The sequence below is a fragment of the Cupriavidus basilensis genome, assembly GCF_008801925.2.
GTDB classification, from domain to species: Bacteria; Pseudomonadota; Gammaproteobacteria; order Burkholderiales; family Burkholderiaceae; genus Cupriavidus; species Cupriavidus basilensis.
This window is the reverse complement of sequence record NZ_CP062803.1, coordinates 3,394,863-3,451,649: the sequence shown is the minus strand read 5'-3', so window position 1 is coordinate 3,451,649 and position 56,787 is coordinate 3,394,863. Positions and strand designations below refer to the sequence as shown.

Here is a 56,787-nt window from a genome sequence, read left to right as displayed (position 1 = left end):
TTGCGCAAGTCCTCGATGGTCTCGAACAACGGGATCACCATCAGCTCCGGGCGCGCTGGGTTGGCCTTGCTGCCCAGCGTGCCGTGCAGCATGCCGGTTTCCTTCTGCAGCAGCAGCACTTCGACCAGGTCGGACAGCGTCTCGGTGTGCGAGATGATGTAGTTGCGGGCCACGCGTGCGCCGTAGCGGGCGCGCAACTCGCGCGCCATGTTCAGGATGGCCAGCTCGCTGCGGGTCTGCTCGGAATAGGCATGCCAGGGCAGCGTCAACAGGCGCGGCTGGCGCAGCTCGGCCAGCAGCAGTTCCAGCTTGCGGGCTTCCGTCAGGCCGGCATAGTCGGCCTCAACCCCGGCTGCGGCGAACAGTTCCGCGATCACCGCCTGGTGCACGTCGGACACCTGGCGCATGTCGATCGAGGCCAGGTGGAAGCCGAATACGGCGATGGCCTTGGCCAGCGCGTCGATGCGGGTGCGCGCCAGCGCCTCGCCGTGGTGCGCGCGCAGCGAGTCGATCACGACCTGCACGTCGGCGGCAAAGGATTGCGCGTCGGCATAGGGCGCGGAGTTGGCCACCGGGTGGCGCGGCGCGGCCTGCCCGGTGACGGCCTGGCAGGTTGCCGCCAGGCGCGCATAGATGCCGATCAGTGCGCGGCGGTACGGCTCGTCGGCGCGATGCTCGGAGTGGTCGGGCGAGGCATCCGCCAGCGCCAGCAGTTCCGGGCTGGCCTCCACCATCAGGCTCGACATCGACAGTTCGGCGCCCAGCGCGTGGACTTCGTCCAGGTACCACTCCAGGATCAGCGACGATTGCTGGCTTGCGGCGTGTTGCAGCGTGTCGGCGGTGACGTTGGGGTTGCCGTCGCGGTCGCCGCCGATCCAGGAGCCCATCTGGAAGAAGGGCGCGAGCTGGGTTGAGGCTGCCGGCGCAGCCTTGCTCTTGCGCGCGGCGGGAAACACCGCGGCGATGTCTTCTTCCAGCTCGCTCATCAGTTGCGGGATGCCGCGCAGGAAGCAGGTGCGGTAGTAGGACAGCGCATTCTCGATCTCGTCCACCACCATCAGCCGCGTATTGCGCAGCATACGGGTCTGCCACAGCGTGGTGACGCGCGCGCGCAACAGCGCGGTGTTGTGATCGCGCTCACGCGCGGTCATGGGCAGGTCGCGCTCGGCCAGCAGGCGGGCGATCTCGCGCTCGGCGTCGAGAATGCTCTTGCGCTGGACTTCGGTCGGGTGCGCGGTCAGCACCGGCACGATCAGCGCTTCGTCGAAGAACTTGCGCAGTGCCTTTCCGGTCACGCCGGCCGCGTCGATGGCCTGCAGCGCATGCGCCAGGCTGCCCGGCTGCGGCGGCGAGCCGGCCAGCGCGTGCACGCGCCGGCGGCGGTTGTGGTGCTGGTCCTCGGCGATATTGGCCAGGTGCGAGAAATAGCTGAAGGCGCGCACCACCGAGTTGGTCTGGTCGCGCGACAGGCGCTTGAGCAGGCGATCCAGCTCCGCGCCGGCGGCGCGGTCGTTTTCGCGGCGAAAGCGCACGGCGGTCTGGCGGATGGTCTCGACGACCTCGAAGGCGGCTTCGCCTTCTTGCTCACGCACGCAATCGCCCAGCAGCCGGCCCAGGAAGCGGATGTCTTCGCGCAGGGGCACGTCCTTGTCGCTGGCGCGGCGGGCCGGGGTCGCGGCGGGCGCGGCGTCAGGCTTCGCGGCGCTGGCGCGCCTGGTGCGGGTGGTCTTGGCGGATGGGGCAGATGGAGCGGTCGCGGGAATCGAGGCGGAAGCCAAGGCGGTGTCGGGGGCGTCTGCCCGGCTGGCGGTTGGCTTGCGCCGGCCTGCGGGGCGCGCAGCTTGCTGCGTCATGCAATCTCCTGTCGTTTCTTATCTATTGTGTGTTGTCTGTTGGCCCGGAGCGGCTTGGGGTGCGTGCTAACATTCGCGGATGCAAGCATCCGTCTCCCCGTCTTCCTCCAGCGCTGCGCCGCGCAAGCTAGTCATCGCCTCCCGTGAAAGCCGTCTGGCTATGTGGCAGGCCGAGCATGTGCGTGCTGCATTGCAACAATACTATCCCGCGTGCAATGTGTCCATTCTCGGAATGACGACGCGCGGAGATCAGATTCTAGACCGTACCTTGTCCAAGGTTGGCGGCAAGGGCCTGTTCGTCAAGGAACTCGAGATCGCGATGGCCGAAGGCCGCGCCGACCTCGCCGTGCACTCCCTCAAGGATGTGCCGATGGAGTTGCCTGAAGGGTTTGCCCTGACCGCGATCATGGAGCGCGAGGACCCGCGCGACGCGCTGGTCTCCAGCAGATTCGCCTCGCTGGACGACATGCCCGCTGGCACCGTGGTAGGCACCTCCAGCCTGCGCCGCGAAGCCGCATTGCGCACCCGCTACCCCCACCTGGTGATCCAGCCGCTGCGCGGCAACCTGGATACCCGCCTGGCCAAGCTCGACCGCGGCGACTACGGCGCCATCATCCTGGCCGCCGCCGGCCTTAAGCGCCTCGGCCTGGCCGACCGTATCCGTGCCGTGCTGGACCCCGTCAGTTCGCTGCCGGCAGCCGGGCAAGGCGCGCTGGGCATCGAGATCCCGTCAGGCCGTCCCGAACTGGTCGCGTGGCTGGCGCCGCTGAATCATGCGCCCAGCGCGCTGGCCGTGACCGCCGAGCGTGCCGTGTCGCTCATGCTGGGCGGCTCGTGCCAGGTGCCGCTTGCCGCGCATGCGCGCTGGGAGGGCACGCAACTGCATATCGACGCCTTCGTGGCGCTGCCCGACGGCAGCCGCTTCGTGCGGGCCCAGTCCGCGGCCGTGGTGGAAGGCGCTAATGCATCCAGCCAGGCCGAGGCACTTGGCAAGGCCGTTGCCCAGGACCTGTTGGGGCAGGGCGCGGCTGATATTCTCGCGGCGCTGGTGGATCCGGCGTCCCCTCAAGCCCCTGCCTGAGACCGGCCCATGCCCCGCCCGACCGTCGTTGTAACACGACCCGCCGGGCAGTCCCGGCAACTTACCGAGGCCTTGTCGGCCGCCGGCCTGGACGTGCTTGGCTTTCCCCTGCTGGCGATCGGCCCCGTGGCCGACGATGCCCCCTTGCGCGCCGCGCTGGCGCAACTGGCGGACTTCACGCTGGTGGTCTTCGTCAGTCCCAATGCCGTGGCCTTCGCACTCGATGCGCTGGCCCAGGTGCAGGACAAGCCTGCGCCGCAGTGGCCGGCATCCGTAGCGGTAGCCGTGGTTGGCCCCGCCAGCGTGGCTGCGCTGGCCGAGCGCGGGATTGCCGCGCCCGATTACCGCGTGATCGCCCCGGCGGGTTGCACGACCGGCCATGAGGCAGACAACGGCGATGCCGCCAACGGTGGCGACGGCGCCGCGGCGCGCTTCGATTCCGAGGCCCTGTGGCAACAGCTTGAAGCCCAGCTCGGCGCCGGGGCGCTTGCCGGGCGCCAGGTCCTGATCATCCGTGGCAATGGCGGACGCGACTGGCTGGCCGAGCGCCTGCGCGCCGCCGGCGCCGAGGTGCAGGCGGTCGAGGCCTACCAGCGCTCGGTCCCCACGCCCGGCAGCATGCAATGGCAAGCCGTGCGCGATGCGCTCAAGCCCGGTGCGGCACCGCAGGCCTGGCTGCTGACCAGTTCCGAAGCCGTGCGCAATCTCGACGAGATGGCGCGCCAGGCCCTGAGCCCGCAAGAGCTCGCCTGCCTGCGCCAGGTGCAGTGCATCGCGCCCCATGCGAGAATCGCCGAACAGGCCTTGGCCCTCGGGTTTTCGCACCTGCTGCGCGCGGCACCCGGGGACGAAGGCCTGCTGGCGGCTTGCCGCCAGTGGGCGCAGGCGCATGCCGGCCCGCCGGCGCCGATGCCTGTCGCGGCGCCGCCGGCTGCCGCCGCGCCCGTCCCGCTTGCCACGGTGCCGCCACTCCCGGCACCACCGCCAGTCAACCCACCGCCCGCAACGTCAACGAAGGTCGATCGCGTGACGCAAGACAATACCGCTCCTCCCGCTTCCAGCCCGCCTCCGGCGGCTGGCGCCCCGCTGCCCGCGCGCGGCGCACCCCGCGTCAATCCATGGTGGTTGCTGCTGTTCCTGCTGATCCTGGCCATTGGCGGCGGTTTCTGGTGGCTGCAGCAGCGCGTGGACCACCTGACCCAGGAGCTGGCGCGGCGCCAGCAGAGCAACGATGCACTGGTGCAGGAAACCCGGGTGCTCTCGCGTAATGCGCAGGACACAGTCAAGGAGCTGCAGGCCAAGGTCGGCGCGCTGGACGGCCAGGTGGGCGAGGCCCGCGACAAGCAATCCGCGCTGGAGCAGGTCTACCAGGACCTGATGCGCAACCGGGATGACTGGGAGATCGCAGAGATCCAGCAACTGCTCACCAACGCCGGTCAGCAACTCCAGCTGACGGGCAATGTGCAGGTAGCACTGGCCGCGCTGCAAAGCGCCGACACGCGCCTCGCACGGACCGACAAGCCGCAGTACAACCTGCTGCGCCGCGCCATCGCGCGCGACGTGGCGCGCATGAAGGCCGTGCCGGATACGGACCTGACCGGCGCCGCCATCAAGCTCGACGAAGCCATCAACCAGATCGATACGCTGCCGTTGCTGTCGAGCGAGCGCATGCTCGAGCGCAGTGAAGCGGATGCGCGCAAGACGGACGGGAAGACGGAGGCTGTCGATAAGCCCGCCAAGCCCGCCGGCGCCAAGGCTGGCAAGAATGCCGCCAAGGACGAGTCAGTGCCGGCCGGCAACGCGATCGGCAACTGGTTTGGCCGCCTGTGGGGCAGTGTGCGTGACGAACTGATGCAAGTCATCCGCATCCGCCGCGTGGATGATGCCCAGGCACTGCTGCTGACCGGCGACCAGGGCTGGTTCCTGCGCGAGAACGTCAAGCTGCGGCTGCTCAATGCGCGCCTGGCGCTGCTGTCGCGCAACGAGCCGGTGTTCCGCAATGACCTGGCGGCCGCGCAAGCCATGATCGGACGCTATTGCGACACCAAGTCGCGCCGCGTGCAGGCCGTGCTGACCCTGCTCAAGCAGGCCCAGGCCGGCGCCGTGACGGTGCAATTGCCCACCATGGCGGAAAGCCTCGGCGCGCTGCAAGCGCTCAAGAAGGAGTAGCGCATGCGGCTTCTTTTCTGGGTAGCTATCCTGTTTGGCGGTGCCGTCGGGCTCGCGTTGTTCACGCAATTCAACCAGAGCAACCTGGTTCTGTTCTACCCGCCTTACCGGGTTGAACTGTCGCTGAACCTGGCGCTGGCCCTGCTGTTGCTGGCGTTCTTCGTGGTCTGGACCATCCTCAGCACCGCGCGCCATCTGTCCGAGATGCCGGCGCGTGCGGCAGCCTACCGCGAGCGCAGCCGCATGAACCGTGCGCAAGCGGCTCTGCGCGAGTCCATCGAGAACCTGTTCGCCGGCCGCTTTGCCCGTGCCGAGCGTACCGCGCGCGAGGCCCAGGCCTGGCCCGAGCAGGCCCAGACGGCGGCCCTGATCGGCGCCCGCGCGGCGCACCGCATGCAGGAAACCGAGCGGCGCGACGCGTGGATGGCGCAGGTGACCGATCCTGAGCGTGAGCAGGCCCGGCTGGTGTCGATGGCCGAGTTGCTGGTCGACGCGCGCGATGCCGAAGGCGCGCTGGAGACCATCGCGCAGCTGCAGGCCCAGGGGGCGCGCCAGATTCATGTGCAGCGCATCGCGCTGCGTGCCCACCAGCACCTGAAGAACTGGACAGAAGTCCTGCGCCTGGCGCGCTCGCTGGAAAAGCGCAACGCCCTGCATCCTGTGCTGGCGCTGCGCCTCAAGCAACTGGCCTGCGAAGCCCTGCTGGAGGAGCGCCGCCACGACGTGCAGGGCCTGCAGGATTTCTGGCGTTCGTTGTCCACCGACGAACGCCGCGCGGCCCGCATTGCCGAGCCTGCTGCGCGCTATTTCGCGGCACTGGGCCGTCAGGATGAAGCGCGCAAGATCGTGGAGGACGCGCTCAAGGTCAACTGGGATAGCCGGCTGGTCTTGCGCTATGCCGAATGCGCGGAGCCAGGACGTGCGCTGCCGCAGATTCAGCAGGCCGAGAAATGGCTGACGCAGCATCCGGCGGATGCGGATCTCTACTTCACGCTAGGCGTGTTGTGCCTGGGCGAGAAGCTGTGGGGCAAGGCGCAGTCCAGCTTTGAGCGGGCATTGAAGTATGCGGATGCTGACCTGCAGCGCAGGCTGCGGGTTCGGGCGCATCTGGCGTTGGCTAAGATGTTTGAGGAGACCGAGCGGCCTGAGGAGGCGCAGCGGCATTATCGGGAGAGTGCGATTTTGGCGGCTTGAGGGGGTGGGTTGGGGTTGATGTCAACTGCAAAATTAGCTTCGACGTCAAGGGATTATCCGCAACTTCAACTGCAGTTTCACCGCCCCTGCGGGGCGGCGACCTACTTTCTTGTCTTGCCAAGAAAGTAGGCAAAGAAGGCGCGCCGGATGGGGCGACTACCCCCTCGGGCTTCGACGAAAAGAGCGGCCGGGACCCAAACTCGCATCGCCTTAAGGCGATACTCAGACATGGGTCCCTCTTTTCCGCTCTTTTCGCCGAATCCCGAGGCGCCCCATACGGCCTAGGTGAACCTTGACGGCTCGCTTCGCATCGCGCTTGGGTGATTCCCGCCCTCCGGGCGGGAATCACGGCCGCAACGAATCGTCACTTACGACGCGTCGGTTCTCAGTCGCGCTCGGACTGTGCAGAGTCGGTTCCTTGTTTTTCCTTCACTACCGCATACCGCGCCAGGGTCTCCTTGCGGGCCACGTCGTGTTGCACGATCGGCCGCGGATAGTTTTCCCCTAGCTTGACCCCGGCTGCGAGCAACACATCCTCCGAGGCTGTCCAGGGTGCATGTATGTACTTGTCCGGCAGGCGCGCGAGTTGCGGCAGGTATTTCCTGATAAATCGTCCCTGCGGGTCGAATTTCTCGGACTGCGTGGTCGGGTTGAAGATGCGGAAGTAGGGCTGGGCATCGCAGCCGGTGGAGGCGGCCCACTGCCAGCCGCCGTTGTTGGCGGAGAAGTCGAAGTCGTTGAGCTGGTCGGCGAAGTACTGTTCGCCGCGCCGCCAGTCCACGCCGAGGTCCTTCACCAGGAAGCTCGCTACCACCATGCGCAGCCGGTTGTGCATGTATCCGCTTTGCCGGATCTGCAGCATGGCGGCGTCCACCAGCGGGTAGCCGGTCCTGGCGTCGCACCAGGCCTGGAAGTAGCGCTCGCCGGTGTCGCCATTGACCCAGCGGATGGCATCGTAGGCGGGGTGGAAGGCATGTCCCGCGGCGACCCGGGGGTGGTGGTGCAGGATCATGAAGTAGAAATCGCGCCAGATCAGCTCCGACAGCCAGGTGGCGGCGCCGGCGCTCTCGGCGCCGCCGCGCAGCGTGGCGGCGTGGGCAGTGCGGGCGAGCGTGCGGATCGACAGGGTGCCAAAGCGCAGGTGTACAGACAGGTAGCTCGGCCCGCGCAGAGCGGGGAAGTCGCGCCGGCGCGCGTAGTCGCCCATGCGCTCGCAGAACTCGTCGAACAGCGCGTGGGCGCCGGCGCTGCCGGTGGGCATGGCGATCTCGGCCAGGTTGGAGGGGGCGAAGCCCAGTGCCTCCAGCGTGGGCAGTGGCCGCACGTAAGCCTTCGGCGGAGCGGCCAGTGACTTCAGATAAGGCTCGACCGGGTAGGGCTTGAGGTCGAACGGCAGCAAGGCCTTGAGCCAGGCGTTCTTGTATGGCGTGAAGACCGAGAAGGGCTTGCCCTGGCCGGTCAGGATCTCATCCCGCTCAAAGATCACCTGGTCCTTGAAGCTGAAGCAGGCGCAGGACTGGCCCGCCAGCACCTGCCTGACTTCGGCATCGCGGGCCAGCGAGGCGGGCTCATAGTCGTGGTTGGCAAACACGGCGGTGACGCCGAGTTCGGCGGCCAGCTCGGGAATGGCCGCGCGCGCGTGGCCGTGCAGCACGATCAGGCCGCCGCCGGCCGCGCGCAGCGCTTCGTCCAGCGGGGCCAGCGAGGCCAGGATGAACGCCACCCGGCGGTCGGCCGCCAGGCCGCGCGCCAGCAGCGGATCCAGGATCTCGCGGTCGAAGACGAAGACGCACCATACCTGGCGGCAGTGCTTGAGGGCATAATGCAGCGCCGCGTGATCGTCGGCGCGCAGGTCGCGCCGGAACCAGACCAGGCCGCGCTCGAACTGCCGGTCGATCCGATAGGGTTGGCGGGTGTCGGCGGGGGATGGGGGCAAGATCGGACGCTCCGGAAGTTGGGCTGGCGAAGCCTGTTACCCTACCATAGCGCCAGGCATGCGCCGCGCGCGCGGGCTGGTCCGGCATGCCGGCCAGTGTTGTCCCCGGCGCCGAACAGCCAGCCCGTATTTCCGTAATCCAGTAATCCAGATATCAAGAAGCAAGCCATGGCCATGACACTCGACCGCATCCTCCAATCCCAAGGCTTCGGCACCCGCCGCTATTGCGGCGACCTGATCGGGGCCGGCCTGGTGGAGGTCGATGGCGTCCTGTGCGAGGATCCGGGCGCCAAGTTCGAGGTCGATGGCCTGCGCCTGACCGTGGACGGCGAGGAATGGATCGGCCACACCAAGGCCTACATCCTGCTGAACAAGCCGGTGGGCTACGAATGCTCGCAGCGCCCGCGCCACCACCCCAGCGTGTACAACCTGCTGCCGGTGCCGCTGCGCCAGCGCGAGGTGCAGGCGGTCGGGCGGCTGGACCAGGACACCACCGGCCTGCTGCTGCTCTCGGACGATGGCCAGTTCATCCACGCCCAGACCTCGCCCAAGAAGAAGGTGCCCAAGGTCTACGAAGTGACGACCGCCGAGCCGGTCACCCAAGAGCAGGTCGATGCGTTGGTGGCGGGCGTGCAGCTGGAGGACGAGCCGGCCCCGATCGCGGCGGCCGCTTGCGAGGCTACCGGCGAACGCAGCCTGCGCCTTAGCCTGACCGAGGGCAAGTACCACCAGGTCAAGCGCATGGTGGCTGCGGCTGGCAACCATGTGGAAGCCCTGCACCGCAGCGCCATCGGCGGGCTGGTGCTGGAGCCGACCCTGGCGCTGGGAGACTGGCGCTGGCTGACGCCGGAAGACCTGGCCGCCCTGACGCGCAAGGAATAGGCAGGCGGCAGCAAGCGAGCAACGACGCTGGCACAGAGGCCAGCAAGCAAGCGCACCGGATAAGCATCGGAATGTTGCGTTGCGGCATTCCGCGAATCTTTTCCGGACGGATGGCAACGATTTGATAAAATGCAGGAATGGCGACGCTGGAAGCCCCAATCAACCTCACCAATCAGTTCCTGATTGCCATGCCCGGCATGGCAGACCCGACTTTTTCGGGTTCCGTCGTCTACTTGTGCGAGCACAACGACCGCGGCGCGCTGGGCCTGGTGATCAATCGGCCTATCGACATCGATATGGCCACCCTGTTCGACAAGATCGACCTCAAGCTGGAGATCCAGCCGGTGGCGCAGCAGCCTGTCTATTTCGGCGGGCCGGTGCAGACCGAGCGCGGTTTCGTGCTGCATGATCCGGTTGGCATCTATGTCTCGTCGCTGGCCGTACCCGGCGGACTCGAGATGACCACCTCCAAGGACGTGCTGGAGGCCGTGGCCAACGGCAGCGGCCCGCAACGCTTCCTGCTCACGCTCGGCTATGCCGGTTGGGGCGCGGGGCAGCTGGAGGAAGAACTCAGCCGCAATGGCTGGCTGACTGTCCAGGCCGATCCCGAAATCATCTTCAGCGTGCCCCCCGAGGAACGCTTTGCCGCCGCCATACGCCTGTTGGGCATCGACTTCACCATGCTCTCGGGCGAGGCTGGGCATGCCTGACGACGAAGCGACGCCAGCACCGCGCCAGTTGCCCTCCGACGGCACCGTCCTGGCCTTCGATTACGGCGAAAAGAAGATTGGTGTTGCGCTTGGCAACTTTGTCACGCGCGAGGCCCGTGCACTCGTCATCATCCCCAATATCACCGTGGAAGGCCGCTTCGAGGCGGTGACCGCGCTGATCGACGAATGGGCGCCGGTGCAGCTGGTGGTGGGCATGCCCACCAATCCGGACGGCAGCCAGCAGCCCTCGATGCGGCTCGCACGCCGCTTCGGCAATCAGTTGAACGGCCGTTTTGGCCTGCCGGTGGCCTGGGTGGACGAAAGCTACACGTCGATCGCCGCCGAGATGGCCGGCGCCCGCAAGGGCGCGCTCGACGCCGAGGCCGCCAGCATCATCCTGCAACAGTACTTCGACCAGCATCCGCTATGACCCAGACTTCCTCTCTCGACGCCGAGGCGCTCTACCGTGCGCTGCGTGACCAGGTGCAGGCCGCGCTGCCTGAGGCTGAGCGCGCGCAATGGTCGGTCGCCGGGATCTATTCCGGCGGCGCCTGGATTGCCGAACGGCTGGCCGCCGACCTGCAACTGGCGGCCCACGGGGTCATCAACGTTGCCTTCCACCGCGACGACTATGCCAAGAAGGGCCTGCATAGCCAGGCCCAGCCGACCACGCTGCCCTTTGACGTGCAAGACCGCAAGATCCTGCTGATCGACGACGTGCTGGCTACCGGGCGCACCATCCGCGCCGCCGTCAACGAGCTGTTCGACTACGGCCGCCCGGCCCGCGTGGCGCTGGCCGTGCTGGTCGATCGCGGCGGCCGCGAACTGCCGGCGGCTGCAGACTTTGCCGCCGCGCAAGTCGCGTTGCCGCCCGGGACCACGCTGGTGCTGTCGCATGAGGGCACCGGCTCCGACATGCGCTTTGCCTTCGCCAACGAGGCCACCGGCAACTAAGCCTGCCCAGCCCACCGGCCGGCGCGCCCGCAACGGCACGCCGGCAAGCCAGACCCAGACCTGCCCAGACCAGTCAACGCCACCGCCCGGCCCTTTCTACCTGCCATGATCAAGACGTTCCGCAACCCGCAACTGACCAAGAACGGCGAGCTCAAGCATCTGCTCTCGATCGAGGGCTTGTCGCGCGAGATGGTCGCGCACATCCTCGACACCGCCAGCCAGTTCGTCTCGCTGTCCGACGCGGACCGCGAAGTGAAGAAGGTGCCGCTGTTGCGCGGCAAAAGCGTGTTCAACCTGTTCTTCGAGAACTCCACGCGCACCCGCACCACCTTCGAGATTGCCGCCAAGCGGCTCTCCGCGGACGTGCTCAACCTGAACATCAACGCCTCGTCCACCAGCAAGGGCGAGTCGTTGCTCGACACCATCAACAACCTGTCGGCGATGTCGGCCGATATGTTCGTGGTGCGCCACGCCAGTTCCGGCGCGCCCTACCTGATCGCCGAGCATGTCGCGCCCCATGTGCATGTCATCAACGCCGGTGACGGCCGCCATGCGCACCCCACGCAGGGGCTGCTCGACATGTACACGATCCGCCACTACAAGAAGGATTTCACCAATCTCACGGTCGCCATCGTGGGTGACATCCTGCACTCCCGCGTGGCGCGCTCCGACATCCACGCGCTGACCACGCTGGGCGTGCCCGAAGTGCGCGCCATCGGGCCGCGCACGCTGCTGCCCTCGGGGCTGGAGCAGATGGGCGTGCGTGTCTTCCACAATATGGAAGAGGGGATGAAGGGCGTGGACGTGGTGATCATGCTGCGCCTGCAGAACGAGCGCATGAGCGGCGCGCTGCTGCCCTCGGCGCAAGAGTACTTCAAGGCCTATGGGCTCACGCCCGAGCGTCTGGCGCTGGCCAAGCCCGATGCCATCGTGATGCACCCGGGCCCGATGAACCGTGGCGTGGAGATCGATTCCGCCGTGGCCGACGGGCCGCAGTCCGTGATCCTCAACCAAGTGACCTTCGGCATTGCTGTACGCATGGCCGTGATGGGCATCGTGGCCGGAAACAACGACTGATCTCATGACGGATAGCGCCCGACCGACAAGGTCCAGGCAAGCCAGAACAACCGAATACAAGCCAAGCGACACGATATGAAGATCCACATCAAGGGCGGCCGCCTGATCGACCCGGCCGCGAACGTCGATGCGCAGCAAGACCTCTACATTGCCGCCGGCAAGATCGTCGGCGTGGGCAGCGCGCCGGCGGACTTCCACGCCAACAAGACGATCGACGCCGGCGGGCTGATCGTCTGCCCCGGCCTGGTCGACCTGTCCGCGCGGCTGCGCGAGCCGGGCTATGAATACAAGGCCACGCTCGAATCCGAAGTGGCGGCAGCCACCGCCGGCGGCGTGACCAGCCTTGTCTGCCCGCCCGACACTGACCCCGTGCTCGACGAGCCCGGCCTGGTCGAGATGCTCAAGTATCGCGCCCGCACGCTCAACCAGACCCACGTCTATCCGCTTGGCGCGCTCACGCTGGGCCTCAAGGGCGAGACGCTGACCGAGATGTCGCAGCTCACCGAGGCCGGCTGCATCGGCTTCTCGCAGGCCGAAGCGCCGATCCGCAACACCCAGGTGCTGCTGCGCGCCCTGCAGTACGCGCAGACCTTCGGCTTCACGGTCTGGTTGCGCCCGGAAGACCCGTACCTCGGTGGCGGCGTGGCCGCCAGCGGCGCCGTGGCGTCGCGCCTGGGCCTGTCCGGTATGTCGGTGATTGCCGAGACCGTGCGCCTGCACACCATCTTCGAGCTGATGCGCGCCAGCGGCGCACGCGTGCACCTGTGCCGCCTGTCGTCGGCCGCGGGCATCGAGCTGGTGCGCCAGGCCAAGCGCGAAGGCCTCAAGGTGACCTGCGACGTCAACATCCATCATGTGTCGCTGACCGATATGGACATCGGCTATTTCAACTCGCAGATGCGCTTCTCGCCGCCGCTGCGCAGCGCGCGCGACCGCGACGCCATCGTGGCCGGGCTGGCCGACGGCACCATCGACGCACTGTGCTCGGACCACACCCCCGTGGACGACGACGAAAAGCTGCTGCCCTTCGCCGAAGCCTCGCCAGGCGCCACCGGGCTCGAACTGCTGCTGCCGCTGACGCTGCGCTGGGCCGAGGAGCACAAGGTGCCGCTGGGCAAGGCGCTCGCCCGCATCACGGCCGAGCCGGCCCGCGTGCTCGGCCTGGCCGCCGGCACGCTGACCGCAGGCAGCGCCGCCGATATCTGCATCTTCCATCCCGAGCAGGAATGGAAGGTCGAGCGGCGCGCGCTCAAGAGCCAGGGCAAGAATTCGCCGTGGCTCGGCTACGAGATGCGTGGGCGCGTGCGCACCACGGTGGTCGGCGGCCACGTCGTCTACGAACTGCACTGAAGCTATGCCGGCCCGAGTGAAGTCGGAAGAGATGGTACAAGCGAGCTCGCCAGCGGGGCTGGCATGATCTGGCTGCGCAAGATCGCCCTGATCCTTCACCTGCTGCGCGGCTTGGTCACCTGTGCCGTGCTGTTCCCGTGGCTGGGCGTGGAATCGCGGCAATCGCATATCCGGCGCTGGTCGCGCCGGCTGCTGCGGATCTGTGGGGTGATGCTCGAGGTGCAGGGACTGCAGCCGGGGCAGGCCATGCCGCATGGCGCGATGGTGGTGTCCAACCATATTTCATGGCTGGATATCTACGTCATCAATAGCTGGCAGCCCGTGCGCTTCGTCGCCAAATCCGAGATCCGCGACTGGCCGGTAATCGGCTGGCTGTGCGGGCAGACCGGCACCATCTTCATCGAACGCGCGCGCAAGCGCGACGCGCATCGCGTGCTGCATGCCATTACCGATGTGATGCTGCAGGGCGATCTGGTCTGCGTGTTCCCGGAAGGCACAACCACGGATGGCAGCAGCGTGCTGCCGTTCCATGCCAACCTGATGCAAGCGCCGATATCGGGCGGGCTGCCGGTGCAGCCGGTCGGGCTGGCTTACCTGGATGCCGCGACGGGACAGCCGACGCTGGCGCCAGCCTATATTGGCGACCTGAGCCTGCTGGAAACGCTCGATGCGATCCTGCGGGCGCCGCCGATCACCGCCAGGCTATGCTTTGCGCCAGCCCTCACTGCCACCAGCGCCAGCCGGCGCGACCTGGCCGAGGCGGCGCGCGCGGTAGTAAGCCATCTGAGCCAGGGCGCGCAACAGCACGCAGTGGAACTCGCGGTGCGGGTGAACGAAGGGCGCGAGAGCGAGCGATCCTTCAGCGAAGGCGATGTGAGCGCGGATTCTCCCGCGCCGGCCGCCTGATCGGCTCAAGCCAGCGGATCGCAGTACTGCGGGCACTCCACCTGGATCAGCGTGCGTTCAGCCGGATCCGCCGCCAGGCGTGCGGCGGTGAGCTTGCCACCCCAGACACATCCAGTATCCAGCGCCATCAGGTTGGGGCGCATCACCAATCCGAGCGTGGACCAATGCCCGCATACCACCGTGGTGTCTTCGGTGCGCCGTCCGGGCACATCGAACCACGGCATGAAGCCAGCCGGCGTGCTGCCTGGGCCTTCCTTGGTCTTGAGGTCCATCACGCCGTCGACGTTGCAAAAGCGCAGGCGGGTCAGGGCGTTGATCACGACACGGTGACGTTCGATGCCCCGCAAGGCCGGGTCCCACCGGTCCGCCGCATTGCCGAAGATGTCGGCCAGGAACGCCTTCCAGCCCGGGCCGCGCAGTTCGCGCTCGACCTCCGCCGCCAGCGCCATTGTCTGCTCTGTGGTCCATTGCGGAAGCACGCCCGCGTGCACGAGCAGGAAGCTGTCTTCGTGGATGGCCAGGGGGCGATGCCTTAGCCAAGTAAGCAATTCATCGCAATCTGGCGCTTCGAGGATATCAACCAAAGTGTCGCTGCGGCCGCTTTTACGTACGCCGGCGGCCACAGCCAGCAGGTGGATGTCGTGGTTGCCGAGCACGGACTCGGCGCGCTTGCCGAGCTGGCGCACGGTTCGCAGCGTGCGTGCGGAGGCGGGGCCGCGGTTTACCAGGTCGCCTACGAAGCGGAGTTGGCTGTCGGCGGGGAGGTGTTGTAAGACGAGTTCTTCAAGGGAACCTGCACATCCCTGGAGGTCGCCGATGGCATAATGATGATTATTGATCACAAAAATAAGCTGCCTGATTGATCACACACGTAAAACAGTTTGAATTGGCAATATTGTGCTGAAATTTCCGGTGGGACGTTACAACAGGCTACAAAAAGATGCCCATTCCGGGTAAGTCCCCGTCCTCGGTCGGATAGAATACCGGCACTTCTGCAGGTACTTAAGATCCCGCTGTCCCTACGATGGACCAAGGCGGGCGCTTGGCATTGGCCGGGTCCTCGGAATATATCGATAGGCAGGGAGCACAACTTTTGTCTCATATTCTCGTTACGGGCGGTGCAGGGTTCATCGGCGCCAACTTCGTCTTGAACTGGTTTGGCACTGACGGCACCGACGGCATTGTCAATGTCGACAAGCTCACGTACGCTGGCAATCGCAAGACGCTTGCTTCGCTGGATGGCGACGCTCGACATATCTTCTCGCAAACGGACATCTGTGATCGCGCTGCGATGGACCAATTGCTGGCCACTTACAAGCCGCGCGCTGTGGTGCACTTTGCTGCTGAGAGCCATGTAGACCGCTCCATTCACGGCCCGGGCGAATTCATTCAGACCAATATCGTCGGCACCTTCACGCTGCTCGAAGCCGTGCGCGCCTACTGGAGCGCGCTCGGCGACGAAGCCAAGGTGGCTTTCCGTTTCCTACATGTCTCCACTGACGAGGTCTTCGGTTCGCTTGAGGCGGGCGAGCCGCAGTTTTCCGAGACTACGGCCTACGCCCCCAATAGTCCCTATTCGGCATCGAAGGCGGCATCCGATCATCTGGTGCGGGCCTATCACCATACTTACGGCTTGCCGGTCGTTACGACCAACTGCTCCAACAACTATGGCCCCTATCACTTCCCCGAGAAGCTGATCCCCCTGATCATCGCCAACGCACTGGGCGGCAAGCCCTTGCCGGTCTATGGTGACGGGATGAACGTGCGCGACTGGCTATATGTGGGCGACCATTGCGCCGCCATCCGCGAAGTCCTGGCGCGAGGCCGCCTGGGCGAAACGTACAACGTGGGTGGCTGGAACGAAAAGACCAATCTCGATGTGGTTCACATGCTATGCGACCTGCTCGATGAACTGCGACCCAAAGCGACTGGTTCGTTCCGTGACCAGATCACCTTCGTCAAGGACCGCCCGGGCCACGACCGGCGCTACGCAATTGATGCCCGCAAGCTCGAGCGCGAACTCGGCTGGAAACCGGCCGAGACGTTCGAGACAGGCATGCGCAAGACGGTCCAGTGGTACCTGGATAATCAAGCCTGGGTTCAGGATGTGATGTCCGGTGAATATCGGAACTGGGTTGCGAAGCAATATGCCGCATAAGGCGTATCGCGCTCCTACCCTTCTTGTAACAGGAAGCAACGGACAGGTCGGTTTCGAGCTGCGCCGGAGCTTGGCTCCGCTCGGTAACGTGATCGCGCTTGACCGCGCCGCCTGTGATCTCTCCCGCCTGGATGAGCTGCGCCAGCTGGTCCGCCAGTATCGGCCCGATGTGATCGTCAATCCCGCCGCCTACACGGCGGTGGACAAGGCCGAGACCGACGCCGAAACCGCGTTTGCCGTCAACGGCACGGCGGCAGGTGTGCTGGCTGAAGAGGCGAGGGGGCTGGATAGTCTGCTGGTGCATTACTCGAGCGACTACGTGTTCGACGGCCGCAAGGCTGGCCCATACGTCGAATCGGATGCGGTCGGCCCGCAATCTGTCTATGGCAGGAGCAAGCTGGCCGGGGAGCAGGCTATCGCCGCATCTGGCGCCGCCGCTCTAGTGCTGCGCACCAGTTGGGTTGCGGGCGCCCATGGCGGCAACTTCGCCAAGACTATGCTCAAGCTCGGCCGAGAGCGTGGCAGCCTGCGCGTGGTAGCCGACCAGTTCGGTGCACCGACCTCGGCCGCATTGATTGCCGACGTGACGGCGCAGATCGTTGCGCGCCATTGGCTTGCGGGGGACCGTGCGGCCTTCGTCGGGGGCATCTACCACCTGGCCGCAGCCGGCGAGGCTAGCTGGCATGCCTACGCCACTGAAGTGTTGCGCTATGCGGCATCGCTCGGCGTAGAGTTGACGGTGGACCTAGCGGCAATCATCCCAATTCCGGCTTGTGAGTATCCACTATCAGTGCCGCGGCCCGCGAACTCGCGCCTGGACACCAGCAAACTGCGCGAGACCTTCGACATCCATCTTCCGGATTGGCAGCAGGGCATGCATTTCCTGCTCGACCAGATCCTTTCCTGAACTCAGCACCATGCGCAAAGGCATCATCCTGGCCGGCGGTTCCGGCACGCGGCTGTATCCAATCACACGCTCGGTATCCAAGCAATTGCTGCCGGTGTATGACAAGCCAATGATCTACTACCCATTGTCTACACTGATGCTGGCAGGGATCCGTGACATTCTGGTGATCTCCACGCCGGAAGACACTCCGCGCTTCGCCGACATGCTCGGCGACGGTAGGAAGTGGGGCTTGAACCTCCAGTACGCCGTGCAACCGACGCCGGACGGCTTGGCGCAGGCTTTCATTATTGGCCGCGACTTTGTGGGTAATGATCCGTCGGCACTGATTCTGGGCGACAACATTTTTCACGGCCACGCCCTGATCCGGCAGCTGCAGCAAGTGTCCGCGCAAACCGCGGGGGCCACTATTTTTGCCTATCACGTACACGATCCCGAGCGGTATGGCGTGGTGGAGTTCGATGATGAATTTCGGGCGCTGTCGCTGGAAGAAAAACCCGTTGTACCGCGGTCCAACTACGCTGTGACGGGCTTGTATTTCTATGACAACCAAGTATGCGACTTGGCAACCGAAATCCGGCCATCGGCGCGCGGTGAGCTGGAGATTACCGACGTCAACAAGCGGTACCTGGAAATGCAGCAACTCGATGTGGAAGTGCTCGGGCGCGGCTATGCCTGGCTGGACACCGGGACGCACGACTCGCTGCTCGAAGCGGCCAGTTTCATTGCGACGGTGCAGAATCGCCAGGGCCTGATGGTAGCGTGCCCCGAGGAGATCGCGTTTCGCAGCAAATGGATCAGTGCGGAGCAAGTCGAGGAGCTGGCGGAGCCACTTTCGAAGAATTCCTATGGCCAGTACCTGCGGCGCATTCTTACGGATCGGCCTAGGTAATCTGCCATGAAGCTGACTATCATCCCGACTGCATTGCCCGATGTGCTCATTATCGAGCCCAAGGTGCTGCAAGACTCGCGTGGGTTTTTCTTTGAGAGCTTCAATGCTAGGGAGTTCGAACAGGCAACGGGTCTGCAGCGGGAGTTTGTCCAGGATAATCATTCTCGATCGGTACTAAATGTGCTGCGCGGGCTTCACTACCAGACGCGGCGCCCTCAGGGCAAGCTGGTCCGCGTTGTGGCGGGCGAGGTATTCGATGTGGCGGTCGATATCCGCAAGCAGTCCCCGACGTTTGGTAAGTGGGTGGGCGTGAGCCTGTCAGCCGAGAATCGCCGGCAGCTATGGGTGCCGGAAGGCTTTGCACATGGATTTATGGTGACCTCCGAGTTTGCCGACGTGCTGTACAAGATGACGGATTTCTACGATCAGCTACATGAGTGCGCGATTGCATGGAACGACCCCGATATCGGCATCGCGTGGCCGACTAAGCAGAATCTGATTTTGCACGCACGAGACGCGAGTGCACCGGCATTGCGTCATGCTGAGAACCCGTTCTGAGGTGCGGCGGTGACAAGTGAAGGTATGCGGGTACTTGAAGGCCCCGACGAGGAAGTGACCCCTCGGGGGAGCGCTCGCCTGGCGTGTCGCGGCAAGATCCTCTTTTGCGCCAATACGGCATGGTCCATGCACCAGTTCCGCAGGGGCGTGCTTGCCGCGTTGATCGAAGACGGCTACGAGGTCCACGTGGCAGCACCAGAGGACGAGGACGCGGCGTCGTTGCGGACAATGGGCTGCATATTTCACGCGCTGGAGATGTCCGCGCAGGGCCGGAATCCCTTGCAGGACCTGCGGTTGATCGCCTCGTTGCATGTGCTTTATCGCAAGATTCGGCCCGTCGTGATCTTTCATTACACCATCAAGCCAAACATTTACGGTTCGCTGGCGGCGCGGCTCGCGGGTATCCGGTCCATCGCCATCACAACCGGGCTTGGCTACGTTTTCATCAACACGGGTGTGGTATCGCGTGTCAGCAAGATGTTGTATCGCGTCGCGCTGCGCTTCTCCCGTGAAGTATGGTTTCTCAATCAGGAGGATCGTAGCGCGTTCGTTTCCGAGGGATTGGTCGATCCGGGCAAGTGCAGGATCTTGCCGGGAGAAGGCGTCGACCTGGACTTCTACGCACTGCCCCCGGATGCCGATACGCCCATATCCGGAAACTTTCGCTTCCTGCTGATCGCCCGCTTGCTATGGGACAAAGGCATCGGCGAATACGTCGACGCGGCGCGTGCCTTGAAAGCGCGTCATTCGCAGGTCCGCTGCGAGTTGCTGGGGCCTGCCGGCGGCGCGAATCCAAGCGCCATCCCGGACAGCCAGATCAATGCCTGGTTGGCGGAGGGCGTCATCGACTATCTGGGGACAGTGAGCGATGTCCGGCCCGCTATCGCGGCAGCGCATTGCGTCGTGCTGCCGTCGTATCGAGAGGGCGTCCCGCGATCGCTCATGGAGGCTTGCGCGATGGAGCGCCCGGTGATCGCAACGGCGGTGCCTGGATGTCGCGATGTCATCGACGATGGCGAGACCGGCTTCCTGTGCCGCGATCGGGACGCTGAGGACCTGGCCAACAAGATGGAAGCCATGATCAAGCGGGATCCTGCTTCGTGGCGCCGGATGGGCGCCGCTGGTCGCGCAAAGATGAGAACAGATTTCGACGAAAGAAATGTTATCGCGCACTATCGGCGCGTGGTTCAGTCGTTTGCGTAATACATGCCAGTATGCCGTGGCGAAGTCTGCGCGACGGGCACGCTACTTTGAATATCGTAAGGCAGGCGTGAAATGTGCGTCCTTATTCACTGCAATGCGATATGTTAAAATATTACTATGTTCTCGGCTTATTTAGGCCGGGTCAGCACCACCATCGGTTTTGGCGAATTCAATGACATTCATCCCAGTTATTTTGTCCGGAGGGGCGGGAACAAGGCTATGGCCGGTGTCTCGGGAGCTGCATCCCAAGCCTTTCATTCGCCTCGCCGGCGAGCATAGCCTTTTGCAAAAGGCATTTCTGCGTGCGTCCGCATTGCCGGATGTGGCTGAAGTCCTCACGGTGACAAATAGGGAATTATTTTTCAAGACTGAGGATGAATACCGCGACATCAATCAGGCTGGTATTCCAACGTCATATATTCTCGAGCCGTGCGGCCGGAATACGTCGCCGGCTATTGCAGCCGCAGCGCTTCATGTGGCCGAGCGCCATGGCGAGGATGCCATCCTGCTGATTCTGGCTGCCGACCACCTGATTGCTGACCAGGCGAAATTCGCCGAGGCGATCGCCGAGGCACGCCGTCTGGCCAATGACGGTTACTTGGTGACGCTGGGTATCCATCCCGATGGACCTGAAACCGGCTATGGCTATATCGAGGCAGATGGCTTCCGGGTCAAGCAATTTGTGGAAAAGCCATCCCTGGAGAAGGCAGTCGAATACGTTGCCACGGGCCGTTATTTCTGGAATGCGGGCATCTTCTGTTTCCGTGCGGGAACGGTCATCGCGCAGTTGGAGAAGCACGCGTGCCAGCTTTTGCAAGCCGTTCGCGAGTGCCTTGCTAAGTCAAGCCGGATGCAGGGAGAGAAGCTTTCGCAGGTCACTCTCGACGCCAATACGTTCGAATTAGTACCCAATATTTCTATCGACTATGCGCTGATGGAGAAATCGGCTTCGGTTGCCGTCGTGCCCTGCGATATCGGATGGAACGATGTAGGATCGTGGAATGCGATCAGCGATCTGGCCGCGGCCGATGCCAGTGGCAACTGTGTCGTAGGTGAAGCGCTTCTGCACGATGCGGCAAATTGCTACGTCCGCAGCGAAGATCGCATGGTTGGACTGGTTGGGGTGAGCGACCTGATCGTCGTCGATACCGCTGACGCCTTACTGATCGCGGAAAAGAGTCACGCACAGGACGTCAAAGAGATCGTTCGGCAACTGAATTTGCGGGGCCACGACGCGAGCAGGATACATCGCAAAGTGCATCGGCCCTGGGGCACCTACACGGTGCTCGAAGGCGGACCGCGCTTCAAGATCAAGCGTATTGAGGTGAAGCCGGGAGCCTCGCTGTCGCTGCAGATGCACTATCACCGCAGCGAGCATTGGATCATTGTCAGCGGGATGGCGAAAGTGGTCAATGGCGAGCGGGAAGTATTAGTCAACACCAATGAATCTACCTATATCCCTGCTGGCAATCGCCACCGTCTGGAAAATCCAGGGAAATTGCCCTTGGTCATGATCGAAGTACAGTGCGGGGACTATCTCGAAGAAGACGATATTGTTCGCTTCGAAGATTCCTATGGCCGAATTTAAACAGGATGAATGCAAAATGAAAAAGGTCGCACTTATTACAGGTGTTACAGGGCAGGATGGCGCCTATCTGGCAGAATTGCTGCTTGCAAAGGGGTACGAAGTCCATGGCATCAAGCGCCGTGCTTCGTTGTTCAACACGGATCGCATCGATCATTTGTATCAAGATCCGCACGTTGATCATCGGAATTTCATTCTGCACTACGGCGACCTGACCGATTCGACCAATCTAATCCGCATCATCCAGCAGGTGCAGCCGGATGAGTTGTACAACCTCGGCGCGCAGTCCCACGTGGCGGTTTCGTTCGAGAGCCCGGAATACACGGCGAATGGCGATGCCCTGGGTGCTCTGCGGCTCCTGGAGGCGATTCGCATCCTGGGACTTGAAAAGAAGACTCGCTTTTACCAGGCATCGACATCCGAGCTCTACGGTCTGGTGCAGGAGATCCCGCAGAAGGAGACCACGCCGTTCTATCCGCGCTCGCCCTATGCGGTGGCCAAACTTTACGGCTACTGGATCACGGTCAACTATCGCGAGTCATACGGTATCTATGCCTGCAATGGCATTCTATTCAATCACGAGTCACCGCTGCGCGGCGAGACGTTTGTGACGCGCAAGATTACGCGTGCCATTTCCCGTATCGCGCTGGGCCTGCAAGACTGCCTGTATCTTGGCAATCTCAACAGCTTGCGTGACTGGGGCCATGCCCGCGATTATGTCGAGATGCAGTGGCTGATGCTCCAGCAGGAGCAACCCGAAGACTTCGTCATCGCGACCGGCGTGCAGTACTCGGTGCGCGATTTCGTCCGCACCGCTGCTTCCGAACTTGGCATTAAGGTTCGCTTCGAAGGCGAGGGCGTCGACGAGGTCGGCATTGTCGAGGCAGTCGCCGAGGAAAAGACCGCAAGCGCCGGGCTGAAGGTAGTGCCTGGGCAGAAGATTGTCTCGGTCGATCCGCGCTACTTCCGCCCCGCCGAGGTGGAAACGCTGCTAGGTGACCCCACCAAGGCGCGCGAAAAACTTGGCTGGACGCCCCGCACCACTTTTGCTGAACTGGTCCGGGAAATGGTCGAGGAAGACTTCAAGCTTGCCAAGCGCGACAGCCTCGTCACAGAGGCCGGGTTCAAGGCATTCAACTATCACGAGTGAGCACCCAATGATGAATCCGCATGCCAAGATCTACGTGGCGGGCCATCGCGGGCTTGCGGGCTCCGCCATTGTGCGACGCCTGCAAGCCGTGGGGTGCGACAACTTGCTGCTGCGTACCCACACCGAGCTGGATCTGACGAATCAGGCGGCCGTGGATGCCTTCTTCGCCGCGGAACGCCCTGAGTATGTATTTCTCGCGGCGGCCAAGGTGGGTGGCATCCAAGCCAACAATCTTTATCCTGCAGAGTTCATTCGCGACAACCTTGCGATCCAGACTAACGTCATTCACGCTGCCTGGTCAAATGGCGCGAGCAAGCTTCTGTTCCTTGGCTCGTCCTGCATCTATCCGAAATTCGCGCCTCAGCCTATGCCTGAGAGCTGCCTGCTGACCGGCGAGCTTGAGCCCACCAACGAGTGGTACGCCATCGCCAAGATCGCTGGCATCAAGATGTGCCAGGCGTACCGCAAGCAGTATGGCTTCGATGCAATCTCGTTGATGCCGACCAACTTGTACGGGCCTGGCGACAACTTCAATCTGGAGAATTCGCACGTCCTGCCTGCGCTGCTGCGCAAGTTCCACGAAGCAAAGGAGCGTGGGGATGCTGAAGTCGTGATGTGGGGTACGGGCACTCCGCGTCGGGAATTCATGCATGTGGACGATCTTGGCGATGCAGCTGTTTTCCTGATGCAAAACTACTCAGATGAAGCGTTTGTCAACGTCGGTGTTGGCGAGGACGTCACAATCCGCGAACTCGGGCAACTCGTTGGCGAAGTGGTCGGCTTCCGCGGCAAGATCGTGCAAGACCTGAGCAAGCCCGATGGTACACCGCGCAAATTGATGGACGTCGACCGGCTGAGTGCACTGGGCTGGAAGGCGCGGATCGCGCTGCGCGATGGTGTTGCCGAGACGTATCAGTGGTTCGTCGAGCACTACGCGAAGTAGAGCCTAATCCATACCTCGTATGCCTCCGTGTTGCAGTGCCAACCTCCGGAGTCCGGCGAATTGCTAACGGTGAAGTTTTATGAGTACGACAGAAAATGTGACCCTCCTCGCTAATGGGCGGGCCGCCAAGGATTATTGGTCAGATTTTTTCAAGCACAGGGAATTGTTATACTTTCTCGCTTGGCGCGACATTCTGGTTCGCTATAAGCAGACCCTGGTAGGGGCCGGCTGGGTTCTCATCCGGCCGCTGCTCACAATGCTGGTGTTCACGGTCGTGTTTGGCCGGATCGCAGGCCTGTCTTCGGGGGGGTTGCCGTATTCGCTAGTCGTATTTGCGGGGATGTTGCCGTGGTACTTCTTTTCGAATGCACTGACCGACTGCAGCAATAGCCTGGTTACCAACTCGCAGTTGCTGTCAAAAGTCTACTTTCCAAGGCTTATTGTGCCATGCAGTACGCTGCTGGTGAGCTTAGTTGACTTCTTCATCTCCGGCATTCTGCTCGTTGGGATGATGCTTTGGTACAACCACTTTCCAGATTGGCGGATCCTGTTCCTGCCGCTTTTTACGGCGCTGGCCGCGATGTTCTCATTTGGTCTCGGGCTTTGGGCAGCCGCACTCAACGTCCGGTATCGGGATTTCCGGCATCTTATACCATTTCTCTTGCAACTGGGTATCTATGTATCCCCGGTGGGCTATTCGTCCACGTTGATTCCAGAGAAATGGCGGTTGTTGTATTCCCTGAATCCGCTGGTTGGAATTATTGATGGATTTCGTTGGTGCATACTCGGCTCGGATATTCAGATCTTCTGGCCAAGCGTTCTGATTTCTGCGGCAATCGGCCTGGTTTTGTTGATAACCGGGGTTCGATATTTTCGAAAGGCTGAGGCCAGCTTTGCGGATGTGATCTAAATTATGACGTACTCGGTAAAGGTAGAAGATCTATCAAAAAAATATCTCATTAACCATCTGGCTGGTAATGAGCCGCGCTCCATTCGAGAGGCGATTGGGCGAAAAATGTCCAGGTTCCTCCCTTTCGGTCATTCGCACGGCATTGCGGTTGATGAAGAGGTGACAAAAACGGTTGAGGAATTCTGGGCGCTGCGGGACGTCTCCTTTGAGATCAAGGAAGGTGAACGGGTGGCGGTCATTGGCGGAAACGGGGCCGGAAAGTCCACGCTTCTCAAGATTCTTAGCCGGATTACGGAGCCCACCAAGGGGCAGGTAGCGATCCGCGGCAAAGTGTCTAGTCTCCTCGAAGTCGGGACGGGATTTCACCCGGAGTTGACCGGGCGGGAGAACATCTTTCTGAACGGTGCAATCCTCGGCATGCCAAAGACCGAGACACTACGAAAGTTCGACCAGATTGTGGATTTCTCCGGCGTGGAGAAGTTCATCGACACGCCGGTGAAGTACTACTCCAGCGGTATGTACGTTCGTTTGGCTTTCTCCGTTTCGGCCTGGCTGGATCCGGATGTGCTGATTGTCGATGAAGTGCTGTCGGTCGGCGATCAGGCATTCCAGAAGCGCTGCATGGACCGGATGCGTGAGTTGACCGGGTCTGGTCGCACAGTGCTGTTCGTGAGCCATAGCATGGCTGCGGTCAAGTCGATGTGCGAAAAGGCCCTTTACCTCAAGAATGGGCAGGTTGTGTCGTATACTCCTGTGGAGGACGCGGCGACTGCATACGTGAGAACCATCACTGAGGAATCCGAGAAGCGCGCCTGGCATAAGGAGTGCTTTGAATTCCCGGATGCGGATGCAGAAACGCAGATCGATTGTGCGGAATATGCGCAGTGTATTGGCGGTGAACTGCGTGATGAGAGTGGAAAGGTCACCGCTCATCTGAACATTGACAAGCCTTTCAGCATTGTCTTGCGCTATCGAATCATCAAGGATGCGCCATTCAGGGTTGTACCTAATTTCCATTTTTATGATGAGAGTGGGGGGCGCGTCTTTATCTCCTTTCCCGAGACGACAGCACCCAACGAGCGCGGCGAATATCAAGCCATTTGCAAGATTGAGCCCTTTCAATTTAATGTGGGGCGTTTCAGCCTCATGCCGGCGCTAAGCAGCTACGAGATGCCGGATCCTCTGCACTTTGCTTTATATAATGCTCTGCGGTTCGAGATCTACGAGCCGGAGAATACCGATCCACGCCGACATGGTTGGGGCGGTGGGTTGCCTGGTGTGTCGCGGCCGCGACTGCAGTGGGATTATCAGAAGGCTTGAATGCCGGGTGTGCTGTCATGATGCGGTGACTGATAGCGCGGCGCACGAATTCGTCAGGAGGGGGCTCCAGGAAGTTGCTCCTAGCTCCCGATGTCTTGGATATTCTGGTTTTTGGGAAGCGATGGGAAATGGGGCTTTTGAGGTTTTTGTTGGCGATTGCGGTTGTCATTGAGCATTCCTCAAATTTTTTTGGGCTTACTCTGACCGGTGGCGTGGTCGCTGTTCAGGGATTCTTCATGATTTCCGGTTTTTATATGGCCATGATACTGGACCGGAAGTATGCAAGGGGTATCAGGGGAACCTTTCTTTTTTATAGCAATCGGCTGTTGAGGATATTTCCAATCTATTGGGTTGTTCTCCTGCTGGCAGTCCTGGTGTCGGTGGCAGGTGTGATTTGGCCGCAGTACTTTCACTCCCTGGGAGTGCTTGAGAAGATCGTATCTGGTTGGTCGGATTTTCACCCGGTGACGTCGCTGTTTATTGTGGTCAATAATTTATTTATACTGGGAATCGGGACTGGATTCTTTCTGGCGCTTCAGCATGGGGTAATGGAGTTCTCGACGCATGCCAGCTCTTATACGCCGCGCCTTTTTGAGTTTTCATTTGTACCCCAGGCTTGGTCGCTGGAGCTGGAGTTGTTGGTTTATTGTTTGGCGCCGTTTTTGTTTCGAAGAGGCATGGTGATTTTGTTTGGGTCCGTGATTGCGGCGTTCTCGTTGAGATATCTGGCTTATATCAATGGGCTGGATTCGGATCCGTGGAATTACCGATTTCTGCCTTTTGAATTCGGATTGTTTTTGATAGGTGCTCTCGTTTATCGATTGTATGCGCTCCTTTCTGTGAGGGAGGTCGGTCTTGTTGGATGGTTTCTTCTTGTGGTGATGATTGGATTGACATTGGTTTATCCGGTTTTGCCAAAAGGGGCCGGATTTTACAGGCCATTTGAGACTGCGCAAACGATCTACTTGTTGGTGTTGGCGATCTCAATCCCGTTCGTTTTTATTGCGACCAGGGATTGCAAAATTGATAGGTATATCGGGGAGTTGTCGTATCCGATTTATTTGTGTCACTTGATCGTGGTGCCAATGTGTAGCGGCGATTTTGGTTATTATGGGTTTAAGCCGGTTGTTTTCTCCACCGCTCTTGCTGCTGGGTTGGCGTACTTGGTAGGGCGACCGCTTGAAAGATTCAGGCAGCGTCGAATTGAGGCTTGAGTTGGAACTCTTTATTAATGTGGGTTATTTTTAAGGGAACTCGACTGGTGATTTTTGGCGCATCGTTTTCGCCAATGCGGCGCCAGGTTTCGTGTCGATGCCATTAATGAGTATGCTGAAACGGATTTGGAAGGGTTTGCAGGAAGAGAAGCCCTTAGCTGAGCCGCTGCCGGAGGCGCCGCAGGTGCCTGCCGACGGACGCCATTCATTCTCCCAATCGGGCGAGGATGTGATCGCGGATTTTGTCTTCCGTGCCATAGGGATCGTGCGGCCCACCTATCTGGACATCGGGGCCCATCACCCAACCCGATTGAGCAACACGAGCTTCTTTTACGCGCAAGGCTGTCGCGGCGTGAATGTGGAGCCAGATCCGGATCTGTTTGCCGAGTTTCCGAAACAGCGGCCGGGCGACGTCAACCTCAACGTGGGCATTGGAGAGCAACAAGCGGCTGCATTGCCCTTCTATGTCATGTCGACTCGCACGCTCAATACCTTCTCGGAAACAGAGGCAAAGCGGTACGAAAGTACGGGCGTCCACCGCATCGAGTCGGTCATCGAAGTTCCCGTAATGAGCATCAATGCGGTGATTGATCAGCATTTTTCCGGCGCGGCCCCCGACTTCCTTACCGTGGACGTTGAGGGCCTGGATTTCGAGATCGTCAAGACGCTCGACCTGGCCAGGTACAGGCCTGCTGTTATCTGCGTCGAGACGATCACGTTTAGCGAGGCTCGGCAAGAGCAGAAGTTGCCCGAGATTGGCGAGTATCTGGTTGCAAATGGCTATTTTGTCTATGCAGATACGTATATCAATACCATTTTCGTCGATCGGGCGAGATGGGCGAGGGTTTGAATGTCGATGAATGATTTGCGGCCTGGGGACCAGGCAACCGGGGAACTGACGGTTAGGCAGAAGGGACTGCTGCTGCTGCAGCGCGTCTTGACGAAGGCGCTGACGCTTACCATCAATCGGGGTGTACCGCTGCCGGAGCAGGATGTCGCGCCTTTGATGGCGCGCTTGGTCAATGGTCGGTCGGCGCTTGCGACTTCATTGGCGACCAAGCTGGCTGAGAGTCATTCGAATGGATCGGTTCAAGTCATCAGCAGCCTGTTGGGAGATACGCAGAACTTGCCGAGCCCGCCCATGGATATTGACAAACTGATCAATTTCTCCGCGTATTGGCGGGATGAGTGGGTGGCCAAGATGGCTGCGCAGGTGCCGGCCGGTGCCCGCGTGCTGGATGCGGGGGCCGGTCAATGCCGCTACAAGGGATTGTTCAAGCACACCGAGTATCGGGCGCAGGATTTCGCCCAGTATGAGGGAAGTGGCGAAGGGCCCCTGCAGGAAACCTGGAACTACGGGGCCATTGATTATGTATGCGATATCACCGATATTCCCGTCGAAACAGGGAGCTTTGACGTGGTCTTGTGCACGGAAGTGCTTGAGCACGTGCCGGATCCGGTGACCGCACTGCGGGAGTTGGTGCGTGTCACTGCGCCGGGCGGGAAGCTGCTGCTGACTGCGCCGCTCGGAAGCGGCGTCCATCAGGAGCCCTACCATTTCTACGGAGGCTTCTCCGCCTATTTCTACGAACGCCATTTGAGTAATTTCGGATGCGACGAGATCAAGGCAGCGCCTCTGGGCGGGTTGTTGCGTCATGTGGCTCAGGAAATACACCGAGTTGGCCGCGCGCTTGAACAAAGCAAGGAAGGTATGACGCCGGAGCGGAGCTATCTGATGATGGACTGGCTGCCCAGGTTGCTCAGCGAGATGGAGGACAACTGTTTCATCGAACAGTTTACGGTTGGGTATCTCGTCGAAGCCCGCAAGCGGGTTCCAGGCGTGCAGGCCGTCGCGGCCTGAGCTTCCAGAAACCGCTTTGGCGGCTGAGTTCGCTGTCAGGCATTTCAACATCTTTCTATGTCTATGATCATCGCCAAACTGATTGGCGGCCTGGGCAATCAAATGTTCCAGTACGCAACCGGCCGCGCACTTGCCGAGCGTCAGGGCGTGGCTTTGCTTCTCGATGCCAGTGGTTTCGATCACTACGACTTGCGTCGGTATGAACTCGGCGAACTGGCGATCAAAGCCAGGGTCGCCTCGCCGGAAGAACTGTCCGCTGCGGGCGTCGTCGCAAGCGAGCCGACATGGATGGAGCGCGCGTTGCGCAAGGCGGGCTTGCGCCGCCCGGCGAATATGCTGCGCGAGGCGTCCTTTACTTACGATGCGCGCATTGAGTCGGCCGCTGCGCCGACCTATCTTGACGGATATTGGCAGAGCCAGCGCTACTTCGCACCTATTGCGGAGATCTTGCGCAGGGAGTTTGTGCTCAAGGCGCCGCTGGATGCCGCCAATGTCGCGTTGGCGGCCGAGATTGCGCGCGCGGCTGGCCATGCTGTGTCCCTGCACATCCGGCGGGGCGATTACGTCAAGGATGCGCATACCGCGCAGTACCATGGCATATGCTCCCTCGACTACTATCGCGCCGCAGTCGCGCATGTCGCGCAACGTGTTGGGGCACCGCATTTCTTCGTGTTTTCGGACGACCATGAATGGGTGCAGGCCAACTTCGATATCGGGTACCCGACCACGCTGGTACAGGTCAACGGTGCGGACCGAGGCGTTTGCGACATGGCACTGATGAAGGCTTGCGCCCATCACATCATTGCCAACAGCTCGTTCAGTTGGTGGGGCGCGTGGCTCAACCCTTCCCAGGACAAGATCGTGGTGGCGCCGCAACGCTGGTTCAGTGGTGCCTCGCATGACACGACGGATCTGATTCCCACTTCCTGGGTGCGGCTATGACGGAACCGCTCGTTAGTGTGGTGCTGCCCGTCTACAACGGTGCGGCCGATGTGGACAAGGCGGTGCGGAGCGTGCTGGCCCAAACCTTCACCGACTACGAACTCATTGTGATCAACGATGGCTCGAAGGATAACTCCGCCGAGATTCTCGAGAGCCTGCGGGATCCCCGCATTCGCCTGATCCATCAGGCCAATGCAGGGCTCGCGGCTACGTTGAATCGTGGCATCGCGCTCGCACGCGGGAGATATATCGCCCGCCAGGACCAGGATGACCTTTCGCATCCGGAACGCCTTGCGCGGCAGATCGCGTTCCTGGAGTCGAATCCGGGCTATGGGCTGCTTGGTACCGCAGCAGAGATCTGGGTCGGGGACAGGCAGACTGACCGCGCTCACGATCATCCCAGCGCTCACGCGTCGCTGCAGTTCGAGTTGCTTTTCAACAACCCCTTTGTGCACAGCTCAGTCATGATGCGCAAATCGGTTGTGGATGGCATTGGCGGCTACACCACCGATCCTGCCCGCCAGCCACCAGAGGACTATGAGTTGTGGTCGCGGATGGCCAGGGTCGCCCGGGTGGCGAACCTGCCTGAACGTCTGCTGGTGTACCGGGAAGTGCCGGCCAGCATGTCGCGCACTGGCCCGAATCCTTTTGTGGAACGGCTGGTATTGCTTTGCGCGGAGAACATCGCGAGCGTGCTCGGACAACGCGAGCCGTCGATCGCGGTGCGCGACGCCGCTGCGATCACGCATTCTGCACATCATCGGCTTTCGCCCCGACCCAATCTGGAGCAAATGTGCGCCGTAGTGCTCGCCGCAGGGAGGCAGATTGCCTTGGCGAATCCAGACTCCGATGTGATGTCGCGTACGGAGTCGCGCATACAAAGCCTGCGACATCAGTATCTGATACATCGGCATAACGCAGAGTGGGCGCGGCCAATCATGCGCACTGTGCGTGGGATGGCACGGCGTGTGCGTAGTTGGGTTCGCTAAGATTTGACTAGCCTGGGATCAAATAACAGCTATGCGCTTACTTTTTTGCTGCGAATTCTATTTCCCCAGCATCGGTGGGGTTCAGGAAGTGATGCGCCAGCTTGCCGAGCGCATGGTGCAACGCGGCCATGAGGTCACCGTGGCGACGACGCGGTTGGCCGAGCGCGATTTCACCGAACATAACGGCGTAAGAATTGCCGAGTTTGGCGTGGGCGGCAACGCAGTACGCGGGATCGAAGGCGAGGTGGACCGCTATCGCAAGTTCGTTACCGAGTTCGATGGCGATGCCATTCTGATCAAGGCAGCGCAGCAGTGGACGTTCGACGCGCTGTGGCCAGTCCTGGACGAGATCCGGGTGCGCAAGGTGTTTATCCCGTGTGGATTTTCGGGACTGTACGAACCAACCTACGAGCAGTACTTTCGCGACCTGCCCGACATCTTGCGGCGTTTCGATCATCTGATCTTTTACGCTGAGAGATATCGGGATATCGATTTCGCTCGCCAACATGGGCTTGAGCATCGTAGCATTTTGCCCAATGGTGCCAGTGAAACCGAATTTGGTGTCTCGGCGGATCCCGAATTCCGTCGCCGCCACGGTATCCCGGACGATAGCTTTGTCTTCCTGACCGTCGGCAGCATGACTGGCGTCAAAGGGCACCGGGAAGTCCTGGAGGCATTTGCAAAACTCCGCTCCGGCGGGCGCAATGTGACCTTGCTGCTGAACGGAAACCCACCGCCCGCGCCAGTTGTGGTGCGCACCGTGGTTTCCCCCGGCGCAGAAGTGGGGCAAGCTGGGAATGCGGTGGAGGCGCCAAAGATGGCAGGGCGGTTGCGGGCTGCTGCAACCTATGTGAATGGGCGTATCTGGCGTGTCGCTGGGCTCAGCTGGCGTTTTTGGAGCGTCGTCCAGCGCGAAGGCTACCGTGGCGTGCAGAGCCGCGTGCATGCGATCGCAGCCCGCAAGATTCAAGCAGCGGGTCATGCCCATTTGTTACCTCGCCATATGAGGAAATCGATTGACCCGATCCACTTCTGGGCCGAGCGCGCGGCACGGCAGCCCCATAAGCAAGTGCTTAAAGTGGATCTTGCACGACCAGAATTGGTACAGGCATTCAAGAACGCCGACCTGTTTGTCTTTGCATCGAATATTGAGTACTCGCCGCTGGTGCTTTTCGAGACGGCAGCGGCCGGGACGCCTTTTCTCTCCGTGCCAGTGGGCAACGCGGACGAAATAGCCCGTTGGACGGGTGGCGGGGTGATTTGTGAGGCGCCCAGAGATGAGCGCGGCTACACGCGCGTGGATCCAGAGGTCCTAGCAGGCGAGATGAAGCGGATGATGGCCGACCGGCAGCGGTTGGCGGTGCTCGGCGAGACAGCGCACGCGCGCTGGCAAGCGCAGTTTACGTGGGCGCACATCGCTGAGCGCTACGAGTCCATTTTACAAAACGACATGTCGTCCGAAGCGGTGCAGTCGGGCGGCGAGGCGGATGCGATGCGCGCTTAGGCCGCCATCGCATAGCAATCGCGTTCCGGGGCGTGCGCGTACCTGGACATCGGAGTGGGGCAGAGATGCGTTGTTGTGTTATTGGGGGGGCCGGCTTCATCGGCACGTGGCTGGTCCGGCAGTTGCTTGCATCCGGGCGCGAGGTGATCGTGCTTGGTCGGCGCTTGGAGCCGCCGCCTGGGTTTCCCGGGGCGGCACGCTATGTGGTTGGCGGTCATGGGGATACCACGCTACGCAGCTTGTTGGCGCAGGTCGATGAGATCGTGGACCTTGCCTATGCAACTGTGCCGCAGACCAGTTACGCCGATCCGGTTTTCGATATCCTGGCCAATTTGCCGCCAACCGTCGGGCTGCTGGAAGAGGCGCGCGACTCGCAGTTGCGAAAGATGGTTATCGTCTCGTCGGGCGGTACGGTCTATGGCCAGGTCGATCGTTTGCCGATTGTCGAGTCTAGCCCTACCAACCCGGTCTCCCCTTACGGCATTACAAAGCTGACGATCGAGAAGTATGCACTGATGTTTCATCGCCTGCATGGTGTGCCCGTCAGTATTGCCCGCCCGGCCAATGCCTATGGCGTTGGGCAGAAGCCGTTTACCGGGCAGGGATTCATCGCGACCGCGATGGGTTCCATTATCAAAGGCAATGATGTCACCGTATTTGGGGAGTCTGGCACGGTGCGCGACTACATCCACGTGCAGGATGTGGCACAAGGCATCGTGGCAGTCCTGGAACAGGGTGGTGCGGGTGAAGTTTACAACCTCGGATCCGGTGTCGGTCGCAGCAATCTTCAGGTCCTGGAAGCGATCGCGCCATTGGCAGCGCGTCACCGCCTGCCGCTTGAGATCAAGTTTGCGCCGCCCCGCCGATTTGACGTTGCAGCAAATGTGCTGGATTGCACCAAGCTGAGAGCATGCTCGGGATGGGCGCCGAAGGTGGATTTTGCAGATGGTCTCGAAGCCATGTGGGCCTCCATCCTGAGGGAGACGCAATAGGATTCTCTTCACTGGTCGCACATGGCTGAGTCTTCTGTCTCATTGACCCATAGTCAAAAGGAGCAGTGATGCTTGGATATGCGAAGCGGTTAATCCTGAACGTGGCCGGATATCTGCCTGAGCGGGCGCGGGACGATGACGTACTCACCTGGCTGAACCACACCCAGGAGCAAATCGGCAGACTGCCGCCGACAACCGTAGTGCAGATCTATGCGTATGAACTGCATCGCGGCGGCACGCGGTGACCGTATTCGTGCGCGAGATCGGAAGAATGCTCTATGACATCCATCGTACGGTGCGAGGCCATCATTCAGTGCCGGGACGCATACACGACCGGTGGCTACTACGACGATGCCGGGCCTTACATTGCCAGCCAGCGGAAAAAGTGATCGAACCGAACATTCGTGATCTGGATTTTGACCACGTCCTGGAACTGGCTCCGGAGCATGACCGTAACACAGAATCCCTGCGTTGCAAGGTGCGTACCATTCATCTTGTCGACGTTATTAGTACCTGAATCGAGCCGTGCCGGAAGCACTTTGGCCGGCGGCACGGTAGTTGTTTGTTTTACTACGATATGACGGACGGTAATAGCTTACCCATGATTGCCGATCAATCAGTTACCCTGATCTACTCCATTCGATCCCGTGGTGAACTTCGACAAGCTGGTGGTCGCGACTATGCGCGCTGCATCCCGACAGCGATTGGGCGCTCAATACGGGCAATCGCAGCGATGTGTCTGCACAATTGAAGCGAGAGCATGCCGCCGACGCTAAACTTGCCGTTCATTCTCAGCCGCTCAGCGGAATGGCCGATGGTTGGGGCATGGGCAACCTTGATTGCTTCGCCATGCTGAAATGATCACTTTTAAGGTTGGCCTGCTCGCTTTGTCTTGGCTTCGTAAACAATATTAGGCATGTCCCCATTAGTCTCGATCCTGCTACCGGCCTGGAATGCCGAAAAGACCCTAGGCGTTGCGCTGCGATCGCTGCTGAATCAGACGTTTGCAGATTTTGAACTGCTTTTGCTCGACGATGGTTCTAGCGATAATACCGTGGGGGTCGCGCTCGCGCTGGATGACTCGCGAATCCGTGTCGTCCAGGATGGCCGAAGGCTGGGACTCGCCCAGCGTCTGAACCAAGGCATCGAATTGACGCGCGGGCGTTACATTGCCCGGATGGACGCGGACGATGTCTGCTTTCCCGAGCGTCTGGCCAAGCAAGTTGCGTTCCTGAATGCACATGAGGAGGTGGATCTGGTCGGGTGCCGGGCTGTAGTCTTTCGGAATGACGGTGATGTCGTGGGCCTGCTGCCGTTTGCTGGCTCTCATGAGGCTCTGTGCGCCAGGCCGTGGCGAGGCATACCGTTGCCCCATCCGGGATGGATGGGGCGGCGCGAGTGGTTTGTCAGGCATCGCTACCTATTCCCGGAAGTGAGACGGGCGGAAGACCAGGAACTCCTGCTGCGAAGCTATGCGCAGAGCCAATTCGCCTGCCTGGATGATGTTTTGTTGGGCTATCGGCAGGGGTTCTTCGACCTGCGCAAGACCTTGCTGGCGCGGCGGTCGCTTCTGGCGGCCCAGGTCAAGTGCTTCCTGGCGCGTGGTCAATTGCCTTATGCGCTCGGGGCGATCGGCTTGACCGCAGCACGCGTGGCCGTTGACCTGTTGGCGGCCCTGCCGCGTGCGGATAAGCTGTATTTCGTCCGCATGTCCGAGGCAGCGTCCGCCGAGGTCGTGCATACCCTGCTTCAAAGCTTGGATCAAGGCTGAAGCCGGTCCTGCGGGAGGAGGGGCGCCGCGGCGCAGACCGCGCTCTTCCTTGCCTGCGGCAAGGCCGACGCGCAATGGCAACATACACGCCAGTTGGGTGCAGAAGCGCCTCCTCATTTGATAAACTCCGCCAGAAGCTGCGTCGGGCAATGCTTCCCATCCGGACGCGAGAAGGTGACGTGTCGTCCGTTATTGCCTTCCTAAAACTACAAAAGCCCGAAGGGGTCTCCGCACGAGCTTTCTTATGTTTGAATTATTCTGGGTTCCGGCGATCTCCGCCATGTTGAGCGCTGGGGCTATTCTGGTATTGCGCCCGCTCGCGACGAAGGGGGGGTTGCTCGATCATCCGGGGGGGCGCAAGCGTCATGACGACGCGACGCCGCTCGTCGGCGGTGTCGCGATACTGATCTCGCTTTGGATATCGACAACGATGTTCATTCGCGGCCCGGACCATTACACGCCGCTGTACGTCGGCCTGACGCTGCTTGCCGTGGTTGGCGTCATTGACGACCTCAAAGGGGTCTCCCCTCTGACCAAGCTGGCATTTCAGTTCTGCGCCGCCATCCTAATGACCTCCTGGGGCGGGATCTTCCTCCATTCCCTCGGCGACCTGCTGAGCAAGCGCGACGTGATTCTCTTCAATTGGGGAATTCCACTCACGCTGCTGGCGGTGTTGTCCGTGGTGAACGCGATGAACATGACCGATGGCATGGATGGCCTCGCCGGCGGCCTGTCGCTGATCGTGTTTGGTTGGTTTGCCTGGCTGGCTCGGGATATCGGAAATCTCACGGGATTCCGGATCTGCCTGATGCTCTGCGGGGCAATTATCGGTTTCCTGGTGTTCAATATGCCGAGTCCCCTGCGCAGGCGGCTTGTGTTCCTTGGCGACGCCGGGAGCTTGTTGCTCGGGTATGCCATCAGTTGGTTTGCCGTCGAGCTCTCCCAGGTCGAATACAACCCTGGTCGCAACGTCCCGCCTGTGGTCATGCTCTGGGTGGTGGGCCTGATCCTCGTCGATTTGCTCGCGGTCGTGCTGCGGCGGGCGATCCAGGGGAAAAACCCGCTCTCTGCTGACCGTACGCATCTGCACCACGTGCTATTACGCCTGGGTTTGAGCAGCAACCAAGCGGTCTGGGCGTTGCTAATCGGCAATTTTCTGTTTGGCCTGGTAGGCGTAGTCGCATGGAAACTGGGTGTGCCGGAATCTATCCTCTTCGTCGCTTTTCTTTGCTTCACCGGGCTTCACCTACTGGTCATGCGTCGCGCCTGGGTCTTCATACGCTGGGCGCGGCGGCTGCGTGTCCGCTAGCTGGCTGGCGCTTTCAAAGAGCGACCTATGCCTTGATGCCGCTGTCCGTTTGGCCCGCCGGCACGGTGAGCAGCGTTTCCCATTGCGCGACTATCTGGCCGATCGCATAGCCTGCAGCCATCGCGCGACCGGCTACAGCCAGGGATTGCTGGAGCTGCGGGTCACCTATCACTCGTATCAACGCTTGGGCCAGGGCCTGCGGGGTGTCCGTCGGTACCATCACCGCCTGAACGCCATCTTCCAACAGGGCTTTTGGCCCCGTCTCGCATGCTGCGGAGACAATGGGCAGGCCGAATGCCATGGCCTCCAGCAAGACCAGCCCGAATCCTTCGTACCTGGAACTGAGGCAGAAGATGCTGGCATCTCGGTAGGCTGCGTCGATATCGGCGCGCGCGCCGGGCAAGCTTACGCTTGGCTCCAGACCTAGTTCGCTGCGTAGTTTCTCAAGCGCGCCGCGTTCTTCGCCTTCTCCCACGATCTGCAATTTCCACTCGGGGTAGACATGCCGAACCTCGCTCCAGGCGCGCAGCAGTATGTCAAAGCCCTTGGCTTGCGAGAGACGCCCGACTGCGAGCACGGTCGGGTGCAAGCGCGACGCAGGAGAGTCTGGTAGATCGAAAGGCAGCGGGTTCGGAATGGCAACGATGTTGTGCGGATACGAGAGCGCGGATTGCCAGCGCGCCCTATCCCGCTCGGTCAGCACGACCACGCGGGCATTGAAGCGTGCGGCAAGTCTCCTGGCAAGGCGGCGTGTCGGCTTCCCGAGGTCCTGGTCGAAGTTGCAGTGTTCCCAGGACACGCGGCGCGTGGGTAGCCCGAAGGTGGCTGGCAGGGTAAACAGCGTCAGCATCGTGTCGACGTCGATGAGCACGTCAACACGATGCCGGACAATATACTGTCGGATCCCACGTACCGTTTGCAGGTATGCGCGTTTGAAAGATGGCCGTTGGTCAAACAGGGCATCGTGTGTAATTGCCGAATGGAGCGCGAAGCAGGAGCCTCGATCCCAGAGGCTGAGGATGTGGACGCGGTATCCGCGCGCGGCGAGTTCGTTAGCGATCGTCGCGGTGACACGTTCGGCTCCAGCGAAGGCATTGAGCGTTCCCGTCAGGAAGCAGATGGCCGGGCGAGACGTCATGGTCTGGCCTCGCCGGAGCGCGCGACATGCAGCCACATGACGGCGCCGCAGGCTGCCGCCAGCGCGTTGGCCAAGGCATAGCCCAGGATGGCACCCCGTGCACCGAAGCGCGGAATAGTCAGGAAGTCAACGGCGACGGTAACGGCAAGGACTAACGCCCATTTGATGGCGATCCAAGTTGGTTTGCGCAAATAGACTGCCAGCACGGAGAGCCCAACGTCAGTGAAGACGAGAGAGGAGGCCAGTGCGCTCAGGCGCAGCAAATCGGCGGCCGAGGCGAATGCGGAGCCGTAAAGCAGGTGAATGATCCAGGGCGCCATCAACGCAATGACGACGGAGCCAGCCATCCCGAGTGCGGTCATGGCCACCGTGAGCTTCAGGACATTGAGGCGCATTTTGCGCACATCGCTTTGCGAGTAGACATAGAGCGGTGCGATGCCGGCCACAAGAATGGTCGCTATGGCGACATAGTTGTCCAAGATCTGCATGGAAGCAGCATAGGCGCCCAATTCTCCAAGCGGCACGATGGGCTTGAGTATCAGCTGATCGATCCGACGCGCGCCGACCATCATCATGAAGCTGATCCAGAACAGGGTGCCCTCATTGAACAGGTGGCGCATCAGATCCGGATCGTGCGCGACTGGCCTGGTCGATGTTTGCGAGCGGTAAAAGAGGACTAGGCACAGGACGATGACGACAGGCTCGAGCGCGAAGGCCACTGCATACGGCGGCGCTGTGTGCGCGTCGCTCGCCAGCAGCAGTGCGACGGTGCCTGCCTTGATGGCCAGAGCTATCAGATTGAATACCGTGCCAGGGCGGTTGCGCGTATGAGCCTGCATCCAGGCTGTTACTACCCCGAACGGCTCGCGCAGCAAAATGCCAATGCCGAGTATCAGCGCCGCGAGCCATGATTCGCGCGGCTGGCCGCTGGCGGCCAAGAAGCTGCAGATCAACAGGTAGCCCGCGCAGGCCGCGGCGAATCTCAACCTGAACACATGAACGAGCAGACGGTGCTGGAACCCAGGGTCGGGGGAGGCGACAAGCCGCGGTATCACGACCTCACTGCCGCAGATCAGGGCGACGGAAGCCCCGATGTAGACCAATGACTGCGCATACTGGAAGTGGGCAAAGCCCTCCGCCCCCAGTGCTCTTGCCAGCATGGCCACGATGCAGATGCCGGCGATGACTTGGAGGCCACGGTCGAGTAACAGCCAGACCAGATTGCCTGCTATGCGTCGCCGCATGGATCGGAGTGGACCTGGTTCGCGGAGGCAGCACTGAACAATTGCTGGTATAGAGCTAGCCATCTCTCGGCGGCCGCCGAGAGGCTGTACCCGGACGCGATGCGCTGACGTCGGGTGGATTCGTCCTCGCGTGTCCCGGGGCTGGCGGACAGGGCGCCTTGCATGACGCGCGCCAGGGCATCGACATCATCAATGGGAACGATGTTGCCGGCATCACCAAGCAGTTCCGCCACGCCGGGCGCCGCGGTGGCCACCACCGGGCGCCCGCACGCTAGTGCCTCGCCCACTACGAGGGGCATGCCCTCCACGCGGGAGGACAGCACGAACAAGTCAGCTGCGTTCAATAGCGCCGGGATGTCATTGCGGGTGCCTAGCAACCTGACCGACTGCGCAAGCTTTAGTTTTGCGATCTGGGCCTCGAGCGCCGGGCGTTCTGGGCCGTCGCCTGCGATCAGCAGTGTTGTCGGCCGGCTCCGCTCCATCCGATGGTACGCGTCGATCAGCACGGATTGCGCCTTCTCCGGAACCAGGCGGCCGATGTTCAATACAAGGCGAGTGCCAGCATCGACGCCGAGCTGGGCGCGTGCCAGGTCCCGCAGGTGCGGGTCCGGTTGGAACTGTTCTGTGTCGATGCCGTTGTGCACGACCACGATGCGATCGGCGCGGACTGCGCCGGTCTCAATCATGTGGGCCCGGCTGCCTTCGCTCACATGCGTGGTCAGGGTGCACCAGCGATCGGTCAGCCGATAGGCTAGCATGCGTTGCGACCCGCCCTCGGAATAACTGTGGGCTGCACAGATGAGCGGAGGCGTAGGGGCAATTCTGGTCAGCAATCGTGCAAAGAGATTGGCATGGAACATATGCGCGTGAATGATGTCCGGCTGCCAGCGCCGCAGGAATCGGCGCGTGGTCAGGAGTGCCTGCGCCATGGACAGCGGGGTCTTGTGCATGTCGAGCATGAGGCGCTCGACCGCATCCGAAATTGGCACTTCGCAATCGGGGGTCAGGCTGACCAGCGCCACCTGACGGCCCCGTGCGATAAACTCACGCGCGAGCGCCGCGACCTGTTGTTCCGCACCACCCATGCGCAAACCGGTTGTTACCAGCAAGATGCGCGAGGGCGCGCGAAGCCGAAAATCCGACATTAGCGGGCACCGTATCCCGTCATCAAAGTCCGCAAGGTTTTGACCGCAATCAGGAAGTCGAGTGCAAACGAGCAGTGCTTGACATAGTACAAATCGTAGCTGAGTTTGGTGACGGTCTCTTCATGCGATCCCGCATAGCCCTGCTGAACCTGCGCCCAGCCAGAGAGTCCTGGTCGTACGAGATGGCGATATGGATAGTAGGCAATGCTCTGCGCGAACTGCTCGACCATCGGCACTTGCTCCGGACGGGGGCCGATCAGGCTCATGTCCCCGGTCAGTACATTCCAAAGTTGCGGGATTTCGTCGAACCGGTATTTGCGGATGATGCGGCCCACACGGGTGACGCGCGGGTCCTGTTTCGCCGCGAAGCGGGCGGGAGCGTTGTCTTCGCAGGTCATGCTGCGGAACTTGAGCATGACGAACTGCTTGCCGAACACGCCTACGCGCGGCTGCCGAAACAACGCCGGGCCGGGGGACTCAGCGCGTACAGCGATGGCCACGAGCAGTCCGAGCGGCAGTGCGAATGGCGCCAGGCACAGGGCGCCGGCAATATCGATCAGTCGCTTAATGAAGCCGTAGAGGTAATGTTCGGCATAGTCATCAAGGAAGTTCTCATCGATATGCGCCAGGCCCACGCGTGCGGTCAGCATCTCGCCGACCCGCTCCACCGAGTACATGCGCACGTGGCTGAGCTTGAGCTGTGCCAGTGCCCGGGTGCGCTCGGGGTCCGCTGTGGCGCTGCGATCGAGCATCAGGCCATCGCAGCGGATGGCTTCCTGCAGCGAGTTGATGTGCTCGAACCGTGTCTGGCTGGCGGGCGCCGCACCAGGCATGTTGAGGATATCTTCGAGCTGCTTAAGTACACCGGGATCGGTGTAGCCGAACACGGGAATGTAGTTGCCAACAAAACGGCGATATCCGAACCAGATCCAGGCAAGGGTAGTGATGTAGCCAATCAGAAGCGCACCGCGCGAATACTCGATATGGAAGGCCGCGAAGCTGAGCAGCAGTGCCCCGTAGGGGAGCGTAGCGGCAAGGCCGACCAGGCTGTTGCCTTCCATCGATGGCAGATGCAGCGATCGGTGTAGCAACACAAAGGCCACCAGGTAGGGCAAGGCTGACCACAGGAGTGTGCGCGTAAATAGGCTGGTGACAAAGCCGGCATGATGCGCGGTCTCGGCCAATGCGGCGTTCAAGGCGAACAGGAGCAGGCCAAGGAGCGCCCATGCCAGCATCCGGCTTGCTCGCCGCGTCGTTTCTGAACCCTGGGCGCGCAGGCCAAGAGGAGGGGGGGGGACGCTATCGATTTTCGTCATCGTGATCGGTGGACTAGCCTGCGTGCGGTACTACCCGCATTGACCGGCCTTTCCGGGAATCCGGCCCCAGGGACGTCCCACCGCTCAATGGGAGCGAGTCCTGACGCAGGGGACAAGCGCGAGCGAAAGGCGTTCGCAATGGCATTAGATATAAAAGAGTTGTTTTGATCACTTTTTCGGAGCGTGCCAAATGCGCCGGATGGCGGAAGGCGATGGTTGAAATGCGGAATTTCCCGCACAGCCTTGCGATTATAAACTGCCGGACTCAGCGCAATCCGGCAAAATATTGGCTTTGGCAAGGCCGCTCGCAACGCTCCCGGCAATGCCCCATGCTTTACCGCCTACACACAGGATGACCCATGCAAGCTGATCCTTCCATTTTCAAGGCCTACGATATCCGTGGCATCGTCGACAAGACCCTGACGCGTGATGTGGCGCGCGCGATTGGCTTGTCGTTCGGTACGGCCGCCGCAGAGCAAGGCGAGCGCGCCGTGGTGGTCGGGCGCGACGGACGCCTGTCGGGGCCGGACCTGCTGGGCGGACTGGTCGAGGGCCTGCGCGCCGCGGGCATGGACGTGATCGACCTCGGCATGGTGGCCACGCCCATGGTGTACTTTGGCACCAATGTCGAGCTGGCGGGGCGCCGCGCCACTTCCGGCATCATGGTGACCGGCAGCCACAATCCGCCTGACTACAACGGCTTCAAGATGGTGCTGGCCGGCAAGGCGATCTACGGCGAGCAGATCCAGTCGCTGCGCCAGCGCATCGACGCCGGCAAGTTCGCCAGCGGTGCGGGTGGCTACCAGCAGGTCGACGTCCGCCAGCAGTACCTGGACCGCATCGTCGGCGACATCAAGCTGGCGCGCCCGATGAAGATCGCGCTGGATGCCGGCAACGGCGTGGCGGGTGCCTTCGTGGGCGACCTGTTCCGCGCGCTGGGCTGCGAGGTGACGGAGCTGTTTTGCGAGGTGGATGGCAATTTCCCCAACCACCATCCCGATCCGGCCCATGTGGAGAACCTGCAGGACCTGATGCAGTGCCTGCGCGACACGGATTGCGAGCTCGGCCTGGCCTTTGACGGCGATGGCGATCGCCTGGGCGTGGTGACCAAGGACGGCCAGGTGATCTTCCCCGATCGCCAGCTGATGCTGTTCGCCGCGGAGATCCTGTCGCGCAATCCCGGCCAGCAGATCATCTACGACGTGAAGTGCACCGGCAAGCTGGCCCCCTGGATCCGCGCGCACGGCGGCGAGCCGCTGATGTGGAAGACGGGCCATTCGCTGGTCAAGGCCAAGCTCAAGGAGACTGGCGCGCCCCTGGCCGGCGAGATGAGCGGCCACGTGTTCTTCAAGGATCGCTGGTACGGTTTCGACGACGGCCTGTATACCGGCGCGCGCCTGCTGGAGATCCTGTCCAAGCAGGCCGACCCGAGTGCGGTGCTCAATGCCTTGCCTAACTCCAACTGCACGCCAGAGCTGCAGCTCAAATGCGCGGAAGGCGAAGCTTTCACGCTGCTCGACAAGATCCGCGCCAATGCAAAGTTCGACGGCGCGCGTGAAGTCATCACCATCGATGGCGTGCGCGTGGAGTACCCCGACGGCTTTGGCCTGGCGCGTCCGTCCAACACCACGCCCGTGGTGGTGATGCGTTTCGAGGCCGACAATGACGCCGCGCTGGCGCGTATCCAGGCCGAATTCAAACGTGTGATCCTGGCGGAAAAGCCGGACGCGCAACTCCCGTTCTGAGCGGATGCCGTTGACTGAGCCCCTGACGGGAACAACGGGCAAATCCTTGACCCCGCATGCGCTGCCCGCGCGGCCGCGCATCCTGGTGGTCAAGGTCTCGTCGCTAGGCGACGTGGTGCATAACATGCCGCTGGTGCACGACTTGCGCGCGCGCTGGCCGGATTGCGAGATCGACTGGGTGGTCGAGGAGGGCTATGTCGATCTCGTGCGCTTGCTGCCCGAAGTGCGGCGGGTGATTCCATTCGCGCTGCGGCGCTGGCGCAAGCGTTTCTACCAGGCCGCTACCTGGCGGGAGATCGGTGCGTTCAAGCGCGCCTTGCGAGAGGACGCTTACGACGCCGTGATCGAGACGCAGGGCCTGCTCAAGACTGCCGTGGTGGCACGCGTGGCCAACCGCCGCCAGGGCGCGCCCGTGATCGGGCTGGCCAATGCCACGCAAGGCTCCGGCTACGAGCCGGCCGCACGGCTGTTCTATACCGAACCCGTGACCGTACCCCGCCAGACGCATTCGGTGCGCCGCTCCCGCCTGCTGGGCGCGGCGCTGACGGGTGGCACGCCGCCGGAACCGCCCCAATTCTTCGGCCGCGGCGCGCGCACGCTGCATGTCGACGATGCGCTATGGGCCGGCCTGCCAACGCGCTACGCAGTGTGCTTTCACGCTACCGCCGGCGCGAAGAAGAAATGGCCGCTGGCGAGCTGGCACGACCTCGGCCGCCGGCTGGCGCACGAGGGCCTGACCATGTTGCTGCCCTGGGGCAACGATGCGGAACGGAGCGCGGCGCAGGAGATCGCTGCCGGCGTGCCGCAGGCGCAGGTGCTGCCGCGCTTTACGGTCATGCAGGGGTTTGGCCTGATCAATCGCGCCGAAGTGGTGATCGGCGTCGATACGGGGTTGGTCCATATCGCCGCGGCGCTGTGCCGGCCCACGGTCGAGATCTACACCGCGACGTGGCGCTGGAAAACGGAAGGCTACTGGTCGGGCCAGATCGCCAATGTGGGCGACGATGGCATCGTGCCGTCCGTCGATGAAGTCTACGCGGCCGCCCGGCGCGTGCGTGGGCAGGGGAACTGATGCTGCGCGTTCTGTATAACCTGCTATGGCTGCTGGCGCTGCCGGTCGCGCTGCTGCGCCTGGTGTGGCGTGCCCGTAAGGAACCCGGCTACGTGCAGCACGTGGGTGAGCGCCTTGGGGCCTATGGGGGGCTGCCGTCGGCGGGCCCGTGGTTGTGGGTCCATGCGGTGTCGGTTGGCGAAACCCGGGCCGCCCAGCCACTGATCGACGCGCTGCTGGCGCAATATCCGACCCATCGCCTCCTGCTCACGCATATGACGCCCACCGGGCGGCAAACCGGCGCCCAGTTGTACGGCGGCGAGCCGCGCGTGCTGCAGTGCTATCTGCCGTACGACCTGTCGTGGCTGGTGCGACGCTTCCTGCGCTACTTCCGTCCGGATGCCGGCATGCTGATGGAAACCGAGGTATGGCCCAACCTTGTGCGCGGTGCCCGCGTGGCCGGCGTGCCGTTGCTGCTGGTCAATGCCCGGCTGTCGCCTCGCAGCTTCCGCCGCACCGCGCGCTTTGGCCGCGCCGCCACCGCGATGTATCGCGACTTCACCGCGGTGCTGGCGCAGACCCAGGGCGACGCTGAACGCTTCCGCGCACTCGGGCTGCCGTCGGTGCAGGTGACCGGCAACCTCAAATTCGATATGCAACTGCCCGAGGCGGGCCTGCGGCGCGGCCGCGTGCTGCGCCAGGGGTTTGGCTCGCGCGCCGTGTTCGCCGCCACCAGCACGCGTGACGGCGAGGAAGCGCTGCTGCTGGAAGCGTTTGCGCGTTGGCAGGCGCTTGGCGCAGATGTGCCGCGCCCGGCTTTGCTGCTGGTGCCGCGCCATCCGCAGCGCTTCGATGAAGTGGCGGCGCTGGTCATGCGTGCCGGCTTCACGCTGCAGCGCCGCAGCACGCTTGGCGACTCCGCTGCGTGGGAGCAAGCGGGGCTGCCAGAGCCGGTCACGGCGGACGTGCTGCTGGGGGACTCCATGGGCGAGATGGCGATGTACTTCGCCGCCTCGGATATCGCCTTTATCGGCGGCAGCCTGCTGCCGCTGGGCGGGCAGAACCTGATCGAGTCCTGCGCCGCTGGCACGCCCGTGCTGATCGGGCCGCATACCTTCAACTTTGCGCAGGCCACGGAAGATGCCATCGCCGCCGGCGCCTGCCAGCGCGTGGCGGATGCCGATGCGCTGATGCGCGCGGCGGCGACCATATTGGGCGATGCGCCGGGGCTCGAAGCCATGCGCGGCAATGCGCGTGAGTTCGCGGTGCTGCACCGGGGTGCCACGGCGCGCACGATGGCGGCGCTGGGACAGGTGCTCGGCCACGCGAACTAGGCGGTTCTGCATGGCAGTGCCGCCGCTTTTCGCTGCCGCATGGGGAACTTGTAGGCCGCCGCCCGATGTCCCTGGTCTCCAGACGGTTGCTAAACTATCTCGCGTCAGGGCCAGACTCGCGGCCCCAAGCGGGCCTGCGAGCTGCCGCCGAGCGGCGCGGGCCGATCAAGCCGCGCGCCCCCTACCAGGAGCTTCCAGATGCAGAACATATGCCGTCTTTCACCCGCCGCGCTCACCGCGCGTGCCGCCGCAGTCGTACTGCTGGCCGCAGCCCTGGGTGCCTGTGCCACGTCGCCCGCACCGGATTCGCCGGGTGCCGGCACCAGCCTGAACCAGGCACAGACCGGCGGCCCTAGCCGCTGGGAGCTGGTGCGCTGGCAGCAGGCCGATGGCACGCTGAAATCCATTCCGCACGGCGACAATGGCCAGCCGATCATCTTTGAGTTCAATAGCGGGATCGATTCCGCGCAGGGCACGGTGAGCGGGTACAGCGGCTGCAATCGCTTTACCGGTGGCTATGGCAAGACGGCAACAGGCATGCGTTTCGACAGGCTGGCGGGAACCCGGATGGCTTGCATTGCACCGGGCGGGGAGCTGGAGAGCGCGCTGCTCAAGGCAATGCAGTTGCCCTTCACCACCGTGGGCACGCAGCCGTCGGCCGGTTCAACGGGCCGCCAGATCATCTGGAAGACCGCTGACGGGGATCTGCTGCAGTTCGTCGAGCGTGAGGGCGTGGGCCGGCGCGGCGCGAAGATGGATGCGCAGGCGGCCGCCGGCGGTGTGGAGAAGACGGTGTATGTGGATTCGCAGCGGGTGGAGTGCTCAGGCGTGGGCCGGCAGACCTGCTATCGCGTGCGCGAGAACCCGGGCGCGCCGTGGACGCTTTGGTATGGGCCGATCGAGGGGCTGGATTTCGAGCCGGGCGTGGCGTACACCTTGCGGGTGCGCGAGACGCGGGTGGAGAACCCGCCGATGGATGCGTCCGCGATTCGCTGGCAGTTGTTGAACGTGGAGTCTCGCACCCGGGCGAACTGAGCAACGCTGCGCCAGCAAGCAAAACGCCGCGGTTCAAAGCCGCGGCGTTTTTGTCTTGAGCGGATGCCGATTGCCGATTGCTGGCAGGCGCCCGGCATTCACATTCAGCTGCGCGGCGCGGGCGCTGCCGCAATCGCTTCCTTGCTGCGTGTGGCGGGGCGCTTTGCCGGCGGCGTGCCTGCCGGCGATGCCGTGCCAAGCTTGACCTTCTCCGGCAGTTTGTACATCGATCCCGGGGTTGAGGTCAGCAGGGTGTTGATCTGCACCACATCGTCCTCGGTCAACGCGCCGGTAGCGGCCTTCAGGCGCAGCCCGTTCATGATGGTGTCGTAGCGCGCCTTGGCCAGGTCGCGGCGGGTGGAGAACAACTGCGCTTCGGCGTTCAGCACGTCGATGTTGATGCGCACGCCGACTTCGTAGCCGAGCTGGTTGGATTCTACGGCGCTCTGCGCGGAATGCTCGGCGGCTTCCAGGGCCTTGACCTGGGCGAGTCCGTTGGACACGCCCGAGTAGGTTTGGCGCGCGCTCTGGGCGGCGGTGCGGCGGGCAAACTCAAGGTCACTGGCGGCCTTGTCGGCCAGCGCGGCGGTTTCACGCACGCGCGACTGGATCTGGCCACCGGTGTAGATCGGCACGCTCAGCTGCACGCCGATCTGGGCGCTGTTGTAGCGGCTGGAGATGTTGACCTGCTGCGCGGCGTTGCCGGTGGAGTTGACGAAGCCGTACGACGCGACCAGGTCGACCGAGGGCAGGTGGCCGGAACGCGCCTTGTTGTACTCGCGCTGGGCAGAGTCGAGGTTATAGCGCGCCAGGCCCACCTGTGGATTGGTGTTTTCGGCCTGGCTGGCCCAGGTGTTCACATCGGGCGGCTGCGGACCGGGCAGCGTGGCGGCGCTGCGCAATCCGAGCAGTTCGTCGACCGGCTTGCTGGTGATCTGCTGCAGGTTGGCGCGCCGGATTTCGAGGTCGCTCTGCGCCGCGATCTCGGTCGAGGTGGCGAGGTCGTAGCGGGCCTGCGCGTCGTTGGCATCGGTGATGGTGGCAGTGCCGACCTCGAAGTTGCGCTTGGCCTGTGCCAGTTGCTCGCCGATGGCTTTTTTCTGCGCGCCGGCCAGGTAGAGGTTGTCCTGCGCGGCCAGCACGTCGAAGTAGGCCTGCGAAGTGCGGGTAATCAGGTCGAGCTGCGCCTGGCTGAAGGTCACCTCGCCAGCCAGCGCGGCGAGTTCGCCCTGCTTGTAGGTTTCCCAGCGATCCCAGCGAAACAGCGGCTGTATCAGTTGCAGCGACCAGTTATTGTTGTTGATGAAGCGGTCCGACACCAAGGGCACGGTCTGGTCCACATTGGTGCGCGAGGCGTTTAGCGTGCCGCTGACCTGCGGCAGCAGGCCGGAGCGTCCCTGTGGCAGCTTTTCCAGGCTGGCCACCAGCTGCGCGCGCGCGCTGGCGAACTGCGCGTCGTTGGCCTGTGCATCGCGGTAGACCTGGAGCAGGTCAGCGCCATGCGCGGCTGGCAGATGCAGTAGCGCAAGCAGGGAACCCGTCAGTGCCAGGCGCGTCTTGGGCACGCCCCGCGCAGGGAAAAGCGCAAACCTCATGACATCTCCAGTCTGCCGGGCATCGGGCGCGCGGCTAACGTTTCTAACGATCAGCGTTCAAGGGAATTGGCGCCGCGGGAGGCCGGCGCCCTGGGGGTGATGCTTGCTGTGCTCTTGCTGTGCTCAGTACTTCGGCATGGCCGGGTCGACCTGCTCGGCCCAGGCGTGCACGCCACCGGTCAGGTTGTAGACCTTGGCAAAGCCTTGCCGCTCGAGGAAGCTTGCCACCTGCATGCTGCGCGCGCCGTGATGGCAGATGCAGACGATGTCTGCGTCTTCGTCAAGCTCGCCGGCACGTGCCGGGATCTGGCCCATCGGGATATGCGTGATGCCGGGCATGGCGCAGGTCTGCACCTCCCAGCCTTCGCGTACGTCGAGCAGCACCGGCTGCGGCCGGCTGGCATCCGCCAGCCATTGCACCAGTTCGGGTGCGTTGATTACCTGCATGTCTTGTTTCCCGCTCAGAAATGGAAGCGCGACGGCTGCTCGGCGCCCATCAGCGGCGTGACGGCGGTCTCGAACAGGTTGACAGTCTTGTACTCGTTCTCGCTCACGCGCGTGATGATCTGCGCTTCCATGGCCGGCAGCGCGCCGACGAAGGCCGCGATGCGCCCGCCGACCTTGACTTGCGACAGGATGGAGGCGGGCACCGAGGGCAACGCGCCGGAAATGCAGATCACGTCGTAGGGGGCGCTCGCAGCCCAGCCGGTGGCGGCATTGCCTTGGGCCACGTCGACATTGGTCACGCCGGCGTCGGCCAGGTTCTTGCGGGCCAGATCGGCCAGTTCCGGCAAGATGTCCACGGTCAGCACGTGGCGCGCGCGGTGGGCAAGCAGGGCAGCCATGTAGCCGGAGCCGGCGCCGATTTCCAGCACTTGTTCATGCTTGCGCACGGCCAGGTCCTGCAGGATGCGGGCTTCCACGCGCGGGGCCAGCATGTTCTGGCCGCCCGGCAGCGGGATTTCCATGTCGACGAAGGCCAGCGCGGCGTAGGCCTGCGGCACGAACTGTTCCCGCTTGACCACTGCCAGCAGGTCCAGGATTTCCTGATCCAGCACATCCCAGGGGCGGATTTGCTGTTCGATCATATTGAATCGGGCTTTCTCGAGGTCCATCTTGCCATTCCTTCCAATGCCAACCGCTAATCAGTTCAGAGTTCCGGCCGCGCGGTGCGAGGGGCCGGGGAAATCCGTCAAACCTGACATTTTAACCCCGTGCCATGACAGTTGCCCAAGCGCGTCGCCCAAGTTGTGGCCTCCATGCCGCAGTCAGGCCATGCCTGAGGCATTCCGGGCTGGTTCCAGGCCTGCCCGGGGCTTTCGGGGCGGCGGCTTGCCTCATTCCGCGCTTGCTGGCTTGTGCGCCGCCGTGTCGTCGGCTGCCGGCACGGTGGCGGGAGCCGCCTGGGCTTGCTTGCCGCGCCACTTGCGGCCCAGCCATGCGCTGAAGTCGTCGAGGTACGTATAGATCACCGGAACCACCACCAGGGTCAGGATCGACGAGGTGATGATCCCGCCGATCACCGTCTGGCCCATCGGTGCGCGTTGCTCGGCGCCTTCGCCCAGGCTGAAGGCCAGCGGCACCATGCCGAAGATCATGGCCAGCGTGGTCATCAGGATCGGCCGCAGCCGCACCCGGGCGGCGGCAACCAGCGCGGCCTCGCGCGACATCGGCGGCTGGCCGTCGGCGCCGCGCCGGGCCTGGTTGGCAAAATCCACTAGCAGGATCGCGTTCTTGGTCACCAGCCCCATCAGCATGATGAAGCCGATGATGGAGAACATGTTGAGCGTGGAGCGGAACAGCAGCAGCGCCGCGAACACGCCCACCAGCGTGAGCGGCAGCGAAGTCATGATGGCGATCGGCTGGAAGAAGCTGGCGAACTGCGAGGCCAGGATCATGTAGATGAAGATCACCGCCAGCGCCAGCGCCGACACCGCGAAGCCGAACGATTCGTTCATCGACTTGGTGGAGCCGCCGAAGCGGTACTTGTAGCCCGCCGGCCAGTTCATGCCATCCAGCGCCGCCTTGACCTCGCGTGCCACCTCGCCTTGCGAGCGCCCGGCGGTATTCGCGGTCAGCTCCACTTCGCGGGACAGGTCGCGCCGGCTGATCTGGTTGGCGCCGGTGGTCGGCACCAGCTCGGCGATCTGGCGCAGGGGCACCATGCGCGGCGAGCCGTCGGTGTTGGTCTGGTTGCTGGCGATCATCAGCGCGCTGAGATCTGCCATGCCGGTGCGGGCGTCCTTGGGCAGGCGCACGCGCACGTCGTAGTTCTGGTCGTCGGGGGCGCGCCATGAGCTGATGGCGTCGCCGGCCAGCAGCGGGCGCAGCGCGTTGCCGATCTGCACGATGCCCACGCCCAGGTCGGACGCGAGCTCGCGGCGGATGCGCACTTCCACCGTGGGGCGGTCGTCCTTCATGCTGGAGTCGAGGTCGGTCAGGCCGCGCACCGCGGCCATGCGCCGGCTGGCTTCCAGCGACAGGCGCCGCAGCGTTTCCAGGTCGTCGCCCTGGATCGACACCTGCAGTGCCTTCTGACCGCCGGCGCCATCCGGCATGCCGACCATGGTGAGCGTGATGCCGGCGATGCTGGCCATGCGCTCGCGGATCATCGGGTTCAGCTCTTTGGTGGTGAGTTTGCGCTTGCGGCGCTCGGTCAGGCGCACCGACACCAGCGCGTTGTTGCGCCCGGAGGTATTGCCCGAGTTGATGGTGGCGTAGGTGTAGGCCACCTCGGGGAAGGCCTTGAGCGCGGCTTCCACCTGCCTGACCTTGGCTTCGGTAACGGCCAGGGAGGTGCCCACCGGCGTGGTGAAGCCCACCTGGGTTTCGCCCAGGTCGGCGGCTGGTACGAATTCCGTGCCGATCAGCGGCACCAGCGCGAAGCTGCCCAAGAACGTCACCACCGCGATGATGGCGGTGGCTAGCCGGTGCTTGAGCGCCCAGCCCAGCATCGAGCCATAGCCGTGGCCCAGCGCATCCATGCGCGCCGAGAACCAGTCCAGCATGCGGCCCACGGTGCGGCCGTACAGGCTCTTTTTGTTGCCGGTGCCGTGCAGGTCGGGGTCGTGCCAGACCGAGGACAGCATCGGGTCCAGCGTGAACGAGACGAACATGGAGATCAGCACCGCCGCCACCACGGTCACGCCGAACTGGTGGAAGAAGCGGCCGATGATGCCGCCCATGAAGCCCACCGGCAGGAACACCGCCACGATGGAGAAGGTGGTGGCCAGCACCGCCAGCCCGATCTCGTTGGTGCCGTCGAGCGCTGCCGTGCGGTGGTTCTTGCCCATCAGGTTGTGTCGCACGATGTTCTCGCGCACCACGATGGCATCGTCGATCAACAGGCCCACGCACAGCGACAGCGCCATCAGCGTGATCACGTTGAGCGTGAAGCCAAACATGTACATCACGCCGAAGGTGCCGATCAGCGCAATCGGCAGGGTCAGCCCGGTGATGACCGTGCTGCGCCACGAGCCGAGGAACAGGAAGACGATGGCCACTGTCAGGAAGGCACCTTCGAGCAGCGTGGAGCGGACTTCCTTGACGCTGCTGCGGATGCCGCGCGCGGCGTCGTTGACCACGGTGAGCTGCACACCCGCAGGCACCAGCTTGCGCACCTCGTCGGTCATCTTGATCAGTCCATCGACGGTGTCGACCGTGTTCTGGCCCTGTGCCTTCACCACTGCCAGGAACAGCGCGCGCTTGCCGTCCAGCATGGCCAGGCTCTCCTGCTCCTCCTCGCCGTCGCGCACGTCGGCGACCTGCTCCAGCGTAACCGGCTGGCCGGCCCGGCGCGCCACGATGATGTGGCGGAAGGCATCCGGCGTGATGACGCGGCCCTTGATCTGCACCACCGTCTCGGTGGAGGTGGAGCGCAACTCGCCCGCGGGTAGTTCCTGGTTCTCATTGCGGATGGCATCCATCACCTGGTTCACGCCGATGCCGAGCGCCTCCAGCTGGGCGGGGCGGATACGGATCTCCACCTCGCGCTTGGTGCCGCCAACGAGGCTGATGGCGCCCACGCCGCGCACGGTTTCCAGCCGCTTGCGCACGATCTGGTCGGCGATGGTGGTCAGCTCGCGCTGCGTGCGCTCGGCCCCTGGCGCGTTCGACACGGACAGGTAGAACACCGGTGCGTCCGAAGGATCGTAGCGCAGCACGCGCGGGTCTTTCACCTCGTCGCGGAACTGCGGGCGGATCAGCGCGATCTTGTCGCGCACGTCCTGCGCGGCCTGGCCGACATCGACGGACAGGTCGAACTTGATCACCACCACCGAGGTGCCTTGGTAGGAGTGCGAGAAAATCTCGTCGATGCCCGAGATGGTGTTGACGATTTCCTCGATCTTGCGGGTAACGTCGGACTCCACCGATTCCGGCGCGGCGCCGGGATACTCGGTCTGCACCACGACGATGGGGAAGGTGATGTCCGGGAACTGGTCAACCGGCAGGCGCTGGTACGAGAACAGGCCGATCACGATGAAGGCCATCATCATCATGGTGGCCAGCACCGGGTTGTGGATGGACAGGCGGGTGAACCACATGGGGGACTCCTACGCCTTGACCAGCTTGACGCGGCTGCCCGCGCGCAGGGTGCCGAGGTTGTTGCGCACCACCTTGGCACCGGTGGCCAGGCCGCTGGTGATTTCCACCAGCCCGCTCGCATCGTCGCGGATGCCAAGCTTGACCTGGCGCTCAGCCAGCACGCCATTCTCCACGCTGTAGACGAACGCGCGCTCGCCATCGTCGCGCACCGCTGTGGCTGGCACCGCCACCACGCCGGCGTGGTGGCCGAGAACCAGCAAGCCCTGGGCGAACATGCCCGCGCGCAGACGCGCCTCGGGGTTGTCTACGCGCACATAGATCATGATGCTGCGTGTGCCTTGGCTTACCGCTGGGTTGATGCGCACCAGCTTACCCTCGAAGCGGCCACTGCCTTCCACGTCGAGCTGAACGGCCTGGCCGATGGCAACGCGAGCCACATCCGCCATGGGAATCGGCGCCTCGAGTTCCAGCGCGCGCAGGTCGACTACGTCGATCAGGCGCGTGTCCGGCGAGACCTTCTCGCCCGGCTGCACCGCGCGCGCGGCCACCAGGCCATCCAGCGGTGATTTGACGATGGTGTCGGCGAGCGCTTTTTGCGCGACTTCAAGGCCGCCCTGGGCGGCATCGAGATTGGCGTGCGCCACGTCCAGGTTGCTCTGGAAGTTGTCGAAGGCGGTCTTTGAGATAAAGCCCTTGGCCACCAGCTCGCGGTTGCGCTCGAAGGTCTGCTTGGAATTCTCATACTGGCCACGCGCGGCCAGCATCTGCCCGCGCGCCTGCGCCACCTTGGCCTGGTACTCGGTTGCATCGATGCGCACGATGACCTGGCCGGCGCGCACGGCTTCGCCCTCGCGCACCAGCACCTGCTGTACCTCGCCCGCAACCTTGGCCTTGACCGAGGCCTGGTTGAGCGCCCGCAGCCCGCCCGACAGCGGCAGCGACACGCGCAAGTCTTGCGTGGTGGCCTCGACCAGGTCGGATGGCAGGAACTCCACCAGGTCTTGCATCGCGGCAGCCGGGGCCGCGCCAGGCTTGCCATTGCTTGCCTTGCGCACGGCGGCGGCGGCGCTGAGCACGGCAACCACCGCGATGGTGGCGATCGCGGCGATCAGGATCTTCTTGCGTCGGGTCATGCGGTCTCCGGCGGCGGCGCTGGGATCTCCCGCGCGGCCTGCTGCCCCTGCGCTTGTGCCAGGGCTTCTTGTTGTATCTGTTCCCAGACGTAGGGGCCGACCTTGGGCGGCAGCGGCGTATCGCGCGCGGTGCCGGTGGTCAGGCCGAACAGCAACATCTGGAGCAGGTTGTCGAGGAACGCCTCGGGTTCGATCTCGATGCGCGACGACGCGCTGAACGCACGCTGCCACAGCATCAGGAACATCAGCGGCGCGCAGATCAGCGTTGTGGTCGGGTTGGCCGGCATGTCGCGCAACTCGCCACGCGCCACGCCGCGCTTGAGCACGCGCGCGAACAACTCATCGCCCGGCAGCACCACTTCCTCGTGGTAGAACTGGGCAATGTCAGGAAAATGGCTGGATTCGGCCATGATCAGCTTGGTCAGGCCGGCCACCGGCGTCGCCCCGACCAGGCCCCACCAGCCGCGCAGCAATTCCCTTAGCAGCTCCGGCGTCGAGCCCTGGTAGTTCTCCACCAGGTCAATGCCCCTGGCCAGCGTCGGCACCAGGTTTTCGCGCACCACCGTCTTGAACAGCTCTTCCTTATTAGCGAAGTACAGATAGACGGTGCCCTTGGACACGCCCGCGGCGGCGGCGACATCTTCCAGCCGGGTGGCCGCGTAGCCGCGTTCGACGAAGAGATCGAGCGCGGCGGCCACCAGTTCCTGTGGGCGCGCCGCCTTGCGGCGAGCCCAGCGTTTGGTGTTGGCGGATTCCGGATTCTGGCTCTGGCCTGGCGGGTTTTTCACTGGGGCGCTGTGCACCTCTGCGGGGAGCACTCCGCGTGAGCTGCCAATAAATAACTCTTGGGTCAGTAATGTAGTGGACGGGAATCCGGCGGTCAAGCGCGGGGAGGGCCATACGGCTTGGGGCACAATATGGTCTGCCGGGCGTCGTCCGCGCCTGAACCATTGCCATGTCCCCTCAGTCTGAACTTTCTTGCCGGCCCGATTGTGGCGCTTGTTGCACCGCGCCCTCCATCACCTCGCCGATTCCCGGCATGCCCGGCGGCAAGCCGGCCGGCATACCCTGCGTGCAGTTGCTGCCCGATCGGCGCTGCGCGATTTTTGGCGAGCCCACGCGGCCGGCATTTTGCGCCGGGCTCAAGCCCTCTGCCGACATGTGCGGCGAAACCCGCGGGCATGCATTGGCCTGGCTGACGCAACTCGAGGTTGCCACCGCGCCTGGCCGCGCCGCCTGAACCCGCAAGGAACAAACAGATGGTCATGATCAATCGCCGGCGCTGGCTGGCAGCAAGCGCCAGCGCCGCGCTGGCCGCGGCACTCGTGGGCTGCGCCATGATGGGCAACGACTACACCTTCTCGCAGAGCCAGCTGCAATCGGCCCTGGAGCGCAAGTTCCCGTTCAACAAGCGCTATATGGAGCTGTTCGACATCCAGCTCGCCAACCCGCAGCTCACGCTCGATCCCAGCCGCAACCGGGTGAACGTGCAGTTCGACGCGACGGTGAACAACCGCCTGTTCTCCGGCGAGCCGATGACCGGCCGCTTCGCGTTGGACAGCGGGCTGCGCTATGACCCGGCCAGCCGAGCGGTGGTGCTGCAGGACCCGCAGGTCCAGCAATTCGACGTCAAAGGCCTGCCGCCTCAACTCACGCGCCAGTTCAACGCGCTCGGCGGCATCCTTGCGGAGCAGTTGTTGCAAGGCTATCCGCTCTATACCTTCCGTCCCGACGAGCTGCGCGTCGCCGGCGCCAGTGTCGAACCCGGTACAATCACCGTTTTGCCCAACGGGATCAACGTCAAGATCAATCGGCCTTGATGACGCGCCGCGCCCAGGCATGCACCTTGTGCAGCCACTGCGGTGTCATGGTCGAGGCGGATAGTTGTGATCTCTGGCGCCTGGCGCGTGGCTGATGGCATAGGGCTGACGGTTGCCCGTTTCCCTCTTGCTTGCCTGTCCTTGGTTTTTCCTTGGATTTTCCTTCGCTCTTCCATTCAGCACTCCACACATTCCAATCAGCATGGATATTGCCCTCGCCCTGAAAGCCGTGATCCTCGGCATCGTCGAAGGACTGACCGAGTTTCTGCCCATCTCCAGCACAGGCCACCTGATCCTCGCCGGCCAGTTGCTCGACTTCAATGATGAAAAGGGCAAGATCTTCGAGATCGTGATCCAGTTCGGTGCCATCCTGGCGGTTTGCTGGGAGTTCCGCCATCGCATCGTCACCGTGGTGGGCGGACTGGCCACCGATGAAAAGGCCCGGCGTTTTGCCATCAACGTAATCGTGGCCACCGTGCCGGCGATCGTGCTGGCGCTGGTGTTCGGCAAGTGGATCAAGGCTCACCTGTTTAACCCGATCACCGTGGCCACCGCATTCATCGTTGGCGGTGTGGTGATCCTGTGGGCCGAATGGCGGGAAAGCCATCGCGGCCAGGTATCGCACCCGCAGGGCAATGCGCTGCTGGAGGCGGCCAAGGCCGGCGCGCCGCGGATCGAGTCGGTGGACGACCTGAACTGGCGCGACGCGATCAAGGTCGGGCTGGCGCAGTGTTTCGCCCTGATCCCGGGCACCTCGCGCTCCGGCGCTACCATCATCGGCGGCATGCTGTTCGGGCTGTCGCGCCAGGTAGCCACCGAGTTCTCCTTCTTCCTGGCGATCCCGGTGATCTTCGGCGCCACCGTCTACGAGCTGTATAAGTCGCGCGCGCTGCTGTCCGCCGACGACCTGGGCATCTTCGGCATCGGCTTCGTCTTCGCCTTCCTGTCCGCCTTCTTGTGCGTGCGCTGGCTGCTGCGCTTTGTCGCCACCCATGACTTCAAGCCGTTTGCCTGGTACCGGATCATTTTCGGCATCGTTGTGCTGGCGACGGCATACTCAGGGCTGATCGCCTGGCATGCCTGAAGGCGGTAGCGGTAGATAGTACGGGCGACGACTGTCGCACCATGAAAAAAGCGTGGCTCAAGGCCACGCTTTTTTCATGGTGCCGTCGTGCGGCGCGGCCTTCGCCTTCAGGCCCGCTTGCGGAACACCACGTCCCACACGCCATGACCCAGCCGCACGCCGCGGCGCTCGAACTTGGTCACCGGGCGGTAGTCCGGCCGAGGCGCAAAGCCGCCGGCGGCGTCCGAGGTGTTGGCCAGGGTGGGTTCGCCCGACAGCACTTCCACCATCTGGTGGGCATACTCT

At 62.9% G+C, this 56,787-nt stretch carries 51 protein-coding genes (2 of these 51 running past the window's edge); 37 read left to right on the top strand and 14 right to left on the bottom strand.

Going from position 1 to position 56,787, the window contains the following annotated elements; translation table 11 throughout:
- Window positions 1–1,853: the 5' portion of a phosphoenolpyruvate carboxylase gene (ppc, locus tag F7R26_RS15875; RefSeq protein WP_150984042.1), read on the bottom strand. The gene continues 1,162 nt to the left of window position 1, outside the view; the window shows 1,853 of its 3,015 coding nt (coding positions 1–1,853); its start codon is at window positions 1,851–1,853; its stop codon lies off the left edge, out of view.
- Between the two features lie 79 nt (window positions 1,854–1,932).
- Between ppc and hemC the strand changes: the two genes are divergently transcribed.
- The 3 genes from hemC to F7R26_RS15860 are packed head-to-tail and all read left to right on the top strand — an operon-like array spanning window position 1,933 to window position 6,297.
- Window positions 1,933–2,934 carry a hydroxymethylbilane synthase gene (gene hemC, locus F7R26_RS15870; protein ID WP_150984043.1) on the top strand — a complete coding sequence of 334 codons (1,002 nt, stop codon included), beginning with the start codon at window positions 1,933–1,935 and terminating at the stop codon, window positions 2,932–2,934.
- Window positions 2,935–2,943: 9 nt separating this feature from the next.
- Entirely contained in the window at window positions 2,944–5,103 is a 2,160-nt protein-coding gene (gene hemDX, locus F7R26_RS15865) for a fused uroporphyrinogen-III synthase HemD/membrane protein HemX (protein ID WP_150984044.1), read from the top strand.
- 3 nt (window positions 5,104–5,106) lie between these two features.
- Entirely contained in the window at window positions 5,107–6,297 is a 1,191-nt protein-coding gene (locus F7R26_RS15860; RefSeq protein WP_150984045.1) for a heme biosynthesis protein HemY, read from the top strand.
- A 385-nt stretch (window positions 6,298–6,682) separates the two neighbouring features.
- Here the strand turns inward: F7R26_RS15860 and F7R26_RS15855 are convergent, their stop codons facing one another.
- Window positions 6,683–8,233, bottom strand: a complete 1,551-nt coding sequence (locus F7R26_RS15855) for a cryptochrome/photolyase family protein (protein WP_150984046.1) — start codon at window positions 8,231–8,233, stop codon at window positions 6,683–6,685.
- Between the two features lie 174 nt (window positions 8,234–8,407).
- Here F7R26_RS15855 and F7R26_RS15850 point away from each other — a divergent pair, with 174 nt between their 5' ends.
- The 7 genes from F7R26_RS15850 (at window position 8,408) to F7R26_RS15820 (ending at window position 14,112) form a co-directional block, all read left to right on the top strand.
- Window positions 8,408–9,115: a pseudouridine synthase gene (locus F7R26_RS15850; protein WP_170301746.1), complete on the top strand. Its 708-nt coding sequence runs from the start codon at window positions 8,408–8,410 to the stop codon at window positions 9,113–9,115.
- Between the two features lie 137 nt (window positions 9,116–9,252).
- Entirely contained in the window at window positions 9,253–9,825 is a 573-nt protein-coding gene (locus tag F7R26_RS15845) for a YqgE/AlgH family protein (RefSeq protein ID WP_043348720.1), read from the top strand.
- Window positions 9,818–10,255: a Holliday junction resolvase RuvX gene (gene ruvX / locus F7R26_RS15840; RefSeq protein ID WP_150984048.1), complete on the top strand. Its 438-nt coding sequence runs from the start codon at window positions 9,818–9,820 to the stop codon at window positions 10,253–10,255. The genes F7R26_RS15845 and ruvX overlap by 8 nt, the downstream gene beginning before the upstream one ends.
- Entirely contained in the window at window positions 10,252–10,779 is a 528-nt protein-coding gene (pyrR, locus tag F7R26_RS15835) for a bifunctional pyr operon transcriptional regulator/uracil phosphoribosyltransferase PyrR (RefSeq protein WP_150984049.1), read from the top strand. The genes ruvX and pyrR overlap by 4 nt, the downstream gene beginning before the upstream one ends.
- A gap of 105 nt (window positions 10,780–10,884) precedes the next feature.
- A complete protein-coding gene (locus tag F7R26_RS15830; RefSeq protein ID WP_150984050.1) occupies window positions 10,885–11,856 on the top strand; it encodes an aspartate carbamoyltransferase catalytic subunit in 972 nt (323 codons plus the stop codon).
- 75 nt (window positions 11,857–11,931) lie between these two features.
- On the top strand, window positions 11,932–13,206 hold the full coding sequence (locus tag F7R26_RS15825; protein ID WP_150984051.1) for a dihydroorotase: 1,275 nt from the start codon (window positions 11,932–11,934) through the stop codon (window positions 13,204–13,206).
- 63 nt (window positions 13,207–13,269) lie between these two features.
- Complete coding sequence (locus F7R26_RS15820; RefSeq protein ID WP_150984052.1) at window positions 13,270–14,112, top strand: lysophospholipid acyltransferase family protein; 843 nt, start codon at window positions 13,270–13,272, stop codon at window positions 14,110–14,112.
- Window positions 14,113–14,117: 5 nt separating this feature from the next.
- On the opposite strand, the gene F7R26_RS15815 is transcribed toward F7R26_RS15820, so the two are convergent.
- Window positions 14,118–14,954, bottom strand: a complete 837-nt coding sequence (locus tag F7R26_RS15815) for a symmetrical bis(5'-nucleosyl)-tetraphosphatase (protein ID WP_150984053.1) — start codon at window positions 14,952–14,954, stop codon at window positions 14,118–14,120.
- A gap of 251 nt (window positions 14,955–15,205) precedes the next feature.
- On the opposite strand from F7R26_RS15815, the gene rfbB reads away from it, so the two are divergent.
- The 20 genes from rfbB (at window position 15,206) to F7R26_RS15715 (ending at window position 36,317) form a co-directional block, all read left to right on the top strand.
- The gene (gene rfbB / locus F7R26_RS15810; RefSeq protein WP_150984054.1) at window positions 15,206–16,270 is read left to right on the top strand and encodes a dTDP-glucose 4,6-dehydratase; all 1,065 of its coding nucleotides are present in this window, start codon (window positions 15,206–15,208) and stop codon (window positions 16,268–16,270) included.
- A complete protein-coding gene (gene rfbD, locus F7R26_RS15805) occupies window positions 16,260–17,177 on the top strand; it encodes a dTDP-4-dehydrorhamnose reductase (protein ID WP_150984217.1) in 918 nt (305 codons plus the stop codon). The genes rfbB and rfbD overlap by 11 nt, the downstream gene beginning before the upstream one ends.
- A 10-nt stretch (window positions 17,178–17,187) precedes the next feature.
- Window positions 17,188–18,066, top strand: a complete 879-nt coding sequence (rfbA, locus tag F7R26_RS15800; protein WP_150984055.1) for a glucose-1-phosphate thymidylyltransferase RfbA — start codon at window positions 17,188–17,190, stop codon at window positions 18,064–18,066.
- A gap of 6 nt (window positions 18,067–18,072) precedes the next feature.
- Entirely contained in the window at window positions 18,073–18,624 is a 552-nt protein-coding gene (gene rfbC / locus F7R26_RS15795; RefSeq protein WP_150984056.1) for a dTDP-4-dehydrorhamnose 3,5-epimerase, read from the top strand.
- A 78-nt stretch (window positions 18,625–18,702) separates the two neighbouring features.
- Entirely contained in the window at window positions 18,703–19,827 is a 1,125-nt protein-coding gene (locus F7R26_RS15790; protein ID WP_277820365.1) for a glycosyltransferase family 4 protein, read from the top strand.
- 172 nt (window positions 19,828–19,999) lie between these two features.
- Window positions 20,000–21,415, top strand: a complete 1,416-nt coding sequence (locus F7R26_RS15785) for a mannose-1-phosphate guanylyltransferase/mannose-6-phosphate isomerase (RefSeq protein ID WP_150984058.1) — start codon at window positions 20,000–20,002, stop codon at window positions 21,413–21,415.
- Between the two features lie 16 nt (window positions 21,416–21,431).
- Window positions 21,432–22,562, top strand: coding sequence for a GDP-mannose 4,6-dehydratase (gene gmd / locus F7R26_RS15780; protein WP_150984218.1), 1,131 nt, complete (start codon window positions 21,432–21,434; stop codon window positions 22,560–22,562).
- Window positions 22,563–22,572: 10 nt separating this feature from the next.
- Window positions 22,573–23,505, top strand: coding sequence for a GDP-L-fucose synthase (gene fcl / locus F7R26_RS15775; RefSeq protein ID WP_150984219.1), 933 nt, complete (start codon window positions 22,573–22,575; stop codon window positions 23,503–23,505).
- A 79-nt stretch (window positions 23,506–23,584) separates the two neighbouring features.
- Window positions 23,585–24,415 carry an ABC transporter permease gene (locus tag F7R26_RS15770; RefSeq protein WP_150984059.1) on the top strand — a complete coding sequence of 277 codons (831 nt, stop codon included), beginning with the start codon at window positions 23,585–23,587 and terminating at the stop codon, window positions 24,413–24,415.
- Between the two features lie 3 nt (window positions 24,416–24,418).
- Window positions 24,419–25,735: an ABC transporter ATP-binding protein gene (locus tag F7R26_RS15765; protein WP_150984060.1), complete on the top strand. Its 1,317-nt coding sequence runs from the start codon at window positions 24,419–24,421 to the stop codon at window positions 25,733–25,735.
- A gap of 95 nt (window positions 25,736–25,830) precedes the next feature.
- Window positions 25,831–26,949, top strand: coding sequence for an acyltransferase family protein (locus F7R26_RS15760; protein ID WP_150984061.1), 1,119 nt, complete (start codon window positions 25,831–25,833; stop codon window positions 26,947–26,949).
- A gap of 106 nt (window positions 26,950–27,055) precedes the next feature.
- Window positions 27,056–27,799 (top strand): FkbM family methyltransferase, encoded by a 744-nt coding sequence (locus tag F7R26_RS15755; protein ID WP_170301743.1) that lies wholly within the window; start codon window positions 27,056–27,058, stop codon window positions 27,797–27,799.
- On the top strand, window positions 27,800–28,810 hold the full coding sequence (locus F7R26_RS15750) for a class I SAM-dependent methyltransferase (RefSeq protein WP_150984063.1): 1,011 nt from the start codon (window positions 27,800–27,802) through the stop codon (window positions 28,808–28,810).
- Between the two features lie 57 nt (window positions 28,811–28,867).
- Window positions 28,868–29,752 carry an alpha-1,2-fucosyltransferase gene (locus F7R26_RS15745; RefSeq protein ID WP_241754341.1) on the top strand — a complete coding sequence of 295 codons (885 nt, stop codon included), beginning with the start codon at window positions 28,868–28,870 and terminating at the stop codon, window positions 29,750–29,752.
- Window positions 29,749–30,741 carry a glycosyltransferase family 2 protein gene (locus tag F7R26_RS15740; RefSeq protein ID WP_150984065.1) on the top strand — a complete coding sequence of 331 codons (993 nt, stop codon included), beginning with the start codon at window positions 29,749–29,751 and terminating at the stop codon, window positions 30,739–30,741. The genes F7R26_RS15745 and F7R26_RS15740 overlap by 4 nt, the downstream gene beginning before the upstream one ends.
- A 31-nt stretch (window positions 30,742–30,772) precedes the next feature.
- On the top strand, window positions 30,773–32,245 hold the full coding sequence (locus F7R26_RS15735; RefSeq protein WP_150984066.1) for a glycosyltransferase family 4 protein: 1,473 nt from the start codon (window positions 30,773–30,775) through the stop codon (window positions 32,243–32,245).
- Window positions 32,246–32,310: 65 nt separating this feature from the next.
- Window positions 32,311–33,237 (top strand): NAD-dependent epimerase/dehydratase family protein, encoded by a 927-nt coding sequence (locus F7R26_RS15730; RefSeq protein ID WP_150984067.1) that lies wholly within the window; start codon window positions 32,311–32,313, stop codon window positions 33,235–33,237.
- Window positions 33,238–33,305: 68 nt separating this feature from the next.
- Window positions 33,306–33,482 (top strand): hypothetical protein, encoded by a 177-nt coding sequence (locus tag F7R26_RS15725; protein ID WP_170301744.1) that lies wholly within the window; start codon window positions 33,306–33,308, stop codon window positions 33,480–33,482.
- A gap of 671 nt (window positions 33,483–34,153) precedes the next feature.
- Window positions 34,154–35,008, top strand: a complete 855-nt coding sequence (locus F7R26_RS15720) for a glycosyltransferase family 2 protein (protein ID WP_150984068.1) — start codon at window positions 34,154–34,156, stop codon at window positions 35,006–35,008.
- A 244-nt stretch (window positions 35,009–35,252) separates the two neighbouring features.
- Window positions 35,253–36,317 carry an MraY family glycosyltransferase gene (locus F7R26_RS15715; protein ID WP_150984069.1) on the top strand — a complete coding sequence of 355 codons (1,065 nt, stop codon included), beginning with the start codon at window positions 35,253–35,255 and terminating at the stop codon, window positions 36,315–36,317.
- A 25-nt stretch (window positions 36,318–36,342) separates the two neighbouring features.
- Here the strand turns inward: F7R26_RS15715 and F7R26_RS15710 are convergent, their stop codons facing one another.
- Genes F7R26_RS15710 through F7R26_RS15695 form a run of 4 tightly spaced genes read right to left on the bottom strand, consistent with a single transcriptional unit; the run spans window position 36,343 to window position 41,160 of the window.
- Window positions 36,343–37,455 carry a glycosyltransferase family 4 protein gene (locus F7R26_RS15710; RefSeq protein ID WP_150984070.1) on the bottom strand — a complete coding sequence of 371 codons (1,113 nt, stop codon included), beginning with the start codon at window positions 37,453–37,455 and terminating at the stop codon, window positions 36,343–36,345.
- A complete protein-coding gene (locus F7R26_RS15705; protein ID WP_150984071.1) occupies window positions 37,452–38,699 on the bottom strand; it encodes a lipopolysaccharide biosynthesis protein in 1,248 nt (415 codons plus the stop codon). Before F7R26_RS15705 ends, F7R26_RS15710 begins: the two co-directional genes overlap by 4 nt.
- Window positions 38,684–39,844 carry a glycosyltransferase gene (locus tag F7R26_RS15700; RefSeq protein WP_150984072.1) on the bottom strand — a complete coding sequence of 387 codons (1,161 nt, stop codon included), beginning with the start codon at window positions 39,842–39,844 and terminating at the stop codon, window positions 38,684–38,686. The genes F7R26_RS15705 and F7R26_RS15700 overlap by 16 nt, the downstream gene beginning before the upstream one ends.
- On the bottom strand, window positions 39,844–41,160 hold the full coding sequence (locus tag F7R26_RS15695) for a sugar transferase (protein WP_150984073.1): 1,317 nt from the start codon (window positions 41,158–41,160) through the stop codon (window positions 39,844–39,846). The genes F7R26_RS15700 and F7R26_RS15695 overlap by 1 nt, the downstream gene beginning before the upstream one ends.
- Before the next feature lie 359 nt (window positions 41,161–41,519).
- Here F7R26_RS15695 and F7R26_RS15690 point away from each other — a divergent pair, with 359 nt between their 5' ends.
- The 4 genes from F7R26_RS15690 (at window position 41,520) to F7R26_RS15675 (ending at window position 46,325) form a co-directional block, all read left to right on the top strand.
- Window positions 41,520–42,905 carry a phosphomannomutase/phosphoglucomutase gene (locus tag F7R26_RS15690; protein ID WP_150984074.1) on the top strand — a complete coding sequence of 462 codons (1,386 nt, stop codon included), beginning with the start codon at window positions 41,520–41,522 and terminating at the stop codon, window positions 42,903–42,905.
- A 4-nt stretch (window positions 42,906–42,909) separates the two neighbouring features.
- Window positions 42,910–43,977 (top strand): lipopolysaccharide heptosyltransferase I, encoded by a 1,068-nt coding sequence (gene waaC / locus F7R26_RS15685; RefSeq protein ID WP_150984075.1) that lies wholly within the window; start codon window positions 42,910–42,912, stop codon window positions 43,975–43,977.
- Window positions 43,977–45,290, top strand: a complete 1,314-nt coding sequence (waaA, locus tag F7R26_RS15680; RefSeq protein ID WP_150984076.1) for a lipid IV(A) 3-deoxy-D-manno-octulosonic acid transferase — start codon at window positions 43,977–43,979, stop codon at window positions 45,288–45,290. The genes waaC and waaA overlap by 1 nt, the downstream gene beginning before the upstream one ends.
- Window positions 45,291–45,488: 198 nt before the next feature.
- Complete coding sequence (locus tag F7R26_RS15675) at window positions 45,489–46,325, top strand: META and DUF4377 domain-containing protein (RefSeq protein ID WP_150984077.1); 837 nt, start codon at window positions 45,489–45,491, stop codon at window positions 46,323–46,325.
- Between the two features lie 104 nt (window positions 46,326–46,429).
- On the opposite strand, the gene F7R26_RS15670 is transcribed toward F7R26_RS15675, so the two are convergent.
- The 6 genes from F7R26_RS15670 to F7R26_RS15645 all read right to left on the bottom strand — a co-directional run bounded on the left by F7R26_RS15670 (window position 46,430) and on the right by F7R26_RS15645 (window position 54,386).
- On the bottom strand, window positions 46,430–47,920 hold the full coding sequence (locus F7R26_RS15670; RefSeq protein WP_150984078.1) for a TolC family outer membrane protein: 1,491 nt from the start codon (window positions 47,918–47,920) through the stop codon (window positions 46,430–46,432).
- A gap of 123 nt (window positions 47,921–48,043) precedes the next feature.
- On the bottom strand, window positions 48,044–48,367 hold the full coding sequence (locus tag F7R26_RS15665) for a rhodanese-like domain-containing protein (protein WP_043348625.1): 324 nt from the start codon (window positions 48,365–48,367) through the stop codon (window positions 48,044–48,046).
- A gap of 14 nt (window positions 48,368–48,381) precedes the next feature.
- Window positions 48,382–49,035, bottom strand: coding sequence for a protein-L-isoaspartate O-methyltransferase family protein (locus F7R26_RS15660; RefSeq protein WP_150984079.1), 654 nt, complete (start codon window positions 49,033–49,035; stop codon window positions 48,382–48,384).
- A gap of 222 nt (window positions 49,036–49,257) precedes the next feature.
- Complete coding sequence (locus F7R26_RS15655; RefSeq protein ID WP_150984080.1) at window positions 49,258–52,464, bottom strand: efflux RND transporter permease subunit; 3,207 nt, start codon at window positions 52,462–52,464, stop codon at window positions 49,258–49,260.
- A gap of 9 nt (window positions 52,465–52,473) precedes the next feature.
- On the bottom strand, window positions 52,474–53,598 hold the full coding sequence (locus F7R26_RS15650; RefSeq protein WP_150984081.1) for an efflux RND transporter periplasmic adaptor subunit: 1,125 nt from the start codon (window positions 53,596–53,598) through the stop codon (window positions 52,474–52,476).
- Window positions 53,595–54,386, bottom strand: a complete 792-nt coding sequence (locus tag F7R26_RS15645; RefSeq protein ID WP_150984082.1) for a TetR/AcrR family transcriptional regulator — start codon at window positions 54,384–54,386, stop codon at window positions 53,595–53,597. The genes F7R26_RS15650 and F7R26_RS15645 overlap by 4 nt, the downstream gene beginning before the upstream one ends.
- A gap of 167 nt (window positions 54,387–54,553) precedes the next feature.
- On the opposite strand from F7R26_RS15645, the gene F7R26_RS15640 reads away from it, so the two are divergent.
- The 3 genes from F7R26_RS15640 to F7R26_RS15630 all read left to right on the top strand — a co-directional run bounded on the left by F7R26_RS15640 (window position 54,554) and on the right by F7R26_RS15630 (window position 56,502).
- Window positions 54,554–54,838: a YkgJ family cysteine cluster protein gene (locus F7R26_RS15640; protein ID WP_150984083.1), complete on the top strand. Its 285-nt coding sequence runs from the start codon at window positions 54,554–54,556 to the stop codon at window positions 54,836–54,838.
- A gap of 19 nt (window positions 54,839–54,857) precedes the next feature.
- A complete protein-coding gene (locus tag F7R26_RS15635; RefSeq protein WP_150984084.1) occupies window positions 54,858–55,418 on the top strand; it encodes a DUF1439 domain-containing protein in 561 nt (186 codons plus the stop codon).
- Window positions 55,419–55,620: 202 nt separating this feature from the next.
- Complete coding sequence (locus F7R26_RS15630; RefSeq protein ID WP_150984085.1) at window positions 55,621–56,502, top strand: undecaprenyl-diphosphate phosphatase; 882 nt, start codon at window positions 55,621–55,623, stop codon at window positions 56,500–56,502.
- Window positions 56,503–56,609: 107 nt separating this feature from the next.
- Here F7R26_RS15630 and trmB read toward each other — a convergent pair whose 3' ends face one another.
- Window positions 56,610–56,787 carry the 3' end of a tRNA (guanosine(46)-N7)-methyltransferase TrmB gene (gene trmB, locus F7R26_RS15625; protein WP_150984086.1) on the bottom strand. Its footprint extends 590 nt past the window's final position, so 178 of the gene's 768 nt are visible here — the last part of the coding sequence; the start codon falls outside the window, past its right edge; its stop codon occupies window positions 56,610–56,612.

What these genes read in the sequence shown, in the direction of transcription:
- F7R26_RS15695 (WP_150984073.1), bottom strand. Translation starts at nt 41,160, where the DNA reads ATGACGAAAATCGATAGCGTCCCCCCCCCTCCTCTTGGCCTGCGCGCC.
- F7R26_RS15860 (WP_150984045.1), top strand. Translation starts at nt 5,107, where the DNA reads ATGCGGCTTCTTTTCTGGGTAGCTATCCTGTTTGGCGGTGCCGTCGGG.
- F7R26_RS15725 (WP_170301744.1), top strand. Translation starts at nt 33,306, where the DNA reads ATGCTTGGATATGCGAAGCGGTTAATCCTGAACGTGGCCGGATATCTG.
- F7R26_RS15700 (WP_150984072.1), bottom strand. Translation starts at nt 39,844, where the DNA reads ATGTCGGATTTTCGGCTTCGCGCGCCCTCGCGCATCTTGCTGGTAACA.
- F7R26_RS15765 (WP_150984060.1), top strand. Translation starts at nt 24,419, where the DNA reads ATGACGTACTCGGTAAAGGTAGAAGATCTATCAAAAAAATATCTCATT.
- F7R26_RS15675 (WP_150984077.1), top strand. Translation starts at nt 45,489, where the DNA reads ATGCAGAACATATGCCGTCTTTCACCCGCCGCGCTCACCGCGCGTGCC.
- rfbD (WP_150984217.1), top strand. Translation starts at nt 16,260, where the DNA reads ATGCCGCATAAGGCGTATCGCGCTCCTACCCTTCTTGTAACAGGAAGC.
- F7R26_RS15850 (WP_170301746.1), top strand. Translation starts at nt 8,408, where the DNA reads ATGACACTCGACCGCATCCTCCAATCCCAAGGCTTCGGCACCCGCCGC.
- F7R26_RS15755 (WP_170301743.1), top strand. Translation starts at nt 27,056, where the DNA reads ATGAGTATGCTGAAACGGATTTGGAAGGGTTTGCAGGAAGAGAAGCCC.
- F7R26_RS15715 (WP_150984069.1), top strand. Translation starts at nt 35,253, where the DNA reads ATGTTTGAATTATTCTGGGTTCCGGCGATCTCCGCCATGTTGAGCGCT.
- pyrR (WP_150984049.1), top strand. Translation starts at nt 10,252, where the DNA reads ATGACCCAGACTTCCTCTCTCGACGCCGAGGCGCTCTACCGTGCGCTG.
- F7R26_RS15660 (WP_150984079.1), bottom strand. Translation starts at nt 49,035, where the DNA reads ATGGACCTCGAGAAAGCCCGATTCAATATGATCGAACAGCAAATCCGC.
- F7R26_RS15745 (WP_241754341.1), top strand. Translation starts at nt 28,868, where the DNA reads ATGTCTATGATCATCGCCAAACTGATTGGCGGCCTGGGCAATCAAATG.
- F7R26_RS15785 (WP_150984058.1), top strand. Translation starts at nt 20,000, where the DNA reads ATGACATTCATCCCAGTTATTTTGTCCGGAGGGGCGGGAACAAGGCTA.
- fcl (WP_150984219.1), top strand. Translation starts at nt 22,573, where the DNA reads ATGAATCCGCATGCCAAGATCTACGTGGCGGGCCATCGCGGGCTTGCG.
- hemC (WP_150984043.1), top strand. Translation starts at nt 1,933, where the DNA reads ATGCAAGCATCCGTCTCCCCGTCTTCCTCCAGCGCTGCGCCGCGCAAG.
- F7R26_RS15640 (WP_150984083.1), top strand. Translation starts at nt 54,554, where the DNA reads ATGTCCCCTCAGTCTGAACTTTCTTGCCGGCCCGATTGTGGCGCTTGT.
- F7R26_RS15820 (WP_150984052.1), top strand. Translation starts at nt 13,270, where the DNA reads ATGATCTGGCTGCGCAAGATCGCCCTGATCCTTCACCTGCTGCGCGGC.
- F7R26_RS15630 (WP_150984085.1), top strand. Translation starts at nt 55,621, where the DNA reads ATGGATATTGCCCTCGCCCTGAAAGCCGTGATCCTCGGCATCGTCGAA.
- F7R26_RS15825 (WP_150984051.1), top strand. Translation starts at nt 11,932, where the DNA reads ATGAAGATCCACATCAAGGGCGGCCGCCTGATCGACCCGGCCGCGAAC.
- F7R26_RS15830 (WP_150984050.1), top strand. Translation starts at nt 10,885, where the DNA reads ATGATCAAGACGTTCCGCAACCCGCAACTGACCAAGAACGGCGAGCTC.
- F7R26_RS15730 (WP_150984067.1), top strand. Translation starts at nt 32,311, where the DNA reads ATGCGTTGTTGTGTTATTGGGGGGGCCGGCTTCATCGGCACGTGGCTG.
- F7R26_RS15665 (WP_043348625.1), bottom strand. Translation starts at nt 48,367, where the DNA reads ATGCAGGTAATCAACGCACCCGAACTGGTGCAATGGCTGGCGGATGCC.
- F7R26_RS15690 (WP_150984074.1), top strand. Translation starts at nt 41,520, where the DNA reads ATGCAAGCTGATCCTTCCATTTTCAAGGCCTACGATATCCGTGGCATC.
- F7R26_RS15670 (WP_150984078.1), bottom strand. Translation starts at nt 47,920, where the DNA reads ATGAGGTTTGCGCTTTTCCCTGCGCGGGGCGTGCCCAAGACGCGCCTG.
- rfbC (WP_150984056.1), top strand. Translation starts at nt 18,073, where the DNA reads ATGAAGCTGACTATCATCCCGACTGCATTGCCCGATGTGCTCATTATC.
- gmd (WP_150984218.1), top strand. Translation starts at nt 21,432, where the DNA reads ATGAAAAAGGTCGCACTTATTACAGGTGTTACAGGGCAGGATGGCGCC.
- hemDX (WP_150984044.1), top strand. Translation starts at nt 2,944, where the DNA reads ATGCCCCGCCCGACCGTCGTTGTAACACGACCCGCCGGGCAGTCCCGG.
- F7R26_RS15710 (WP_150984070.1), bottom strand. Translation starts at nt 37,455, where the DNA reads ATGACGTCTCGCCCGGCCATCTGCTTCCTGACGGGAACGCTCAATGCC.
- F7R26_RS15845 (WP_043348720.1), top strand. Translation starts at nt 9,253, where the DNA reads ATGGCGACGCTGGAAGCCCCAATCAACCTCACCAATCAGTTCCTGATT.
- F7R26_RS15650 (WP_150984081.1), bottom strand. Translation starts at nt 53,598, where the DNA reads ATGACCCGACGCAAGAAGATCCTGATCGCCGCGATCGCCACCATCGCG.
- F7R26_RS15705 (WP_150984071.1), bottom strand. Translation starts at nt 38,699, where the DNA reads ATGCGGCGACGCATAGCAGGCAATCTGGTCTGGCTGTTACTCGACCGT.
- ruvX (WP_150984048.1), top strand. Translation starts at nt 9,818, where the DNA reads ATGCCTGACGACGAAGCGACGCCAGCACCGCGCCAGTTGCCCTCCGAC.
- F7R26_RS15770 (WP_150984059.1), top strand. Translation starts at nt 23,585, where the DNA reads ATGAGTACGACAGAAAATGTGACCCTCCTCGCTAATGGGCGGGCCGCC.
- F7R26_RS15720 (WP_150984068.1), top strand. Translation starts at nt 34,154, where the DNA reads ATGTCCCCATTAGTCTCGATCCTGCTACCGGCCTGGAATGCCGAAAAG.
- F7R26_RS15655 (WP_150984080.1), bottom strand. Translation starts at nt 52,464, where the DNA reads ATGTGGTTCACCCGCCTGTCCATCCACAACCCGGTGCTGGCCACCATG.
- F7R26_RS15635 (WP_150984084.1), top strand. Translation starts at nt 54,858, where the DNA reads ATGGTCATGATCAATCGCCGGCGCTGGCTGGCAGCAAGCGCCAGCGCC.
- F7R26_RS15735 (WP_150984066.1), top strand. Translation starts at nt 30,773, where the DNA reads ATGCGCTTACTTTTTTGCTGCGAATTCTATTTCCCCAGCATCGGTGGG.
- F7R26_RS15750 (WP_150984063.1), top strand. Translation starts at nt 27,800, where the DNA reads ATGTCGATGAATGATTTGCGGCCTGGGGACCAGGCAACCGGGGAACTG.
- waaC (WP_150984075.1), top strand. Translation starts at nt 42,910, where the DNA reads ATGCCGTTGACTGAGCCCCTGACGGGAACAACGGGCAAATCCTTGACC.
- F7R26_RS15740 (WP_150984065.1), top strand. Translation starts at nt 29,749, where the DNA reads ATGACGGAACCGCTCGTTAGTGTGGTGCTGCCCGTCTACAACGGTGCG.
- waaA (WP_150984076.1), top strand. Translation starts at nt 43,977, where the DNA reads ATGCTGCGCGTTCTGTATAACCTGCTATGGCTGCTGGCGCTGCCGGTC.
- rfbA (WP_150984055.1), top strand. Translation starts at nt 17,188, where the DNA reads ATGCGCAAAGGCATCATCCTGGCCGGCGGTTCCGGCACGCGGCTGTAT.